This window comes from Lactonifactor longoviformis DSM 17459, from assembly GCF_900129135.1.
GTDB lineage: Bacteria > Bacillota > Clostridia > Lachnospirales > Lachnospiraceae > Lactonifactor > Lactonifactor longoviformis.
Genome location: NZ_FQVI01000014.1, coordinates 57,672 through 115,342 on the forward strand (window position 1 = coordinate 57,672; position 57,671 = coordinate 115,342).

The window sequence follows — 57,671 nt, forward strand, 5'->3', positions numbered from 1 at the left end:
GCTGAGTTTTTAGCAGGCACAGACCATAGATGGGAGGATACGGCAGGAGGATGGTGTGTGGAAAAAGGAAAAATAAAGACGCTGTACCGGGAGGAAGTGATACCCTTTGAAGAGTCTCCGGGAACCGAAGAGGAAGACCGCTGGGTTCCTCTGAAGCGGATCGATCGGCTGTGCAGATTCTGCCGCCATCCGCTAACGCTTATATTTAATCAGAAGGAGCCCTTGGGAAGCTGCCTGGTATGTTCCTGCTACCAGACAATCTATACCAGGATGGAGCAAGGCGAAATTGTCTGGCATGAGAAAAACAAGAAAACAGAAATTCTGGAACAGTGTATGGATCGTGTGTTAGATGGATATCCGAATCCGGAAAGAAAGCTGAGAAGGAGCAGGGAATTCAGAAGGATAACCTATTCTGCCAGCGTTATGACGGATATATCCCACACACAGCTTGGCGGACTGCCCTGCAGATTTGACCATCTGGATTATCCGGACTGCCCCGACTGCGGAGAAAAAATGATTTTTGCAGGACAGATAGAGGGACAGGACATATGGGAATGGGGAGATGGAATGTATTATTTTTATGTATGTGAGAATTGTAGCAATGGTGCCTGTAATTATGACCAGACATAAGCCGTCGGGAGTGCCCCCCCTAAAAACCAGGTGTTTATAGATGGTACCGCTTCTAAAAGTAAATATTTTCCCGGATTCTTCATAAAATGTTCATATCTCTTTGCTAAGATAATTTATATTGTATACTCGCCGGGAATCCTCTTTTTGGTATCCCGGGAACGGGATTTGCGTGTATCTTACTTAAGCAATAAAGGAGAACGTGCAGTATGGATGAGAATGAAAAAAAAGAACTCATGGAGAATCCTGATGAGGGGCATCTGGAAGAGGCGGAAAAACAGAGGGAGGGGGAGACTCCCGAGGATCATGAGGAAGCTTACAGCTTTGTAAAAGAGACGATAAAAGAAAAGCCCCTGGACAGGAGAACCGTTCTGAGACGGGCCGGGTGGATTGCCGGTGCTGCAGTGCTATTCGGTGTAATTGCAGCTCTTGTATTTTCTGTTACTGTCTCCGGAATAGATAAGTATCGGGAAGATAAGGAAAGCGCGCCAAAAGTGAATATCCCCCAGGATGAGGAACCCTCCGGTGAGGAGGATGAAGAGTCTCCCCCCGAAGAAGAGGTTCAGACGCCAGTACAGGAACCTGCAGAATTTACCCTGGCAGACTATTCCAATCTTTACAAGGATATGGTTCAGCAGGCCCAGGAACCCAAAAAGGCTATTGTAACAGTAATCGGCAATACCAGTGGGACAGACTGGTTTAACAACCCTTCCGAAAGTCAGAAGCAGATCTCTGGGCTGATTGTTGCAAATAACGGACAGGATTTATTTGTTCTGACAGAATACCGGGTAGTGGATAATGTAGACCGTATTCAGATTACCTTTTGCGACGGGTCCACCGTTGACGCCCGTTTCCAGAAAACAGACTCTAATACGGGACTTACTGTTCTGAAGGTGCCGCTGTCAGAGATTTCCCAGGAATCCCAGAACTGTCTCTCAGTTGCGACACTGGGAAGCTCCTACAGTGTCAGCCAGGGAGAACCTGTTATTGCAATTGGAAGCCCGATGGGGTATAGTGATTCTATTGCGTATGGTTTAATAACCTCGGTTTCCAACACGGTAAATGTGGTGGACGGGGAGTACAATCTGCTGACAACGGATATTATGGGAAGCAGTGACGGAAGCGGGATTCTGGTGAACCTGAACGGGGAGGTTGTGGGGGTTATCGCCCAGTCCTTTGGCCTGGAGGACAGCAGGAATATAGTAACCGCTCTGGCCATCTCTCAGATTAAGGAACTGATTGAACAGCTGTCCAATAATACGGATAACCCTTATGCCGGAATCCGGGGAATGGATGTCACGGATGAGATTGCGGCGAATACAGGAATGCCAAAAGGTGTCTTTGTAGATATGATAGCAGAGGATTCTCCCGCTATGCAGGCCGGTATACAGAAGGCCGATGTAATTACTGCGGTCAAGGGGAATGAGGTTGTGACCGTCAAGCAGTATCAGAATGAACTGAAGAAATGCAATGTAGGCGAGATGATTAAGATAAAAGTCATGCGCAAAGGAGCAGAGGGCTACGTGGAACTGGAATTCGATGTCACCCTGACTGCTTCGTAAAAAGACAGAAAGAATTAGGAAGGCAAAAAAGAGAATGAAATTTTTAAATGAATTGCGTGAAGGTGAAAAGGCAAATGGGATTTATCTGTGCAAGCACAAGCAGTCAGCAGTGACAAAGAATGGGAAACCTTATGAAAATGTAATCCTGCAGGATAAGACCGGCACCATTGATGCCAAGATCTGGGAGCCTAACTCCCAGGGGATTGAAGATTTTGACGTACTGGATTATGTGGACGTAATCGGGGATGTAACCTGCTTTCAGGGAATGCTGCAGATGAGTATCAAACGTGCAAGAAAGGCAGCGGAGGGGGAGTATGATCCCGGAAATTATCTGCCGGTGAGCGGTAAAAGCATTGATGATATGTACCAGGAGCTTCTTCGGTATATCCAGAGCATAAAAAATCCCTATTTGCAGACGCTCCTGAAGAAATATTATGTAGAGGATACTGCTTTTGTCAAAGCATTTAAGGGCAATTCGGCGGCTAAAACAGTACATCACGGATTTGTAGGCGGCCTTTTAGAGCATACGTTAAGTGTTGTCAGGCTGTGCGAATACTATATAACCGCATATCCCATTTTAAACAGGGATTTGCTTCTCACCGCGGCTATTTGCCATGACATGGGAAAGACAAGAGAGCTGTCTCCATTTCCAGCCAATGACTATACAGATGACGGGCAGCTCCTGGGCCATATTATGATAGGAGCAGAGATGGTTCACGATGGGGCCAGGGAGATTCCGGGATTCCCGGAAAAACTGGAAAGCGAGCTGAAACATTGTATTCTGGCACATCATGGAGAACTGGAATACGGCTCACCGAAAAAACCTGCACTGGCAGAGGCTGTTGCCCTGAATATGGCAGATAACACAGATGCCAAGATGGAGACATTGGCTGAGATCTTCAGTTCTGCAAAGGATCAGAAGGACTGGCTGGGATATAACCGGCTGTTTGAATCTAACATACGCAAGACCACTTGCGAGGAATAAGGCAGTACATGAGGGAAGGACGGGGACGTATATGGACCCGTCCTTTATAGACGATACAGGAGACGAATATGAACTATAAAAAGAATGACAGTATTACAATTACAATAGAAGATATGGGACACGGGGGAGAGGGAATCGGCAAAATTGATGGCTTCCCCTTTTTTGTCAAGGATGCTGTGATAGGAGATACTATAGAAGCAAAGGTAATAAAAGCAAAGAAGAATTACGCCTATGCCCGGCTGATGAGACTCCTTCAGCCTTCGCCCCACAGGGTAGAACCCAGATGCCCTTATGCCCGCCAGTGCGGGGGATGCCAGATTCAGGCTCTCTCCTATGAGCAGCAGCTGAAGTTTAAAGAGAATAAGGTAAGGAATAACCTTATGCGGATCGGAGGCTATTCTGAGGTACCCATTGAAGAGGTGATTGGAATGGAGGAACCGTATTTCTACAGAAATAAGGCTCAGTTTCCTGTCGGAAAGGATAAGGACGGCAATATAATCGCCGGCTTTTATGCCAGCCGGACCCACACCATTATCAACAACAGAAAATGTTTCCTCGGAGCAGAGATCAATGAGATAATTCTGGACAAGATCATTGCCTATATGACGGAGTGGAACGTGGAGCCCTATGATGAAGTGACAGGTAAGGGCCTGGTACGCCATGTTCTGATTCGCTATGGATTCCAGTCCGGCGAGATTATGGTCTGCCTGATCGTAAATGGGGAGACTTTGCCGAAGTCAGAAAAACTGGTGGAGAGTCTGAGAGAGCTCGAAGGAATGACCAGCATTTCTTTGAATGTAAACAAAAAGCGGACGAATGTAATCCTTGGAGAAGAGATTAAAGTTCTGTGGGGTCAGGCCTATATCACGGATTCCATCGGAGATGTTAAGTTCCAGATTTCCCCTCTGTCCTTTTACCAGGTAAATCCAGTGCAGACAAAGAGGCTGTATGAGAGAGCACTTGCATACGCACAGCTGACAGGCAGCGAGACTGTGTGGGACCTGTACTGCGGAATAGGAACCATCTCCCTTTTTCTGGCCCAGAAGGCAAAGCAGGTATACGGGGTGGAGATTGTCCCTCAGGCCATAGAAGACGCCAGGACAAATGCGCGGTTAAACGGGATAGAAAATGCGGCCTTTTATGTGGGAAAGGCAGAGGAGGTTCTGCCTGAGAAATATGAAAAAGACGGAATCTACGCGGATGTTATCGTGGTGGATCCTCCGAGAAAAGGCTGTGAGGAATCCCTTCTGCGCACTATGGTGGATATGAAGCCTAAGAGGATTGTATATGTGAGCTGCGACTCTGCAACTCTGGCCAGGGATGTGAAATGGCTGGGGGAGAATGGGTATGAGATGGAGAGGGTGACGGTGGTGGATCAGTTTGGGATGACAGTGCATGTGGAGACCGCCGTGCTTCTTGTGCGGAAACCTTGACTCCAGGCGGGTTTGAGGGATTTTTAGCGGGAAATGGAGTTGTGTTTTTGCGGATGGTGTGATGGATAAGTTTCCGCAGATAGGGGGGACGGGGATAACGCCGGAGAGTTTGAAAATGAGTGTTATGCTAGACATAAGATACAATCTGGCAAAACAATAATCATAGTTAAATATTATTATGGTTTTCCTATATATGTACATTATTATAATTTAGGAAGAAAGTGGAGAAATATATGAAAATCTGGATTGAAATGAGTCGAGATATAGAACATGGTGGCGATGAATGGGGATTTACTCAATGTATATGGGCGCCAACGTACAAGAAGGGTAAAGGCACAAATAAGTCGTGGCTATTTTGGGATAATGTAAATAAGGTGAAATCGGGTGACTTTATTCTTCATCTTAGAGGTAAAGGAAAAGAGGCAGAAATTGTCGGGTATTCTATTGCCAAAACAGATGGCTATAGGACTGAAGAATGCCCTCCTATTGCTGGTGAATGGTCTTATTGCAATAGTTTTTATAGAGTAATTTTAACTGATTATTTAAAGTTTGATAACTCTATTAATCTTTATAGGTTGTTTTTTGATAAAGAATTAGAGTTGAAAGATTACTACAAGAAAAAAAGTAAACCTAAGAATTTATTTTTTACTATACAATCGGGTAGATTGCAATGCTTAAATGGTGGATATCTTTCAGAGGTTGATGAAGCTTTATTGGAAATAATATCAGATGGTATAGAAAAGTTTAATGATGAGTCTATACCCATTGGTTTGTCTGTTTCGACATCTACGACCTTAAGACAAATTAAAGCACGGATAGGGCATGAACGGTTTGCAACAAATGTGAAAAATAATTATAATAACCAGTGCTGTTTTCCGGGATGCAAGATTGCTGACAAGGAGTTTTTGATTGCTTCTCACATTGCAAGATGGGCTGATAACATTGAGATGCGTGGAAATACTTCAAATGGACTATGCTTTTGCCCTATTCATGATAAAGCATTTGAATTAGGATACTTTTCGCTGGATGATAATTTTAGAGTACTTGTAGAAAGGAAAATTGACCATAGTCAAATATTTAAAGGATACATTTCTAAATTTATAGGTCTACCAATATCCAAAGGTTATATTGAGCCAGATCGTGAGGCTTTAAAAGAGCATAGAAAAAGGTGTAATATTTTAAATCAGGATTGTTAATTATTACATATCACATAAGTTTTATGTGAATTCTCATAGAACTAATATGTATAAGTTATATCTGCCATGCTAAGAAGAGTAGTTGTAGGTACTGTAGAGGGTCTCAAGCATTAAAATTATGATAAAGAAAAACGTAAATAGCATTGTATTTTTGCAGAATGTATTTTTGCGGGAAGGTTATAGAAAGGGGGGAAATTTTGCTTTAAAGGGGTGATTTTTATTAAAAAGGGGTAGGAGGAGTAAAGTTGACGAAGAAATTTACCCCACAATTATGTAATGAAAAATATTTTTGCCATGTAGTATAAAACCTTTGTCCCACCGCATTGTGAAGTTTGCGTGGAATTATGTCGAAAATAGATGGTAGTTGAATGACATTTGTGAAATGAATAAATAATTTTATAGAGGGAAAAGGATGAAAGAAAAGAGTACTCTTATTGAGGAATTGGGCCTTTCAATTGATAGTTATGATTATCTAGAGAGGAAAGGTATCGATACGATTAGTATGCTATTCTTATCTGATTTGTACAGGACATAGGTCATTTGCTTTAATGAAATGGACATAATCGTTAGGAGTCGATATCCATTTAAGTAGATGGCATATAATACTGTTGGAGAAAGATATAAATAGAATACATGTCAACTTCAGCTATGCTGGGGAGAATAAGGTTGCTGTTTCTTTTTTTGCTTGTTAGATGTTGACGACTTCTTTGTTTCAATCAATGTCGGAATAATTGACATTACAGAAAACTCCTTCTATAATTACTGCGATGTCCGTCCAATTCATCCTTTAATTATTATTTTCATTACAATAAAAGTATTTAGCTTCATTTGGATGCTTTAATTTTATACTTATGGTATCATCACGGATAATTTGGGAGGTAGTACTGATGAACCTATCAGAAAAAGCAATAGAAAGAGATAGCAGTATAGTATTAAAAAAACTGTTTGCTATCTATGAAAAGAATATAGATAGCAGTGGGTTATATGATAAGTTATATTGTCAATTACAACAATATAAACCATTTCAACTTAATAAACTTAAAACAGAACTTTTGGCGGAAGAAGCCACAAAGAATGCAAGTACACTTGCAATGTCATCTGCAGCAATGATAATTAGTATTATGACTATAATATTTAATGTGTTTACTAATATATTCTCAGGTAAGGAAGGTGTAATCACTGAAACTGTTGTATTAACCATAGGAGTGTTAGTTCTTTTATGGAAGTTTGGTAATATATTCGGTGATTTTATAGGAAAAAGAAAGAACATATGGAAAAGAAATAAATACATTCTGTGTGTAATAGAAAATGTATTGAATGAAGCTAATACGTACTCATCGCTCAGATAAAGGAATGATAAGCAATATAACCCTTTACGGGCAAATAAGATATTTGTTCCTTATCATAGAGGCAATCCGTTTACGAAAATGCCCTTATCTAGAAACGAATGTCAATAAAAATTTCCAGATAAGGGATTTGGGTTATAATTTTCTTTTTAACTTTTTTCAATCCGCAAGCGACATAAGATGCTTGACGCTTTAGATAATATCATAGTCGGATAGATAAATCAATTATTCATTTTTTTGCAAAAAAATGCTCAAGTTAAAAAGAAAATTATTGAAAAAGTATTGGTGATGATGTATAATCAAAGACATAGATAATAAATTGAGCTTTGAGCATACAAAGGGGGGATTGCGTATGATTGCGCATAAAAGAGAATCCGATGGCAAGGAGCAAGCGTGGAAGGAACACAGTCGGAATGTGTCAAAATTATGCTTTCTGTCTGCTGAAAAACTAAATCTTAGTACATTGGCAAAGCTAATCGGATTGCTGCATGATTTCGGAAAAGGGATCTCAGATTTTCAAGGCTATCTCCAGGGCACCGGCAGCAAGCACCCAAATCACGCCGCCTTGGGAGCTCTATACGTTCAGCAGCGTTGGTGGGATCCAGGGAAAACTTTGAAGGAAAGGCAGACAGCTCAACTGATTTCTCTGTGTATTTATGGGCATCATGCCGGCTTGCCGGACTGCCTGGATATATCTGGCACGTCACCATATTTAAATGGATTGCATTCACAACCGGATAATTATTATATGGAAGCAATGGCAAATTTTTACTCGGAAGTAGCATCTGCTGAAGAATTAGACAAACTTTTTGCAGAGGCATGCAAAGAATTGGAAAAGTTCGGTTTAGATAAGTATTCATTTCAATGGGGGATGCTTGCCCGGCTTATGCTGAGTATTCTTGTTGATGCAGACAGATGGGATTCCGCTTGTTTTGAATATGATGCAGATCCATTCGATACGTCACAGGACACTCACCCGGATTGGAAAAACCTTCTTATTAAACTTGAAACTTATGTGGAAGGCTTCCCTAAGGAAGGAGAATTAGCAAGAATTCGTCGGGATATATCAGAATGGTGCAGGGCTGCCGGAGAATATGGTCCGGGAATTTATACTTTATCAGTTCCTACCGGGGGTGGTAAGACATACTCAAGCATGAAATTCGCCCTTGCCCAGGCAAAAAAGAATGGACAACAGAGAATTTTTTATTTTATACCTATGAACACAATTCTGGATCAAAACTCCAGGGATATCAGAGATGCGTTGGCAGATTATCCGTCAATTTTAGAACATCATTCAAATGTTGTACTGGAAAATGAGGTTGAAGAGGAAAATTATCGCAGACTGACAGAGCGCTGGGACTGTAATATAATTTTAACCAGTTTGGTCCAATTTCTGGATACGCTGTTTAAAAAAGGAAATGGAAAAGTAAGGAGAATGTACCGCCTTGCAAATTCAGTTCTGATTTTTGATGAAATTCAGGCATTACCAAAAAAATGCCGGGAACTATTTAAAAAAGCGATCCAATTTCTTGTACAGTATTGTAACTGTACCGTACTGCTCTGTACGGCGACACAGCCCAATTTGGGCCTAGAATCGAATGAACTGGTTCCGGACGTGAAATCGCTATATCAGAAATTAAAACGGGTAGTCTATATGCCTCAATTGGAAATGCATACCTATCAAGAGGCTACCGGTGATATCGCTGCGTTTATCCAAGAGGGAAAATCAGTACTGACTATCGTAAACACCAAGGATGCTGCCTGGAATGTCTTTCAGGGAATTTCTGAGCAGCTAAAAATATTGAATTATAGTCTGGTAGAAATTCAGCAGGGCCTTTCAGAGGAAGCGATTGAGAAATGTGCAGCAAAGAGTACAGAAAACGAAATTTTATGTGTACATCTAAGCACGCTTATGTGTCCAATGCATAGAAAAGAGATATTGTGCTGGGTTAAATCATGGCTGAAGAAGAAAAAACTGGTTTGCTGTATTTCTACGGCATTGATTGAGGCAGGCATCAACGTAAGTTTTCCGGTTGTGATCCGTAGCCTGGCCGGTATTCCAAGCATGATTCAGGCGGCAGGACGCTGCAACAGAAACTGTGAAGAAAAGATGGGAACTGTATATTTATGGAATCTTGCTGATGAAAGACTGGGCCGTTTGCCGGATATTCAGAAAGGCAAGGAACTCAGCATGAATCTGCTCAGCAATATGGAACATCCGGATGAAATGGGAAGTCCGGAGATGATTAAAAAATATTTTGCAAAAGAAGAAGAGTATACACAGAAAGTTGAAAAATTTCCGTATAAAGAATGGAATTCAGATTTGATTACCATGCTTTCAGCCAATAGTGAGTGCCGGAACGCAGCTAATGATTCGGGGGATAGCCCTTTGCCTCATTTAAGTAAACGTTTTTGTCAAAGTTTCCGAACAGCCGGTGCAGCCTTTCAAGTCATTGACCAAAAAACAAAAAGCGTGATTGTACCATATGGCAGAGGAAAGGAATTGATAGAAAAATTAACTGACCGGCATACGTTATGGGAGGAAATTAAATATTTGAAAGAGGCCCAGCAATACAGTGTGAATTTATTTGATCATGTTTTTGAGCGCCTGGCAAAGGAAGGTGCCCTGCATTCTCTTGGAGAAACCGGTGTGGTTGTTTTAAAGGAAGAGTATTATGATGCCTGGGCCGGAGTTAAGACCACTCCCCAGGAAATGATGGAGCTCATAATATAACTTTTTCTATAGTAATGAGGATTATTAATGCAAGGGAGAGATGCCGTATTGAAAATTAGAAATCAGATTGAGTATTGTGTGTCAGGAAACTATGCGCTGTTCAGCGATCCGATTGCCAGAATGGGAGGCGAGAAGTTCAGTTATATGCTTCCGACTTACCAGGCGCTGAAAGGGATTACGGAGAGTATATATTGGAAGCCATCAATTATGTGGGTGGTAGATGAAGTACGGGTCATAAGACCGATTCGTACGGAGTCTAAAAATATCCGGCCAATCAGTTATGTTGCTCCGAAGAACACCCTGTCTGTCTATACCTATCTGGCAGATGTGTCTTATCAGGTTCGTGCACATTTTATTTTTAATGAGAACCGACGGGAGGACCTGGGGCAGGATTTTAACGAACATAAGCACCACAATATTTCCAAGCGTATGGTGGAGAAAGGCGGGCGCAGAGATGTTTTCCTGGGGACGAGAGAATGCCAGGGGTATGTGGAACCCTGTACGTTCGGCGAAGGGGAAGGCTATTATGATGGCTATGGAGAATTGGAGTTTGGGGTCATGTTTCATGGATTTGATTATCCGGATGAGACAGGCCATGATATTTTGGCTGCCAGGTTTTGGAGACCCAAGATGGTTAATGGAGTGGTTCAGTTCCTTCCACCTGAAGAAATACCGGATGAAATGAAACGGGAAATCCGTCCGATGAAAGCAAAGAAATTTGGAAAAGAGCTGCACAACTTCAGTGGATTGGAGGAGAATGTGCTGCAGCAGGAATTTGCCGGGGAAGGAGGGGGAACAAATGAGTTGGATGCAGAAATTATGTGAGGCTTATGATTCCGGTATTGTCTGTGACCAATCGAAAGAATCTGTTATGCTTGTTCCCCTGGGATTTGTACGTAAAAAAGTTAAATACCATGTGGTATTGACTCAAGAGGGACGTTTCGTATCAGCAGACGAACTGATGGCTGAGGCACAATTTCAGGAAATTCCCAGTACCCCACAGGCAGAAAGCCGTACGGGTGACAACGGAGCGGCTTTTCCTCTGGTAGAACAGCTGAAATATCTGGTCTATGAGGATGTAAATTTGAAGCGGTTCAGCCAGTACATGGAACAGCTAAATGCATGGTGCGGACAACCGGATGCACCAGACTGTTTGCGTGCGGTATATACATATTTGGATGGACATACACTGCTGGCTGATTTGGAATCACAGCCTAATTTAAAACTGAAGTATTATAAGAATGCGGAAACACGTGAAGGTACAGGCGAGGATGCAAAAGCCATGGTCTGTTTCTCTGTTCAGATGCACGATTCTAGTAATGACGATCTTTGGCTCAGAACAGATGTAAAGCAGAGCTGGAGTAATTATCTGGCAGATAAACTGCCGAGTGCCAGAGAGTTCTGCTATGTGGAGGGGAAAATGCTTCCTTCCGTGGAGAATCATCCGAAGCTGCAGGGAAATGCGAAACTGATCTCAGCTAAAGATTCAGAGTTTCCGTTTCAGTATAAGGGCCGTTTTGTTGATGACCGCAGTGCAGCGTTGGTTAGCTTCGATGCGTCAGTGCGTGCCCATAATGCGTTGACTTGGCTCATAGCGCGCCAGGGAATGCAGAAATATGGTATGATTTGGGTAGTATGGAATACAAATGGGGCGATTATGAAAGTCCCGATTGATGAAGTAAACGATTTTATGGAAGAGGAAGAAGATGAGGAAGATGCTGCTTCCGGACCAGTTATTGATACGTTTGCAAGTTATGCCAGGGAGGTGAACGCTGCTGCCTGTGGCTATGGTGGAAGACTACATGATTATAATCCGGATCGGACAAATTGTGCGGTAATATTAGGCCTGGAGGCGGCGACGGATGGTAGAATGTCAGTGACGTATTATCAGGAGTGTACCGGAAATAAATACGTAGAGCGTTTAGAAGACTGGTATATTGACTGCTGTTGGTGGCGCTATTCCCGAAAGAAGAAAACAAAAGAAATAGCAACGCCGAATCCCGATGATATAGCCATCGCTGTTATGGGAATTGACGCGGTATATGCTGCAAAAAGGGATAAGAAATGTGAAAAGTCCCATACAAAATGGATGCGAAACCTGCAATCCAGGATTTTGACCTGTATTGTGGACAAGCAGCGGCTGCCGCTGGACGTTGTTCGCAGTGCATTTTATAGGGTATGCGCGCCGCTTGCATTTGTCAGTGGTAAAGAGCGGCAATGGTCCAGGTCTGCATGGGAAAACAGTGTAGATACTGCTTGTGCTATGATTTACTGTTTTCAAAAACGCGGGGAGGGGAAATATTGTGAAGTATTTTCCCCGGAATTACAGGCAAATTCAAAAAATGCGGATTATTTATACGGACGCCTTTTAGCAGTGGCTGATTTTATGGAAGAAAAAGCGATGGATAAGGGACGGGATTACCCTACGAATGCAGTCCGGCTTATGCGGCAGTTTGTACAGCGTCCGTTTGAGACGTGGCCGAAGATACATGAAAAATTAATTCCGAGTTTTGGGAAGCTTGGTTCAAACGGTAAAATATATCAGATGATTATAGAAGAAACTGAACAATTATTTTCAGCGGCAGGCAGATATGAGCGAAGAGAACTCTCACTGGAATTTTTGCAGGGATTTTCCTGTCAGAGACAGAGTCTTTTTCAAAAATGGGAACACAACATAAAAAAAGACGAGGGAAAAGTTCTGTATGAGCTGCCAAAGAGACGTTCTGAATTGTATGGATGTTTGCTGGCGATTGCAGATGCTGCCGAGCGGGAGGCCAGTGATGGAAAGCGTACTGGTATGACGAATGCCATGCAGATGATGACAGTGTTTGCAGCAAGGCCATATGAGAGTTGGGGAAGACTGCATGACAAGCTGCTTCCTTATTTGGAAAAACTGGGTGAAAGGGCTGATTATTATCAGTGGTTGATTGAGAATGCAGAAATGCAATTTTTACAATTGGAACGGGAATCATCAGTGCCGCTGGATGGCAGCTACCTGCATGGATACTACTGTATGCTTCGGACGTTTTATCAGAAAACACAGTTTTCCTGGGAGCGCCCGGTATGGAAGGATGCAAAGGATATGCGAAGTTCCTTGTATGGGCAGCTTCTGGGAATTGCGGAACGTCTCGAGAGAAGACATTTCATTGGTAAAGCAGAGGGAATAGACAGACGGTTCACAAATGAATTGCGATTCATGACGGTATTTGCCCAGAAACCGGCAGACACATGGGAAAATCTGAAGGTCAAATTAGGGCCGTATCAGAAATTTGCGGGATGCTGCGGGGAGAGGGATAATTCCATGCTGGAGCAGTTGGAAGTACAATTACAGCAACATGGCTGGAATACCAATGAACCTCTGGGCAGTATATATCTGCATTTTTATTATGAAGAACGAAACAAGTAAAGGATTCAGTAGCAAGCTACGGGCATTTGATCCTCACGGCAGCCGACAAGGTCATGCAAGAATGAATTTGGCTCGTTGCCCGTGGGAATAAAAGAAAAGGAGAAATGATTATGGCAGTTTTAGAAAACAAAATTGATTTTGCATTGGTTTTTACAGCAAGAAATGCAAATCCTAATGGAGATCCTTTGGATGGAAATCGTCCGAGAACTACGTATAAAGGTCTAGGTGAGGTGTCGGATGTCTGCCTAAAGCGTAAAATTCGTAATCGTCTGCTGGATGCAGGACAGAATATTTTTGTTCAGTCGGATGATCGCCGCAGAGAGGGGGATATGTTTCGTTCGTTAAAGGACAGAGCTGATAATGAACCGGCATTAGTGGAGTGCACGAAACAAATTAAAGCAGGGAAAAAGACTCGGGAGGATTATGCCAGACAGGCATGCGAAATATGGTACGATGTCAGGGCGTTTGGTCAGGTTTTTGCTTTCAAAAAGGGAAAGAAAGAGGAAGATGAATCAGATGCCGTATCAATCGGTATTCGCGGCCCTGTTAGTATTCAGCCTGCCTTCAGCATAGAGCCGGTTAATATTACTAGTTCTCAGATTACAAAATCTGTGAACCTGGAGACTGGAAAAGATCCGGATAAAAAGGGGAGCGATACCATGGGTATGAAACATCGGGTGGATTTTGGTGTTTACGTTACCTATGGTGCCATCAATGTACAACTTGCAGGTAAAACAGGTTTTAGTGAAGAAGATGCAGAAGCACTGAAAGAAGCACTTAGGACTTTATTCTGTAATGATGAAACCTCTGCACGTCCGGCTGGCAGCATGGAGGTAATGAAACTGATCTGGTGGAAGCACAATTGTGCCAGTGGTCAGTATTCATCGGCTAAGGTGCATCGGACGCTGCAGATTTCCTGTGACGATCTGGGAAGTGTATCGATAAGCACAAAAAATTTGGAAGGTTTGATTCCGGAGGTTCTGGATGGCGAATGATGATTCGGATTTTTTGATGCTTTCAGGACTGAAGCATTTTCAGTTTTGCCGCAGGCGCTGGGCCTTGATTCATATTGAACAGCTTTGGGAAGAAAATGTGCTGACATTGGAAGGACATTATATGCATGAACGGGTACATGATGATAGCTTTACGGAAGCACGGGGGTCTGTACTGCTGTCACGTGGAATGCCCGTACGCTCCCAGGGGCTGAAGATCACCGGTATATGTGACATGGTAGAACTATATAAAGATGAGGACGGAGTTCCGATTCAGGGGCGAAGTGGGCAGTGGAGGCTTTATCCTGTAGAATATAAACTTGGACAGCCGGATGCACAGGGAGCGGATGCGTTACAACTATGTGCACAGGCTATGTGTCTGGAAGAAATGTTTGTGACAGACATCCCAGAGGCTGCTCTGTATTATGGAAAGATTAAACGCCGGCAGCGTATTCTTCTGACAGAAGAACTGCGGAAAAAGGTAAAGGATTCTGTGACTGAAATGCATCAACTGATGTTAAAAGGATACACACCGAAGGCAAAAATGGGAAAAGCCTGTAAAAACTGCTCTTTATTAGAAATCTGCCAGCCCAAATTGACGAAACAGGTTTCGGCTTCGGAATATATTCGCAGAGCTTACCATGAGGAGGACGGGATATGAAAAAACTGTTGAATACCTTATATGTTACGACGCCGGATGCGTATCTGTCATTAGATGGTGAGAATATAGTACTTTTACAGGAGCAAAGTGAGCTGGGACGGATTCCTTTTCACAATCTTGAAGGGATTGTCTGCTTCGGCTACAGAGGTGTCAGCCCTGCGCTGATGGGAGCTTGTGCGGAAAAGGGGATCGGCCTTTGCTTTTTGACCCAGCATGGCCGGTTCCTGGCGCGAGTTACCGGACTGGTGAGCGGTAATGTGCTGCTGCGTGAAACACAGTATTTCAGGGCAGCAGATGAAACACAGGCTCTTGCTATTGCGAAATCATTTCTATTGGGTAAAATTTATAACAGCAGGTGGTGCCTGGAGAGAGTGAAGCGTGACCATTTTATGCGTATCAATCAGGAGAGGATGAATGACGCTATTAGCCTGATGCTTCAGTCATTATCAAAATTAGAAAACGCTGGAACTAGGAGTGAGTTAATGGGAATAGAAGGAATAGCGGCGAAAGCATATTTTGGGGAGTTTTCACAGATGATTCTGCGGAACGAAGAGGTATTTGTATTTGACGGAAGAAATCGTCGGCCGCCGCTTGACCCGGTAAATGCAATGCTTTCTTTCGCGTATACTCTGCTGGGAAATGAGATTGCAGGTGCCTTGGAAACGGTGGGGCTGGATCCGGCGGTGGGGTATCTCCATACAGTGCGCCCGGGACGAGCGTCCTTGGCTCTTGACTTGCTTGAAGAGTTACGGGCACCATTGGCAGACAGATTTGTAGTAACGCAGATAAATCTCGGAGTTTTTACAGAAAAGGATTTTCTTAAAAAAGAAAACGGTGCTATATTTATGACGGATGACGCAAGAAAACGTTTTCTGACTAATTGGCAAAAACGTAAGCAGGAGACAATTGTGCATCCTTACTTGAAAGAAAAGATTCAATGGGGTATGGTTGCATATGCACAAGCCATGCTTTTATCCAGATATTTGCGTGGAGATCTGGACGCCTATCCGCCTTTCTTATGGAAGTGAGGTGATATATTTGCTGGTGCTGATAACCTATGATATCAATATTACAGAAGCGGCAGGGGCACGCCGTCTAAGACGTGTTGCTAAGCAGTGTGTGAATTATGGTACACGAGTTCAAAACTCTGTTTTTGAATGCCAAGTAGATGCCACCCAGTATGCGAGACTAAAACATCTTCTATTAAAAGAAATAGATGAAGAAAAAGATAGTCTGCGTTTTTATTCTCTGGGTAACCGATATAATGGTAAAGTTGAACATTTCGGTGTGCGACGTGGATTAAAGGTTGATGAACCTTTGATTTTATAGAAGGACCGCAGGAAGGATGACCGTGCGAACCCTAAGTGAACATAGATTCACTGGGGGATTCGCACCTAGATTCTGTAAGATTTGGAGTTATATTTAGTTTTAGTTGCAAGTTCTGCTTAAAGAAGTAGTGTATATGCATAAAAAATGATATGGAATCATTATAAATTTAGCAGTTTTTGCTGTCGAGGTTCGCGAGAGCCTCGAGGATTGAAATTCGGCAGTGGTAAGAGTCTTCATGTCGCAAAAATGTCGAGGTTCGCGAGAGCCAGTAAGTTTGAATTTAACATCTACAATCAGAGGAACAGATTTTTTATTAAGTAACCACAGTTGATTATTAGGTATATAGGTCTTATATCTGATTGATATAATGCTCAATTATATCATGGGTACTAACAAACTGCTCAGCCTATTTTGATATTTACTCAGTTAATAAAGCACCGTGTAACTATAAATTATAAACTGGAGTTCTAAGGAGATAGTAAACATGATATTCGACTTTTACCCGTGGAAAATGGATATCGATATTAAAGCTACGGAACAACTTTATGAGAGAAAAGACTACGCCAAAGATAGGAATGCCAATCAAACTATGCTTGAGGCAATGTCTGAAAAACAGAAAGATTTTTTTGTCTCCGTAGGTGTTGATATATTAAAGGCAAAAGTAACAGAGAAAGTTTATAATATTCCAAGTGATGGGGAATTGTCCGGTGGGAAGATTTATAGTAGGACACTGGATTTTTTGATGTGTGGGAAGTTCCTTTCTATACCAGATTACCAGGAAGAAATATACAGTGATGAAGATATATTCGGTATGAATTTTCCCGATTCCTTACAAGTTATTTCTATGCCGGAGGAACAGAAAATCCCTGTATTTGATATTGATGGGTGGGGGTGCGTATTTAAGCATCCTTTATTTAGATTTGGGGAAGAGGATGTAACAAAATGGGATTGTGGTTACATAGCAGGTACCATATTGCTTATGAAAGACTTATAATTAAAGTTATGGAAACGTTTTTGCGTAGTAAGTATTTTAAAACGGTTAGAAATAATGGTAATGCAAATCATACGGGGTGGGAGTACACGCATGAGATTTATTTGTAACTTTTTCTGAGTGAGTATAGTAACCTGAATGAAATGGCAGTAAACATAAAGTGAGAGAACATATGAGGAAAAAAACGCGGAGATATTTTATGTGGATATGGATTTTGGCTGCCAATCTCTTTTGGGCATTTGCACTTATCACCATTAGTTATTCCTGGGGATACGATCAATGCGCCATTGATGGGAACATCGCATATTTTAGCCGCCCGGCATACCTTAGTATTATAAATGGTATCCCCTGGCTTTTAGGCACACTTGTGTTTGGCGGTTTAGGAATTTTGTTTTACCGGAAAAGTAATAAAGAAGCAAAAGATAAGGGGGATAAATGATATACATAAACAGTATAGCAGATATGATAGAATTCATCAGAGCCTGCGACAAATATGAATTAGACTGTGCATCATCCATTAACTTTAGGATGCCAAATTATGAGATTTCGCCAAAAGAATTTTTAGAGTTTGCAGATATAGATTTAAGAGACACAACGGTTAAAGGGAAGGTGGGAGCAGTTTCGAATCTGAAAAGGGCTCTGGATTGCCAGCTGGATATGTTTTTTGAGGCTATCAATATCAAAAGTATCTTTGACAGCAAAAATCTCAAATTCAGTAAAAAGATACAGTTTCTATCGGATATAGGAATGCTTCTCACCAAGTCAATGAACAAACTCAATACCATCAGAAACAGAATGGAACATAATTATCTTGTCCCGACAATTGAAGATTTAGAGGTATATTATGAGATGGTGTGGAACGTGATTGAGATCATTAACCTAAATGTGCATATAATGAAAATGGGAGAAATCAGGTATGAAGCAAGTGCAGGGCAGGAGAAGTTTTATATAGTAAATGGGTATGATATTTCCAAAAGAAGCTTTTGGTTTAAGATTACTCAGAGAAAAACCAGAGATACAAACAGCATAATCAAATCCTTGTATAAGCAAGACGACTATACAGAGTATGTCAGGGCATTCCAGGTATTCCGATGTAATATAGGCTTTTCTGAAAGTGAGAATGCGAAGGAGTATAAAAAGAGATTAAAAGAAATAAGTCTTATTGATATATAATGATAGAGGAGAAAACAGATGAGGGAATTTGCATCAGCGAGTATGAGACCTGTATGACAGAGGGTATGTGCATTGGAATGTGTATCGGAACTGCAATCGGCAGTTTAGGAATCCTTGATTTGGGGTTAGGCGTAAGCCTGGGAATGCTGCTGGGGGAATTGGCCGGTATGAACATGAAAAAATAAAAAACATTATGATAAGGGGTATCATATTCAGATGGGCGGTATGATATGAGGATAGAGATTGAATTAGCATATGATAACAAAGAAGAGGTACAGGCTCTTTTTTCAGAATACACGCAGATGCTCAAGCGTATGGAGCCGGATATGGCGAGGTGTCTGGAATATCAGGATTACAGCAGGGAAATCCTGCATCCGGAGGATAAGTACGGGCTGCCCCAGGGAAGACTTTATATTGTGTGGGCGGACGGCAAACCGGCAGGGTGCATAGGTATGCACAAATTAAATGAAAACAGTTGTGAAATGAAACGATTATATGTAAAACCAGAGTACCGGGGCCGTAAGCTGGCCAGCTTGCTGATAGACAGAATATTGGAGGATGCAAGGAAGATAGGTTACCGGGAGATGGTGCTGGATACCATGACATTTTTAGATGCTGCAATTTCTCTTTATCGGAAATATGGATTTTGTGAGACAGAGGCCTACTATGAGAACCCGGTGGAGGGTGCGGTCTATATGAAACTGGAACTGTAAAGTGAAATCGCAGAGGCGAAATCATCCAGAAGGAGTGAATATGAGAAAACTAAGAAAGATGCTGGGAGATATAAAGGATCCGTCTGTTGTATCGCTTATGAGACTGATTGAAACCCAGAGCAAGGCTACTTTATCCGGATGGGCGGTAGATTACGCAGAGAAGCACTATCTGGGGATTTACCAGAAGGCGTATGCAGATGAACGAAGACTGCAGGAGGCAGTTTCCGGAGTGAGGGAATATCTGAACGGGAGCAGAAAACAGGAGGACTTAAAGCCGCTTCTGCGAGCTGCCGTGCAGGCGGCACAGGAGGCAGAGGACAATCCCCCGGCACAGGCTGCCGCCCGGGCGGTAGCGACAGCCTGCAGAACGGTCCAGACTCCTTCCAATGCACTGGGGTTTGCCTTTTATGGGGCAGCGGCGTCTGCCTATGAGAAAGCAGGACTGGAAGAAAGCCCGGAAGTTTATGATGCGCTGGCTTCCAATGAACTGGCACGAATACTGGGCTCTCTCCGGGAGAACGCTGTATCGGGTGAGAAAAATCCAGTTACGATTAAATGGAACTGCTGAATCAGGGTATGGCTTTTAAGAGTACATGCCCTGATTCAAAGGGCGGGGCATCGGCACGCTCTGCGATGAGTTTTCTGTGAGCGCAGCGCAGCTCTTCCTGATATTTAGCCAGATATGCGGGAAACCCTTTCCATTTCTCCAGGGAAGCATTTTGGATTAGCTTTTCTTCCTGCATATGGGCCTGGATGACCAGATGATAATAGAGCTGAGGGTCTATCTGATCTGCCCGGCATACCTTTGTGAGAAGTTCAGTGATTGTCTTATATTTCTCCCAGAGCTGACTGGTTGCCTTGGCACGGCGATAGGGAAAAAGCAGACAATTTATGATATAGGCGATAGCCGCACCGGCGAGTATATATCCGAGCCGGATGAGGAAAATACTGCCCACTGCCTGAAAACCAAAGGCATTCATGAATACGGCTCCGCCCAGGGCACCTACGGTGGAGCAGGCAAAGGTTTCCCTGTAGTCCGTAAAGTAAAATGAAAGATAGCCCGACAGCATCATGGCAGCGGTACGCCCTGCGGGGGAGGAAATCAGAGAATAGATAGCCACAGAGACTAGCCCGCCCAGTATAGTGGCGAAGATCCTTTTCTTAATCTTCTGAGGTACATCATCTGCATAGGGCAGGGATACGGAGGCCAGGGTGAACAAAAGCCACCGTCCGTGAGGCAGGGGAAGATACTGTACTGCCAGCACAGCAAGGGATAAAAGCAATGCGGTCCGAAGGGCATAGATGGCACGCACAGGACTCAGATCAATGGCAGACTGCAGACGTATTTTAAAGGAGAGGGCGGATTTGCGGTAATGGACTCGCCCTTGGGGATCTGTCATATGAAGAAGTCTGTCGCGGATATAAAGAAGGATATTGTTAAAAACCCGGGCTGTTTTTTCATCTGTCAGGGCAGCCAAAGCGGAGGGATCCAAAGCGGGGATCTCAGAGCGTTCCTGCCGGATAAACGCAAGAAATTGGCTCAGCTGTGTATCCATGGAGTGCAGAAATTCTTTATTTTGTGGTAACAGACTGGGGGAGAGCTCATGTATCAGAATGGCCAGCTGCTCCAGCCCCCGTCCCGCAGCGACCATGGAATAGCTGGAATCAGAGATACAAAAGGCCTTTTTTCTTCTTTCATATACCGTCTGGCTTAACCGGCACAGCTTACTTCTCATGCCCGGCAGATCCGGCTCCTGCGAAATATTTTCCGATTTACTGGAAATAGTGCTGCGGATATCCTCGATCATTTCACTTAATACATCTCTGGCGGTCTCAGCCACACGCTTTCTTCCCATGATCCACTGATACAGCATGATAGATACGGCTCCAACCAGCATCCCCAGAATCCGTTTAGGAAGCTGAGATGATGTAACCGGTGAAATAAAAACCAGAAACAGGTACGAAAGGATATAAGGAAAGTACATGTGACTGGCGTACTCATAGGTAAAGGCGTACAAAATCAAGAGAAGTGTAGCAAAATTAATGAGAAAGGATAAAGGCGCCGGAGAGGCTGTGACCAAAAAGGCGGCAACGGCCATCCATACCAGGACCAGCGCCTGAAGTACAAAGTGTTTTAAGGGTGCGGCAGTCAGATCCCGCACCATGGAGGCTGACATCATTATAGTGAAGATTACGCCGACAATTGAGTGTGCGGGGCCAAATAGCATCTGAAAAATATTTACATATGCGATAATAAAGAGAAAGCTGAGTGTGCTGAAACGGAAGTTCTTCCGGATTCTCTCAGATAGTTTGGAACTGAATTTCATAGTTTACGACATCTCCTTTAGTGCTGCCTATCATAAAGATATAATTGACTTTAGCCTATATTATTATATAATGGGGATAAGTAGTCATATAATAATGATAGTCATATTTTATTTACTAATTTATAAGAATAGCATTTTCGGATGTTTTTGTCAATGGGAGAAGGAGTATATGAAAACTGAAAAGGTATCAGAAAAATTCGTTCAAAACCTGCTTTCGGTATTGCCGAACTGGCATTCAAAACTTGTGCGGCCTTTTAAAGACACACTGAACGGGGAGATGAGCCTGGAAACCTATTATTGTCTGGAGACCCTTAAAATTCAAGGCACAGCCACTATGACCGAACTGGCTCATCTGCTTAAGGTCCCTAAGCAGCAGGTGACAAAACTGGCAGAGAAACTGAGTCTGCATGGTTTTGTAGAGAGAGTATACAACGAGAAGGATCGGAGAGTCATCAGGCTTCGTCTGACCAAGAAGGCAATTCTGTATCTGGACGAGTATCATCTTAAGAATACGGCATTTATCCAGAGCCTTGAGAACCAGCTGGATGCAGAGGAACTGCGGAAACTGAATCAGGCGGTTGAGCTTCTGGGAGAAATACTTCCTAAATTAAAATAAAATGTTTGTCACAAAACGTCTGCGCCTGAGTCTAATCTAATAGGAGGTAAAAAAATATGAGTGATAGAAACCAAAAAGAGACATCGGTACTGATAGATCGGGCTGTGGAGGGAGACAGAGAGGCGCTGGAGGCATTGCTGACCCAAGTGCAGGATATGATATTCAATCTGTCCCTGCGCATGCTGGGCACTGTGCCGGACGCTGAGGACGCATCCCAGGAAATTCTAATTAAGGTAATGACTCATCTTTCGTCTTTTCGGAAAGAGAGCAGCTTTACCACCTGGGTATTCCGGATTGCGGTGAATTATCTCAAGGATTACAGGAAAAATATGTTTTCTCATCATCCTCTGAGCTTTGAAATATACGAGGAGGATATTGCCAGCGGAAGGGAAAAAGATATCCCTGATTTATCCCAGGGGGTGGATCGTACGGTTTTAGCGGAAGAACTGAAAATGTCATGTACAAATGTTATGCTGCAGTGTCTGGATCGGGAAAGCAGATGTATCTATATTCTGGGAACTATGTTCCGGGCAGACAGCCGCATGGCGGGAGAGATTTTGGGAATGACACCTGAGGCATACAGGAAAAGGCTGTCCAGAATCCGGGAAAGAATGGGAACCTTTTTGAGCGAATACTGTGGTTTATCCGGAACAGGAATCTGCAGCTGTAAAAAACGAACGGATTATGCCATAGCAACCCATCGTCTGCACCCGGAACAGCTGGAATACAAAGCTCTGGAACATACGGAAAGAGACATCATGCTGGAATGCAAAGAGGCGATGGAAAAAGTAGACGACTTGTCCCTGATCTTTGCAAATATGCCCTTTTACAGGACAAGCAGCAAAGCCAGCGAGTGGATAAAACGCTTTTTGAAGTCAGAGGAATTTAAAATTATCGCTGAAGCCGGGGAGGGATGCGGATGAATACAATGCTGATACTGGAATATCTGAGGGAATTGGAGGAGAATAACAGCAGAGAGTGGTACCATGGGCACAAGGCGGAATATCAGGCTGCGAATGGTGAATTTCTAAAACTTATTGAAGCTTTTATGCTGGAGCTGGGCAAAGAAGATGCCGGAATCCTGGACTGGGAACCGGGGAAACTGACCTTTAAGCTGGTGAGGGATACCCGGTTCAGCAAAGATAAATCCCCCTATCTTCCTGCCTTCAGAGCTCATATATCATCGAGAGGAAAGCTGCCGGTGCCGGTGGGGTATTACCTGATGATAAAGCCAGGCTCTTCCTTTTTGGGAGGCGGATTATTTGCAGACATGTTTAAGAACGCTACCCAAATGGTAAGAAGCTATCTTGCAGAACATGGTGAGGAGTGGCAAAGTGTGCTGGATGCGCCTGAGTTCCAAAGGTATTTTCAGGTCAAAGGGACTGCTCTGAAAAATGTTCCTCAGGGATTTGAAAAGGATCATCCCCAGGCAGAGTTCCTGAAATATAAAAGCTGGTATCTGGAGTATCCTATTCCGGATAGGGAGTTAGAAGACGGAGAGGTGTTTCTTCAGAAGGCATTGAAGATCTACAAAGCTATGAAGCCCTTTAACTCCTTCCTGAACAAAGCTTTGAAGGATTTTGAAATGCCTGGGCGCCCGTAAGGGGTAGTATATCTTTTCTGATATCGTTTCATTTTGTTTCATACGCATGGATTCATTGACATAGGATCATTGGACGTGATAAAATAAACTATTATTTACCCATCATGAAAATGGTAATATGTGGGTTTTACAGGGCAGAACGATGTGATACATGTGTGGGCGGAAATGAAAACGGCAGTTAGAAAAGGAGGAACAACATGGCGTTTTATTATCAGGAACCATCCAGAACTTTCAGCGAATATCTTTTAATTCCGGGGTACTCTTCTACAAAGTGTATTCCCTCGGAGGTCAGGCTGAATACACCCTTAGTCAGGTATGAGAAGGGCGAAAAACCGGCGTTATCCATAAATATCCCGCTGGTTTCCGCAATAATGCAGTCCGTCTCTGATGACAGGCTGGCGGTGGCCCTTGCACAGGAGGGCGGCCTATCCTTTATTTACGGTTCCCAATCGGTTGAAAGCCAGTCGGAAATGGTGAGGAAGGTAAAAAAATACAGAGCGGGATTCGTGGTAAGTGACTCTAACGTATCTCCTGAGATGACTCTGCAGGATGTGCTTGATATTACAGAGCGAACCGGGCATTCCACCGTAGCCGTAACTTCAGACGGCAAACCGGGGGGAAAGCTTCTGGGGATAGTGACTAATAAGGACTACAGGGTCAGCCGGATGGGACCGGATACCAAAGTGGGAGATTTTATGACCAGATTTGAAGATTTGGTGTATGCTGATGAGGAGACTAGTCTGAAGGCTGCCAACGATATTATCTGGGAACATAAAATAAACTGTCTGCCCCTGGTGAATAAGAAGCAGGAGCTGGTCTATCTGGTGTTCAGAAAGGATTACGACACGCACAAGAAGAACGAGAACGAATTAATCGACGGATCCAAGAGGTATATGGTTGGCGCGGGGATTAACACAAGGGATTACAAAGAGCGGGTGCCCGCACTTCTGGATGCCGGAGCGGATGTACTCTGCATAGACAGCTCAGAGGGGTTTTCCGAGTGGCAGAAGATTACCATTGATTATATTAAGGAGACCTTTGGACCTGAGGTGAAAGTAGGGGCCGGCAATGTAGTGGATGCAGAAGGATTCCGTTTCCTGGCAGATGCGGGGGCTGATTTTATAAAGGTAGGAATCGGCGGCGGAGCGATTTGCATCACCCGGGAGCAGAAGGGAATTGGACGGGGACAGGCTACTGCCCTGATTGAGGTGGCTAAAGCCAGGGATGAGTATTACAAAGAAACTGGTATCTATATTCCGATATGTTCCGATGGAGGCATCGTCCATGATTATCACATCACTCTGGCGTTGGCTATGGGGGCTGATTTTATTATGCTGGGAAGATACTTCGCCAGATTCGATGAAAGCCCCACGAAGAGAGTGAACATCAACGGAAGCTATATGAAGGAGTACTGGGGTGAGGGAAGCGCAAGGGCAAGAAACTGGCAGAGATATGACATGGGCGGCGATAAAAAGCTATCGTTTGAGGAAGGTGTAGATTCTTTTGTCCCATATGCCGGCAGCCTGAAGGACAATGTGACACTGACCTTATCAAAGGTGCGATCTACAATGTGTAACTGCGGTGCGCTTACTATACCTGAGCTTCAGAGTAAGGCTAAAATTACTCTGGTATCCTCAACGAGTATTGTTGAGGGCGGGGCCCATGATGTTATGCTGAGAGATAAGAGATAAAGATAGAAAATTGTATGGAAAGGCGTCAGAGCAGACATGCTCCGGCGTCTTTTTTTTATGAAAATATTTTCGTGAAAGGTAATTCTTGTGGGTGAGAGGATAATCTAGTACAATGGAAAGAGCAAACGCTTTGCTGTAAATATTCGGGTATCATCTGGGAAGTGGTCTGTGATTCAGAGAAAAGTATGAGAAGGAGCATTGGGTATGGAGAACCAGGAACAGAAACATAAACGGCGTGTCCGCTATAAGGGAACACATCCAAAAAAATATAGTGAGAAATACAAAGAACTGCAGCCGGAGAAATATCCGGAAACGGTGGAGAAGGTGATTCAGAAGGGCAGTACTCCTGTGGGGATGCATATCTCCATCTGCGTAAAAGAAATTTTGGAGTTTTTTCAGATAAAACCAGGTCAGACAGGGCTGGATGCTACGCTGGGATACGGAGGCCATACCCTGGAAATGCTGAAATGCCTGGGAGCAGAGGGACATATTTACGCTCTGGATGTGGACGCTGCGGAAATGGAGAAAACAAGAAAGCGTCTGCAGGGAATGGGGTACGGACCTGAGCTGCTGACGATAAAACAGATGAATTTTGCTGATATTGATCAGCTGGCAGAGGAGGCCGGACCTTTTGATTTTGTACTGGCAGATCTGGGTGTATCTTCGATGCAGATAGATAATCCGGACAGAGGGTTTTCTTTTAAAAAGGACGGGCCCCTCGATCTGCGCCTGAACCCACAAAAAGGAATTTCTGCAGCAGAACGTCTGCAGCAGATCCAACAGGGGGAACTGGAGGGGATGCTGGAAGAAAATGCGGACGAACCCTATGCCAGGGAGATTTCAGAGGCAGTAATGCGGGAGAGAAAGAAGGGTAAGAAAATCAGCACAACGACCGAGCTCCGGCAGGTGATAGCCGGCGCGCTGTCTTTCCTGCCCCAAAACGAGAGAAAAGAGGCTGTGAAAAAGTCCTGTCAGAGGACGTTCCAGGCTCTTAGAATCGATATTAATAATGAATACGAAGTGCTGTATCAGTTTTTGGAAAAGCTGCCCGGCGTACTGGCAGAAGGCGGCCGCGTTGCTGTTCTGACCTTTCACTCCGGTGAGGACAGAATTGTAAAGAGGTCATTTAAAGAGCTTCATCGCAGGGGAATATACAGCGAGATAGCAACAGAGGTGATTCGCCCTTCAAGAGAAGAGTGCAGTAGGAACAGCAGAGCCCGCTCTACGAAGATGAGATGGGCTGTAAGGTCGCAGAACATCGGTGAGCAGAGATGATGATGCGTGCCGCTTGAAAAAAAGATAAAATTATAGAAATAGGAGGTTTCGTATGAAAGAATATCCACTGAGCGAGGTGGAAGCATTTGCCTGTGAAATATTGAATAAATATTACTGTGAGTATGATGTGGAATTTCTCAATTCTACATTTGCAGAGGACATTGTGTGGATTGGAGCGGGTGAACGGCAGAAAGCAGAGGGAAAAGAGGCTGTGACCGCACATTTTAGCCAGAAAAAAAGGGATATGGCCCCTTGGGATGTGTCTTATGAAATATATGAGACAAGGAAACTGGGGGCTGACTGCTATCTGTGCGAGGGGAGCAGCAGGATAAGATCCTGTAAAAGGACAGAGATGCTTCTGGACAATCAGCAGAGGTTTACCTTTATCTTCAGGGACAACGGAGAAAAGCTGGAAACCATACATATCCATAATCTGATGCCGTATCCGGGCGGGCAGGAGGCAGTACAGGCGGCTATCTTCAAGGTCTATCCTTTGATACTAAAACTAAATCTTACCCAGGATACGTACAGATGCTTTAGCGAGGATGAGGAACAGTTTATTGAAAAGACAGAAGGGGTGTACTCTGAACTTTACAGAAGTTCACTGCAAAGCATCCATCCGGATCACAGGGCAACCTATGCGTCGGTTCTTGCAAGAGAAAAGCTTTTGGAAAGGTTTACCCGGGGAGAGCGGGAAGTATATTTGGAGTTTCAGCAGGAAGGGACAGATGGGGAATATTTCTGGCGCTCTGTCTGTGTGATTCCCATGGAAAATCCTTTCAGCCGGGATGTAATGGCTATGGAGCTGGTGAAAGTGCTGGATACCCAGAAAGAAAAACAGGAGGAACAGGAGCAGCTTCTCCGGGGGGCATTGCAGTCTGCCAATGCGTCCAGCCTGGCAAAGTCGGACTTTCTCTCAAGGATTAGCCATGATATCAGAACCTCCATGAACGGGATTGTAGGGATGAGTGCGATTGGACAGCGAAACCTGACGAAGCCGGACACTGTGCTGGAATGTTTTCAGAAGATAGATGCTTCCTCCAAATATCTTTTTGACATACTGAATGATATTTTAGATGTGTCAAAGCTTGAGACAGGCAAAATGGAGCTTATCAGCCAGGGCTTCAGCCTTCAGATACTCCTGGAGGAAGTGAACCATATCATCAGCCCTCAGGCAAAGGAGCGGAAGCTTATCTATGAAGAGTACAAAAAGGGGCTGGAGGCAGAGTATTATGTGGGGGATGCGGCCAGGATTAAGCAGATTCTGATCAATTTGCTGACCAATTCACTGAAATTCACCCCTGCAGGCGGAAAGATAGTTATGAGTGTCAGACAGGAAGAAGGAAATTATGCCCCCGCCAGTCTGGAGTTTTGTATCTGTGACACTGGAATTGGAATCTCAGAGGAATTTCTTCAGAGGATTTTTCAGCCCTTTGAACGCGAGATCCCCGGGGTGATACGCGATAATCCGGGAAGCGGGCTGGGTCTTTCTATTGCCTATAGCCTGGTTCATCTGATGGGAGGTACCATTGAGGCGGACAGCAAAAAAGGAGTGGGGACACAGATCACGGTAAAACTGCCCCTTCTGCCTGTTTTAGAAGAAGAGACGCTATACGGTAAAAGCAGCAACAGCTGTTGGGAGGAAGAAGAATCAGAGGATTTTGATTTTTATGGATATCGGGTGCTCCTTGCGGAGGACAATGAACTCAACAGAGAGATTGCCTGCACCCTTCTGGAGATGAACGGCATTGAGGTTGAGATTGCGGAGAATGGCCAGGAGGCAGTGGATATGTTTTCTGAGAACCCGCCGGGTTATTATATGGCGATCCTTATGGATATTCGCATGCCTGTTATGGATGGCTTGGAAAGTACCTGTACAATCCGTGCCCTTGATCGGGTAGATGCTCAGACGATACCAATCATTGCTATGACAGCGAATGCTTTTCAGGAGGATGAAGAGGAGGCCAGAAAAATTGGAATGGATGGGTATCTGGTGAAACCCCTTGAGGTAGATGCAATTTTCAGAGAGCTTAGACATTACGTGTAACGGTACACATCAGCCTATAAGATATTGTAGATCGTATTCCATACATAGCTCAGTAGAGGGGAACCAAGGAAGAAGTAAAAAAGAAAAATCAGCAGTATAGTGCAAAGTCCGGTGTATTTGAGAGAGAAACCTTCCTCCTTCTGCGTATGCATCTGAAAAAGTGTGAGTTTTCGAAAACACAACGCGAAGATTCCATAGCCGGCTGCCGCCCCCAGGGTATTCATCAGCAGATCGTCTATGTCCGTTGCCCTCCAGTTAAAAAGCTGGCTGGTTTCGATGAGCAGGGAAAACAGAAACCCTGTTATTACTGTCCGCTTTAAACTGTGGCTGCTTTTCCAGAGAACGGGAAGAGCAATCCCCACAGGCACAAAAAGAATAATGTTCATTATTAGCCCAAAGGGGCTGCCTAATCCCCAACGCAGAGGGATGAGGTTGATTTCTTCCAGACGGATCAGAGAGTCAGCGTGGCGGCCTATGTCATTGATACCTCCGGCTCCGGTGATGGAAAATACAGCGGTCATCAGACAGGCCAGCAGCTGCCATCCAATTAGGAACCCCCAGGTCAGCTTAATGCCTTTCCGTCTGTAAAAGATACAATATCCTGCCTCAAGCAGAAGATATGGCAGGAAAAGAATCAGATAATTTTCTAATGCGTTAAATATATAAAGCATTTCAGTCACCTCCTGGTATATAAAAATATCACAGAAATCTTAATATGGTAGAAACATTTTGCTTAATACTTTCTTAAACTAAACATAAGTTTAGTCTGCCAGAGAACAAAGCTGCAGATGAAAGCGAAGAAGGACTGAAAAGCCAGGTGAATGAGGAGTATGGGAGAAAAATGAATGCAGAAGGAGAAGGGCGGGCGCATAATGCAATATGCGACCCGCCCTTCTCCTTCTGCATTCTGGATTCCTGGACGGCAGCTCAGCTAGAGCCGTCAATCTGATCTAAGGTCTTAAACGTATACCCCATTTCTTCCCATTTTGTGAGAAGTTCATCCATGATATCAGCGTTGGTCTTGGAAGTACTGTGGAGCAGTACTATGGCCCCTGGATGAATACGCCCAAGCAGCTTTTTATACGCTTCCTCTTTGGTGGGCTGATTGTCCTGATACCAGTCTACATAGGCCAGACTCCAGAAAAAGGTTTTATAGCCCAGTTCTTTTGCCATCTGGAGATTGTTTACACTGTATTTTCCCTGGGGCGGCCGGTAGAACTTGGTGATGGGTTCTCCGGTGGTCTGCTCATAGAGGGTTTCTAATTCCCCCATTTCTTTGGAGAATGCATCCATACTGGAGATTTTAGACATATCCGGATGGTGGTATGTATGATTTCCCACAGTGTGTCCCTCCGCCACCATTCGTTTTACCAGATCCGGGCTGGTTGAAATGAAATTGCCTACAACAAAAAAGGTGGCGTGTACATTATGTTTCTTTAATGCATCCAGGATGGGAGCTGTATTGCCGTTCTCATACCCCGCGTCAAAGGTGAGGTACAGCACTTTTTCCTCAGTATCCTCGGCGTAATAAGCGTCATATTGCTTCAGTTCATCCATAGTGGCATTGCCGATGGGAGGTTTTCCCTCTTCGGGAAAACTAAGACCCCAGTTCCCTTCCGCTGAAGTCTGAATAGCTGCCGCCTGCCGGGAGGGAACCCTCTGTGCGATAAACCTGCCGGCAAGAAAAGCCGCCGCGAAGAGAAGGGTGATTTTTAAGAAGTTTTTAACGAAGGTTTTATTGATCATAAGAATCGCCAAATAGTATTTGCTTTAAGTATATTGTGATACTTTTCAAAATATACCCATGGCAGGCGGGAAAGATGCCTGAAAATCCCATTTGCAGGTGGAAAAAAGGTGGGTCCGATGATATACTGAGAGTAAGTTTTCCCGGCAGCTGCGGAGGCTTCCGGGGCTTTTTATTTGACAGTGGGAGGATTTTATATGGTACTTTTAGAACAGGAAGACAGATATAAAATTGAGCCCTTATTTGAAGGGTGGCAGGAGACTATGATATGGTCCTGCCTTCAGGGATATATGGGAAGGGCCTGGGCGGATCGAAGGGACAACCCGACATCTGCAAGGATCATTATAGGGGACTTCTGTTTTTTTGCCGGATCTCCCAACAGGGAAATGGTGGGAAGTATGCCCAGGGACTGTTTCCCGGATGTTATCCTAATGATTCCCCAGAACAATTACTGGTCCCGGCTGATTGAAAAGGAATACAATAAAAATTATGTTGTTACCACCCGGTATGCTATAAAAAAGGAACCAGATGTCTTTGACAGAGCGAAACTTTCCGGGTACGCCCAGGCCCTGCCTTCAGGCTATGAACTGAGAAGAATTGATAAGAGACTGTTCAGAATCCTGAACAGACAGAAGTGGTCTGCTGACTTCTGTTCACAGTTCAGCGGATGGCCGGAGTATGAGAAGCATGGGCTGGGAGTTGTAGCAGTCTATGAGGGAAATCCGGTATCGGGGGCCTCTTCCTATACGTATTATAACGGGGGCATTGAGATTGAGATTGATACCAGACGTGATCACAGAAGAAAGGGACTTGCTTTGGCATGCGGGGCAAGGCTGATCCTGGAGTGCCTGGAGCGGGGGCTGTATCCCAGCTGGGATGCCCATGACAAACGCTCCGTGGCCCTTGCAGAGAAGCTGGGGTACCATCTCGACAAACCTTACACGACGTATATCATTTCAGACATTAATTAGGCGATGGCAAATTCATATAACTTTTTCTTGCATCCGGCCCTAAAACAGTATATAGTGGATTCCGGATTACTTTTGAGGAGAGGTTATTATGAAAGAGAAAGAAAGGAAATCATCTGTCAGGGATATGACCCAGGGAAGTCCTATGAGATTAATTTTGGGCTTTGCTCTTCCCATGATGCTGGGTTTTTTGTTTCAGCAGTTTTACAATATGGCAGATACTGTAATTGTAGGAAGATTTTTGGGAGTAAATGCACTGGCTGCCGTGGGGGCAACTGGTTCCATTAACTTCTTTGTCATTGGGTTTTGTATGGGAATCTGCAATGGATTTGCTATACCAGTGGCCCAAAAATTCGGGGCAAAGGACGAAAAAGGGCTGAAAGCCTATGTGGCAAACAGTGCGATCCTGGCAGCAATTTTTGGGAGTGCGATGACGGTGCTTGTGGTGCTGTTCTGCAGAGAGATCCTGGAAGTTATGAATACTCCCGCAGACATTATTAACGGTGCCTATGATTATATTATCATTATATTTGCGGGAATACCGGCGACCATCCTGTATAATATGGTGTCAGGATATATACGCTCTCTTGGGGATGCCAAGACACCGGTTGTATTTCTCACCATTTCCTCCATAATGAATATTATACTGGATCTTGTCTGTATTCTGGTTTTAGAGATGGGAGTGGCGGGAGCTGCCTGGGCGACCGTTGTATCTCAGGGAGTATCCGGAATCGCCTGTTTGGTATACATGATAAAACATTATCCCGTGCTCAGACTGAAGCGGGAGGATTGGAAGCTGAACAGCCATTTTGTTGGAGTTTTGTGCAAGATGGGGATTCCCATGGGACTTCAGTATTCGATTACTGCCATTGGCAGTGTAATTCTTCAGGTGGCAGTAAACTCTCTGGGAGCAGCAGCAGTGGCGGCGGTTGCTGCCGGATCTAAAATGGGCTGTTTTTTCTGCTGCCCCTATGATGCTTTGGGAGCTACCATGGCTACCTACGGAGGTCAGAACGTGGGGGCAAGAAGACTGGACCGAATCGGTGCGGGTCTGAAAAGCTGTGTTCTTCTGGGAGCTGCTTATTCAGGAATCTCTCTGGCACTGATTTTATTTTGGGGAAAGAATATCTCCTACTTGTTTGTGAGCAGGGGGGAGACGGGGATTGTTCAGGATATCTATCAGTTCCTGGTCTTAAATGCAGTGTTTTATTTTCTCCTTTCCCTGGTGAACAGCATCCGTTTCCTGATTCAGGGAATGGGGTACAGTATATTTGCGGTAACAGCCGGAGTCTGTGAGATGGCCGCCCGCACCTTGGTGGCGTTTTTCCTGGTGCCGGTATTTGGATACACTGCCATCTGCCTGTCAAACGGGCTGGCCTGGGTTGCAGCGGATCTGTTTCTGGTTCCGGCCTATTTTTATGTGATAAAGCATCTCAGAAAGATGCTTGGTATCAGAAAAGGGGATGTGCTTTAGCGGCATATCCCCTTTGTGGCTGCTTTATTCTTATACATATTCTGATCTGCGGCTGATAAGATGCTGTCTATATCTTTACGGCTGTCTCCGTCATTCGAGGCATATCCCCTGGCAATGGACAGGGAATAGATGCTTTTCGTGTTAAACTGTGCGATATCCTGATCCATAATGCGAAAAAGATGTCCGGGAGAAATATTCCCTTTTTCTATGAGAACTACAAATTCATCTCCGCCGATGCGGTAGGTGGTTCCCACATTCTGAAAGGCGTTCTTGATACTTCGGGCAGCGCCTTTTAAGAGTTCATCTCCTGCTCTGTGTCCATAGGTATCATTGGTTTCTTTCAGATTATTCAGATCCAGCATGACAACGGTAAGGGGTCTCCCCGAGATACCTGACTGCCGGAGTCTGTCTATACACTCATCGAAAGCAATACGATTGGGTGTCTGGGTCATGATATCAGTGTAGGCGAGCTGCTGATACAGCTTTGTCTGCGTGCGCTCTTCCAAAAACCGGATTAGATTCTTTCCGGACAGAAATAGCAGAATTCCGATAAACATTATCAGTCCGTATCTGAAAAAGCGGCTGTTGTCTGTGTTGGGCCGCAGATAAAACTGCACCAGAGCGGCAATGGAACAGAGGATCAGAAGGAGAATGGCCGCCAGTATTCCCTTTGCTTCAAAAGATGCATGGAGTCTGACCTCGCGGAAAAGAAGGACAATGATAATCCCAATGTACAGTAGGATCAGAAGGTGGGTTACGGGAAGCATAGATGGGAAGTCAAAGGATTCTATGCTGTAAAGTAAAAATTGGACGATTATGTTTACAATCAATACACACTGCATCCCTATGAGGAGTGATTTGCCCTGATGGCAGGCAGAACGTACAAAGGACAGCAGAGGGATGGGCAATGCCATAAAGGAAAAAAAAGAAATTAGGCATACCATAGTAGCGTTGCTGCATATTAGCTGAGGGAGTTCCGAATCAGACCACATCCAAAGCGCAGACAGTAATAGAAAACTGCCGATATACAGAAAACTCTTATAGTCATAGGACAGCTTCTTGATATCCTGTACAAGGTACACCAGATATAGCAGCAGTGCGGTCAGAAACATGAAAATCAGACATACAGCCAGAGTAAAGTTATTGGAGAGTATATCCAGAACAAAGGCGTCTGAGGATCCAAGCTCTATATTTTGGAGGCCTTTGACCGTAATTGACGTGGTACTTTTTAGGTGAAGGCTGATTGTCTGTCCCTCATACTCCGGCTGCAGGGGAATAAAACACCTGAAATTCCCCAGTAGTTTTCCGGCCGGAGTGGATGCTGAACTTTTGTATTCGTATATACAGAGCTCCCCGGCATAGGCCTGGATTTCCTGGAACTGATTTTTAAAGCTCAGGTATTTAATGTCGGTCAGGGGCGGTATCTTGTGACAGAGTATTAGTTCTTCGCCGCCGTTGGACAGCGAAAAAGGAAAAGACGCAATGGCACGCTCCTCGTCCCCCTCCATATAATACCAGCCTTCTGTGAAGGAAGTGACTTCTTCCTCGGGCGGTCGGATATCCGGGAGATCCGATGTCAAAAACACAGTACCTAAAATCCCCAGGAAAAATAAGGATGCACAGATCCAGAGAATATTACGTATTGTCTTTTGAAAATGTTTGCTTTCTATTAAGGGCATATTCTCTCTTCCTTCTCTATTGGGTACGTATCCGATACTAAGTATATTGTGACAGAAAGCCAATGATATTTCAAGATAATATATTTTTCTGCACAGAGAAATGAAGGCTGGGAAGAACTTACGGATAGGCGGCGGCCGGTGCGTGTGCTATACTGTAATTACGATACAATTAAAATACAGTAACGGAGGAAAGTAGACATGATACAGGACATTGCGCCTCATGAGTACCATAATGAATGGAGGCCTCAGCCGCCTGAAGCGGAAAGCTATGTATTATTTTACCGGGGGAAGGAGGTACTGGTGAAATGGAAGGGAGAAGCATTGGATTTCCCCAGATTTTCCGATCTGGAGGATACAAACGACAGTCTCTGGGAAACCAGTACCTATCTCTTTACCATTGACAAGGATAGATATTATCTTTTGGAAAACATTGCATATCCTTTAAATGATACCTACCGGATGGAGAACCTGGAGATTTTCAGAACAGTCTCCCCGGGCTATCTGGCTTTTGCAGGAATTACAGGCGCCCAGCTGTACCGCTGGTACCGGAACCACAGATTCTGCGGGACATGCGGCAGGCAGATGGTACATAGCGAAAAGGAACGTATGGTGTACTGTCCGGCCTGCAATACCATGGAATATCCCAAGATATCCCCTGCGGTTATAGTGGCGGTAACGAATAATAACAGACTGCTTATGTCAAAATATGCAAACCGGGACTTTAAAAAATATGCGCTTATAGCAGGCTTTGTGGAGATCGGTGAGACGGTGGAGGAGACAGTCAGGCGGGAGGTTATGGAAGAAGTCGGCTTAAAGGTGAAGAATCTGAGATATTATAAAAGCCAGCCATGGTCATTCACGGATACCATACTGATGGGATTCTTTGCTGAGCTTGACGGCGAAGAGGAAATCACTCTGGACCGGGAAGAGCTGGCCATGGCAGAATGGTTTGAGCGGGAGGAGATTCCGGTAAAAGAGCGGAGTGTCAGCCTGACGAATGAGATGATTCTGAAGTTCAAGGCCGGGGAAGTATAGACCTCCCCGGTGTGCCCTTTTATATACGACTGCCTTAGGATTATATCCTTACTTACATAAAATTACATCTCTTTCATTACATCAAACAAACTAATCTGACGTACTTCACCGTCTTCTCTTTCTTTCCCGATTTTTTCTTTTTGCACCAGTTTCTCCGGGATTTCCTCTATAAATGGTGAGGGCTTTTCGGCGGCAGTTATGAGTACCAGTTCTTCTTTCGCCCGTGTAAGCCCCACATAGAAGAGGCGCCGCTCTTCTTCCAAAGCGGACTCTTCCCGGGCCTGGGCCTGGGGCAGGATGCCTTTGTTCAGTCCGGCCAGGAAGACGGCAGGGTATTCTAACCCTTTGGCAGCGTGGAGGGTCATGAGGGTTACTGCGCCGGAGGCGTAGCCTTTCCCCCAGCTGCGCTTCAGATCGCTCTCCTGGCCGAAGGTAACGGTGTCCAGAAGCGACTGCATAGTGGAGTGGAACACGGCCATATTGGAGAATTTGCACAGGCATTCGTCTTCAGTAAGTCCAAGATCTTGAATCCAGGAGTCTATCAGCTTCTGGGGTTTTGTTCTTCTCACCCTGGAAGTATATTTTTTTGTAAGAGTTTCCAGAACTGCGCTGTCTCTAAGCGGTTCCAGATGCCTTTGACTAAGTGCCAGGGCGGAGGTATCCTCCGGGTGGAGGAGATGCCGGAAAAAGCTGAGCGTTCCTTTCACGGAGGGGTGTGAGAGGTAGTCCTCACGTCCGGTGACAATATAGGGGATGCCCTCCTTTTTCAGACATTTTTCTATCAGCTGTGCCTGGCGGTGGGTGCGGTAGAGAACGGCAATATCCGAAAATCCATAGACACGCCGTTCTATGACTCCTCCGGTGTCCACATCCAGCATATCAATGCCGCCTACCATGCGGTTAATCTCTTTGGCAATATAAATCCCCTCGGAGAGGCCTCCGGGACACAGGGCCAGGCGGACAGGCTGGCCTTTGGGGGATACCGGACACAGGGGCCTGTGTTCTCCCGGGCTGGGGGATATTGCTGTATGAGCAAGTGAGAGGATTTCCCCGGAGGAACGGTAGTTTTCTTCCAGATAAATTTCTGTAAGTTCCGGATAGTCCTCTCTCAGATGCTGGAAACAAAGTGCATCTGCACCCCGGAAACCATAGATTGCCTGATCGGGATCCCCAATGACAAAAAGTTCCTTTCCATTTTGGCTCCACAGCTGAATCAGCCGGTATTGCAGAGGACTGATATCCTGAAATTCGTCTACCAGAAGATAGCTGAAACGTTCCCCCAGGACAGAGGAGGCATCTTCCCGTTCCAAAAGTTCAATGGTCTTCACAAGGAGATCATCAAAATCCAGCAGCTTATTCTCCTGAAGAGATGCTGCGTAAGCCTGAAACGCTTCCGGGGGAAGGGCAAAGCTGTTCTGTGTCATACCGGCTTTTATCCGGGAGACTTCTTTTATAAATGATTCCGGGCTGACGGATAATGCAAAGCGGGAGATTACTTCCCCGGCTTTGTCCAGGAGTGTATACTCATCTGCAAGGATATATCCGGGATAAACACTGGTGTAGAGCTGATAGCAGATGGCGTGAAAAGTTCCCACGTTCAGCTGTCTGAGACTTCTGGAATTTCCCAGCTCCAGAGCCAGGCGTTCTTCCATCTGCGCAGCGGCTTTTCTGGTAAAGGTAACAGCAGTAATCTTGGACGGACCCACTTTTCGCTCCTGGAGAAGATATAGAATTTTAGCGGTAAGGGTATGTGTCTTGCCGGTTCCGGGTCCCGCAATGACGGCGCATACGGGGGCATAAGATCGCACTGCCTCCTCCTGCCGGGGATTCAGGCTTTGGGTAAGTGAACGGGGGCATGTTCTCTTGGCGGACTGCCCGGTACTGGAGGACGCTTCTTTTTTTTCGGAGATCTCCGGGACGGAGCGCCCTGGGTCTGTTCTCTGGTCAGAGGAGGGTGCCGCCTCCAGAGAGGAAAGCTCTTCCATAGAAAACAGATTCATCTGACCGCTGAAAAAGTCTATCTCATAGGGATTTAAAACCTTAATGGTGCCGTATTCACCGTCAAACCCAGGGCTTCGTTCCACCCGTCCCTCCCGCAGGCGCCGGATTCCCTCTGCGATCACTGGTCCGGAGACCTTTTGTATATCTTCCGGGGGGATTTCCCTGAGAAGAGAGAATTCCGGCCCTAAATGGTTCAGCAGCTTTTCATACTCAGCGGATACCTTCTTGCTGGAGGGAGAGGAAGCCGTACAGGAGGCAATGACTTCGGGGAGGGGCACCAGACTTTCAAAGGGTTTGCCCTGTGAGAGGACAAAGTCCTCCGGGCGGTCAGCCAGTTCCTCGACTCTGTGCAGCACTCCGATGGTAAGCTTTTTCCCGCATACAGGGCATTTATTACCGTGAAGTGCGGCCTGTGCGGGGCTGAGCCGCAGATGGCATTTCCGGTGGCCGTCAAAATGGTATTTTCCCTCTTCCGGAAAGAATTCTATGGTACCGGCCAGTCCTTTTCCTGTCTGCAATGCCTCACAGAGGGCCGGATAGGACAGCTCAGTATCCAGAAGATTCGCCTCCCGGCCCAGTTTGGCCGGAGAGTGGGCGTCGGAATTGGATACCAGCTGATACTTGTCCAGGGCAGAAAGGCGCCAGTTCATGGCTGGATCAGAGGAAAGCCCTGTCTCCAGGGCATGAATATGGGAAGTCAGATCCTCAAAGCATTCCTCTATGGTATCAAAGCCAGAAAAAGCACCAAACAGGGAAAAGTGGGGGGTCCAGATGTGCGCCGGAATAAAAACAGCCTGAGGGCAGGTTTCCAGGGTGATTTCCAGGAGATCGCGGCAGTCCAGTCCGAGAATGGGCCGACCGTCTGAGTGGATATTGCCGATGGCCTCCAGCTTTCTGGACAGAGCTTCCGCGGCATCGAGCCCCGGAAGCAGAATGAGGCTGTGTACTTTTCTTACTTTCTCATTTTTTTTATAGATGGAGCTGATTTCTCCTGAGACAACAAATCTGGGGGGCTGCCCCGGGGAACATAAATCCGGATGCCGGTAAGAGGGATTCAGGGTATAGAAGCCTTCCTCGGCCGGAACCAGTTTTTGGGCCAGTTCGTCTCTCCAGGCAGGGTGAGTAAAGTCACCGGTGCCTAAGAGCTGTATGCCTTTTCTTCTGGCCCAGAGGTCCAGATATTCTGGTGTGCATTCCCTGCTGGTGGCCCGGGAATACCTGGAATGTATATGAAGATCTGCAATGTACATGAGTTCACCTGCTTTCTGTAAATGGTCAGTGTCAGACGGTTCTAGGGATGAAGTAAGGTAAGGCTGGAGGCATCCAGATCGTTTTCCCGGAAATAGTCCTCGATTTTGCCTTTGCTCTCTTTTAAAAGGGAGATGATTCGTTCGCTTTTTTCCGGAGTGTCGCGGTATATGGGGACACTCACGCTGAGTCCTCCCACAACCTCATGGTCTTTTGTCAGAGAGACCGCGATACATAAAATCTGCTCGGTAGCTTCCTCCCGCTCCTTGGCATATCCTCTGAGCCGGCAAAGCTCCAGTTCCCGAAACAATACTTCAAAGTCCGTAATGGTTTTTGGGGTAACCGGGCATAACCCCCGGGGATAAAGTTCTTTCACCGCCTGGGGGGAGGTATGGGAGAGGATCGCCTTTCCCATCGCCGTACAGTAGAGCGGCATTCGTTTGCCTACATAGGACACAAGACGGATGGGGGCATCAGATTCCTCCTTGGCAATATATAAAAGATTGGACTGCTCCTGGATGCCCAGCTGACAGGTCTCCTGGGTTTGCTTTACAATGGATTTCATTTCACGGTGTATAAACTCCAGAGCGGTCATACTGCTGGTATAGGAATGGCCCACGGAAAATGCGGCTATCCCGATTTGGTAACGGGATGTATTTTTATTTAAAAAGATAAACTTTCGGTGTGCCATGGTGTGAACCAGGGGCATGATGCTGCTTTTGGGGGCATCCAACGTATGAGAAATTTCAGTAAGAGTCAATCCTTCCGGGGTGCTTGCCAATAATTCCAGGATATCAAGTACCCGTTCGGTTGGTCTGTGGCTGGTTGCTGGCATATGAATTCTCCTTTCAACTCTTCAAATTATAACAGAAATCGACAGGAAGAGAAACCGCTGCGGAAGAGAAAATCTTTTGATAAATATGGTTGACTTGCCTATCTTTAGGTGATAGGATACAACTATAGGTACGTAATTACATATTTGGTACGCATATAAGTACTATGAGGAATAAAACCAGAGAAAGGAAGAGAAAAATGAAAAAAGGGAATTATTTTACTCCGGTAGTAACAGCATTTGATGAAAGTGGTCATCCGGATATGGATGCAAACAGAAAGATATGGGAGCACCTGATTGCCGGCGGAGTTGACGGACTGGTTATCATGGGAAGCATCGGAGAATTTTTTGCCATGTCCAGGGAGGAAAAAGAGGCTGTCATTGACCAGGTGACAGACTTTGCCGGGGGCAGAACCAAATTATACATCGGAACCAGCTGTATGACACCGGAGGAGACGGTGGAATTGTCTAATTATGCTCTGGATGCAGGGGCAGATGCAGTGATGGTAATCAGTCCTTATTATTTTTCTCTCTCAGATGAGAACGTAGAGTACTTTTATGATGAAGTGGCGGCCAACATTCACGGCGATATGTTCCTGTATAATTTCCCGGACAGAACAGGATACGATCTCAGTCCCGAGGTGACACGAAATCTGCTGAGGAAGCACAGCAACATTATAGGATACAAGGATACGCTGGGGAATATGGGGCATACCAGAAAGCTTCTTTGCACTGTGATGGAGGAATTTCCTGATTTTATGGTGCTCTCAGGTTTCGATGAATTCTTTGTACATAACCTTCTGGGCGGGGGCAGCGGATGCATTGGGGGACTGTCTAATATCTATCCCGAATTATTTGCCTCATGGGTAAGGGCTGTGGATGAAAAGGATATGGAGAAGGCTTCAGGGATTCAGCAGATTGTGGACGGCCTGATGGCCATCTATGATGTATCAGCCACCTTTATTCCAGTCATTAAAAGAGCTATGGTTATCCGTGGAATCGGTATGCGGGACTGCTGTAAGAAGCCATTTCTTCCAGTCAGTGAGGCGCAGGATAAAAAGATACGAATGATTATGAAAGAAGCAGAGCAGAGGATGGAAAAGCTCTCTTAGCAGTGACATCAGACGGAAAATTAAGAACTCGTAAAGAATCCTTTGGATTGCTTGATTCTTAGGGGGCCTTCTTCTATAATGCGGCTAGAATCATCTATGAGATGATTCCCAATACGCTGCAGGAACATAGTATATAAGGAAAAAAAGCGTAATTGGCGTACCAGACGGGCGTAATTACGCTTTTTACTTTCCGGGGGAGGATGTATGGAATTATTAAAGCGGCAGTCGCCGGGACGTTTGATTGTGTTGGGATTCGCCGGTGTGATACTGCTGGGCACGTTTTTGCTAATGATGCCGGTTTCTGTGAGGGAGGGGCAGCAGGTGAGCTTTATTAATGCTCTCTTTACCTCCACAAGTGCAGTATGTGTTACCGGCCTGATCGCCATTGATACTGCGGATCACTTTACTGTATTCGGAAGGACAATCGTGGCTCTTTTAATCCAGATCGGTGGTCTGGGTGTCACTTCCGTAGGGGTAGGGCTGATTTTATTGACAGGCAAACGAGTTGGAATGAAGGGAAGGCTGATGGTAAAAGAAGCCATGAATGTGGGAAGCCTGAAAGGAATGGTACGGCTGGTAAAAGCAGTACTGCTTATGACCCTCTGCTTTGAGGCTGCGGGGGCCGCACTCAGCTTTCTGGTATTTGTACAGGATTATCCTCCGGTACAGGCGCTGGGAATCAGTGTGTTTCACGCGGTAGCTGCCTTTAACAATTCCGGCTTTGATATTTTGGGAGGGCTGAGGAATCTGATTCCTTACCAAAATGATATCCTTTTGAATCTAACCACCAGCGGCCTTATTATTTTCGGTGGTCTGGGATTTCTTGTAATCCTGGACATAGGCAGAAAGCGATCCTTTAAAAAGCTGTGTCTGCACTCAAAAGTAGTGATTACCATGAGTGTAATTCTGCTGACAGCAGGTACACTGCTTTTAAAAGCAACGGAAGATATCAGCTGGCTGGGAGCGTTTTTCCAGAGTGTATCGGCCCGTACGGCAGGATTTTCTTCATATCCCATAGGAGAATTTACGAATGCAGGACTTTTTGTGCTGATTATTCTAATGTTTATCGGCGCGTCCCCCGGTTCCACCGGAGGAGGAATAAAGACCAGCACTTTTTTTGCCCTGGTGCAGGCCACAAAAAGCGCAGCTACCAATCAGCACTGTTCTGCCTTTCACAGGAAGCTGCCGTATGAAGTATTGTCAAAGGCATTTATTATTACCTTTCTGTCAATGCTTGTGGTGTGTACGGGAACCTTTTTCTTGTGTATACTGGAACCGGAATATACCTTTGTTCAGATCCTTTTTGAGATCACCTCCGCATTTGGAACGGTTGGGCTTTCCACAGGAATCACACCTGAGCTGGGAGATGCGGGGAAGTATATTGTAATATTAACGATGTTTATCGGCAGGCTTGGTCCCCTGACGATTGCTTCGATCTGGAGCTTCCGGCCTGCGGCGGCGGCCAGATATAGTGAAGAGAGTATAACCATTGGTTAAGGAGGAGAGGGTTATGAGAAAAATTAAGACAGACGTTTCCTATGGGATTATAGGCCTTGGGAGATTCGGCCAGGCTCTGGCAGTCACGTTGGCGGACGCAGGAAAAGAAGTGGTAGCTGTGGACAACAATGAAAGTAAAGTAAAAGAAATCCGCCAGTATACAGAACATGCCTATGTGGCAGATGAGCTTACAAAGGAAGTGCTGGAGGAAATAGGGATTCAGAACTGTGATACGGTGGTTGTATGCATCGGAGAGAAAATAGATACCAGTATCCTTACTACTTTAAATGTGGTAAACCTGGGGGTCCCCAATGTAATTGCCAAAGCAATCAGCCGGGATCAGGGTATGGTATTGGAAAAGATAGGCGCAGAGGTGGTGTATCCGGAGAGGGATATGGCACTGCGGCTCGGGAAACGTCTGCTGACGGGCTGCCTGCTGGATTATCTGCCCCTGGAGAACGGGGTGGAGATTACAGAAATTAAGGCTACAGACAAGATTGTAGGCAAAAGTGTGGCGGAAGTGGAGCTGAGAAAACGTTACGGACTGAATATTATAGCCATCGAGCATGAAAACAGGACAGAGACGGAGATAGGCCCCGATTACAGATTCCAAAAAAATGATATTATTGTGGTAATTGGGAAAGATGAAAATGTGGAGAAGTTCGAAGCCTATCTTTGAAATTTCCAAAGTTCTTGCAGACAGACGCACGGGAAAGAGGTATAATGGTATTTGACTGATCCAAAAAAGAATTACAAAGGAGGAAGGAAGATGCTGGAATTAAAGAATATTTCCTTCGACGTGTCAGAGGATGCAGAACAAAAAGGAATATTGCACAATATAAATCTGAAGCTGAAGGATAACCAGTTCATCGCCGTCACAGGACCAAACGGGGGCGGAAAGTCAACCCTTGCAAAAATCATTGCCGGGATTCAGGCGCCTACAGAAGGGCAGATTCTCTGGAACGGAGAAGACATTACGGATAAAAGCATTACGGAGAGAGCCCGTCTGGGAATCAGCTATGCGTTTCAGCAGCCGGTGCGCTTCAAAGGGGTTACAGTTTTTGACCTCCTGCAGCTGGCCAGCGGAGAGAATATAACGGTTACAAAAGCCTGTGAATACCTTTCAGAGGTAGGGCTGTGTGCAAAAGATTATATTAAAAGGGAAGTTAATGCCAGCCTTTCCGGAGGAGAGCTTAAGCGTATAGAGATTGCCTCTATTCTTGCGAGATCCACTAAGATCTCTATTTTTGATGAGCCGGAAGCCGGTATTGACCTGTGGAGCTTTCAGAATCTGATTCAGGTATTTGAGAAGATGCATGAAAAGATACACGGAACGATCCTGGTAATTTCCCATCAGGAGAGGATCCTGAATATTGCCGATGAAATCGTAGTAATCTCAGAGGGCAGGATCAAAGGACAGGGCAGCAGGGATGAGATTCTCCCGGATCTTCTCAGCGGAGAGGATTCCTACGGAGCCTCCTGCTATAAGATGGAGGTGAAATAAATGGACGCTATACAAAAGCATCTGCTGGAAGAAGTGGCAGATCTACATGCGGTTCCCACAGGGGCCTATAATATCCGGGCCAACGGCAAAAGTGTAGAGCGGAATACCACGAGTACCATTGATATTGTCTCTAAGGAGGATGGCACAGGAATCGATATTATCATAAAACCCGGAACAAAGAGGCAGAGTGTTCATATTCCGGTAGTCCTCAGCCAGGCGGGCCTTACCGAGGTGGTATACAATGATTTTTATATCGGTGAAGATGCGGATGTCACCATTATCGCAGGCTGCGGGATCCACAATGGAGGTGCCGAGAGCAGCAGACACGACGGGATCCACCGGTTTTTTATAGGAAAGAATGCAAAAGTTAAATACGTGGAAAAGCACTATGGAAGCGGGGACGGTACCGGAAAGAGAATTATGAATCCTCAGACTATCGTAGAGATGGAAGAGGACAGCTATATGGAAATGGATACGGTTCAGATTAAAGGTGTGGATTCTACCAAGAGGGAGACGCGGGCAGTTCTTGGGGACGGCGCGAAGCTGGTGGTAATGGAACGGCTGATGACTCATGGGAGTCAGACGGCTACCAGTGAATTTGCCGTAGATCTCAACGGAGACGGGGCCAGGGCAAACGTAACCTCAAGATCTGTGGCAAAGGAGGAATCTACGCAGCTGTTTATCTCCAAGATAAATGGGAATGCAAAGTGCAGCGGACATACAGAGTGTGATGCTATTATCATGGATCACGCCAAAATCAGCGCAGTTCCGGAAATCACTGCGAACCATCCGGATGCGGAACTGATTCATGAAGCAGCCATCGGAAAGATCGCTGGAGAGCAGATTATAAAGCTTATGACGCTGGGACTGGCAGAACAGGAAGCCGAAGAGCAGATTGTGAATGGATTTTTAAAGTAAACATGCAGGGTCCGGCCGCAGACGCGGTCCGGGCCCAAGCCTTTTTGGAGGGGAAGCGGGAAGGGAAAGCTAAACTTCTTGACACAATCTTTCCAATAAGGGAAAATAGAAGTATGTATGATAGGAAAGAAGAGGGCATAAGCGTTATGGCTGACAAAACATTTGCGGTATTAATTGATTCGGATAATATTTCATCCAAATACATCTCCGGGATTCTGGATGAGATGACAAAGTACGGTGTGATAACTTACAAAAGAATATACGGGGATTGGACCAGCACCCAGACGACAAAGTGGAAGCAGGCCCTTCTGGAGAATTCCATTATGCCCATTCAGCAGTTCAGCAATACTGTAGGCAAAAATGCTACGGATTCGGCATTAATCATTGATGCTATGGATATCTTATATACCAATAATGTGGACGGATTCTGCATTGTATCAAGTGACAGTGATTTTACCAGGCTGGCTAGCCGGCTCAGAGAGTCTGGCAAAGAGGTGATCGGTATGGGAGAGGAAAAAACGCCCAGATCTTTCCGGGCCGCCTGTACGGTATTCACCAACCTGGAGATTCTGCTGGATCAGGATGAAGAGGAAGACGAAAAGGGTGCGGAGCCGGACGAAGAGGCTGCCGGAATCCCGAAGAAGAAAAGGGAGATTATCAGCAAGGGGAATATTGAGGATGATATTCTTTCTATTATCAGTGAGAATGATGATAAAGGAAAGGATACCGGTCTGGGTGAGATTGGCAGCCGTTTGGTGAAGAAATACTCAGATTTTGATGTCCGCAATTACGGATACAGTTCCCTGTCAAAATTTCTGGAAGAGATGGACGGGTTTGAACTCAAGAAAATAAATAATGCCATAACAGTGAAGATGAAAGACAATAAGACAAAAAAGCAGAAGCTGGCTTCCTATGCCATTGAGCTGGTAGAGAAGAACGGGGAGGAGGGTATGGAGCTTGCTGCGCTTGGAAACCGGATGCATAAGAAATTTGATAAATTTAAGGTTAAGGATTATGGATATGCAACGTTTGCAAAGTTTGTCCAGAGTATTCCCCAACTGGAGGTAACGGAAAACAAACTGAAAAGCAAGGTTGTGTTTCTCAAGAAAAAGTAACATAGGGGGGCAAAATGAACATGAAGCAAACATCAGATCAGACCTTTTTTGCATGTGTCGGAGGGGTGCTTACCTGCGGCTGCGATGCGGAAGGAACCATATTGTGGGCGGATCCGGGCTTTTACAATATGCTGAATTATACAGAATCGGAATTTGCAGAAAAGTTTCAGAATAAGATTGCCCCTGTAATTATTTCTGAGGAGTCAGAGAACGGATGGAAGAAATTTTGCGGTAAACTCAGTGATAAAAAGGTGCTGTTGGCAGAATACCGGCTGCAATGCAAAAGCGGGGATATAAAGTGGGTTGTCTTCAGCTCCAGACTGATGGAAGAGGAGGGGAAGGAACCTTATTCCCTAATTTTTTACCATGATATTTCCGTCCGCAAGAAGAGGCAGATATCCGTTCAGGAACAGATTTTAAAGGATCCCCTTACAGGTCTGTATAATAAAAAAGCTGCAGAGTCAATGATTCAGGAGTATCTTGAGAGCAGCAGTGAAGCGGCGGCTCTCTTTGTGATTGATATCGACAATTTTAAAGGGATCAATGATAATTTTGGCCATATCTACGGAGACTCTGTACTCACGGAGATGTCCCGTCATCTCAAAAGCATTACCAGAAGCACGGATATTATGGGGAGAGTGGGCGGCGATGAATTTATCGCCTTTTTTACAGATATAAAAGGGAAAGAGGGGATCATCCGCAAGGCAAAAGACATAGGCAAGATGTTTTACCGTTCTTTTGAGGACTCAGATATTCATTATGAGATATCCGGAAGTATAGGAATCAGCTTCTTTCCCGACGACGGCACCACTTATCTGGAACTCTTTGAGAAAGCAGATGTGGCTGCCTATTTTTCTAAGGATAATGGGAAGAATCAATATACCGTTTACCAGGAGAATATGGAGCACAGAAGTCTGCAGACCGCAGACAGCGGGCAGGAAGAACAGGACAACCAGCTGGCTCTGTACCGGAAGGCGTCCAGGGGAGGAACCTTTCAGGTCCGCATGGACGAAAACTACACACTGCTTTATGGCAATGATATATATTATCAAATCATGGGCTATACGAAGCAGGAAATGAAGGAAAGGCTTGGGAATCAGTGCAGGAGGAATATTTATCCGGGAGATGTAAACCGGGTGGAGGATTTAATAAGAAGGGCTTCCTACAGCGGGCAGCATGTTCTGGAGTGGGAAATGCGGATTGTTACCGGACAGGGAGAGAACCGCTGGATATGGGTAAACGGGGCTTTGGAGTATCGCTCCACCGGTTGTGTAATGAGCGGTTTTATTCTGGATACCACAGAAAGGCATGACCTTTTGTCTCAGATTTCCAGAAGTGAGGAGAGATACCGGATAGCACTGCAGCAGACCCACATGAATGTGTGGGAATATGATATCCCTAACCGGAGGCTGATACTTACAGAGAGTGCCAGAGAGCACCATGGCTTTGGCGAGATTATTGAAAATGTGCCGGAGTATCTCATTGAGTCAGGACATATACATCCGGACAGTGTGAAGGAAGTGCGGGAGATGTACCGCAAGATCCGGGAAGGAGAGCCCAGGGCCGAGGCGGAGATCCGCACAAGGAATCCCGGAGGGAACGGATGGTGGTGGGAGAAAGTAGTTTATACCTCCATCTTCGACGAAGATGGTCTTCCCCAGTGCGCCATTGCCGTAGGCGAGGACATTACTGAAAAAAAGGAAGCGGAGATTAACTATCAGAAAGAGCTTCAGATGAGATTCGCCATGTCTGAGGGGATTCTGGCCAGCAGCCGGGCGAATCTCACCAAAAACTGTGTGGAATATCTGCAGTCAGAGATTCTGGATATAGAAGGAAACGAGGGAGCCGTAAATTATGACGATCTGGTAAAACAGGGGTTGGCGAGAATTGTAAATTCCGAGGACCGGGTGCGCTATCTCAGGATTATGTCCTCAGATGCTTTGATATCCGCTTATGTGAAAGGACAGTCTCAGGTATCTCTGGAGTACCGCTGGCTGGATTTGGACGAAAAGCTGATCTGGATCTGTACCTCGGTGAGCCTGGTAAAAGATGCGGTTACGCAGGATTTGTATGCCTATGGTAAGATGCGTGATATAGATTACCAGAAAAAACTAGAGCTGGGACTGAAGCAGCGGGCGGAGAAAGACAATCTCACCGGGGCATATCATAAGGAAACAGCGTTCAGTATTATGAATGCGGCGATCCGCAATGCCAGAAGCCTGGGGCATGATTTTGCTGTAATACTTTTTTCTGTGGACAACTTCAGAAGAATTGACAGGTACTGCGGATACGGGGAGGGAGGCAATGTTTTAAAAGAACTCAGCAGTCTTTTGGATATGAAGTTCGGCAGCCGGTATCTGGCAGGCCGGTACAGTGAAGATGAGCTGCTGCTGCTGGTTCCGGGACCTAAGCAGCAGAGGGATCTGCCTTATAAGACAGAAGATGTCCGGCAGTCGGTAAGAATGTCATATGTATTTTCTGAACTGGAGGTGCCGGTAACCGTATCTGCGGGAATCGCAGTCTCCGGAGACGGCATAAAAAATATCCGGGAGGGATGCGGCAAGGCAAAAGAAGCGTTAGATGCTGCAAAGGAAAGAGGCGGGGACTGCTGCGTCATGTACTCCCAGGTAATGGCTGCGGAGAAGAATCTGGTGATTCAGGAACTCAAAGACACAGGAAGAGAGAACGCGGAGGAAGCCGGGCCGGAGAAAGAGGAGGATGTACTGCTTAAGTGTGTCTATTCCCTTACCTCATCTATGGACTTTGAACAGGTGCTTGAGGAGATTCTGCGGGAGCTGGGAACGTATTTTAGGGCAGAACACACGTATATACTCATCCTGGGTGATGATATGGAACGGACAGAGTATCTGAAAGAATGGAGAAGGGACGGGATACCTACCAAATCCTCCATTCCTTTCGAACTTTTGCAGCAGATTAAGAATCAAATGGCTGTGACAGATATCGGTGAGATTGCGGGGATATACCCTGAAGAGGCAGAGATACTGAGGGAACAGGGGATCTCCAGCTTCCAGGTGGTTTCTATGGATAAAGTCCACAATGGGATTGCGGGGTATATTGGCGTGGAGAATGGGGCCAGACATATGGAACGTACGACTGTACTTCACTCTGTTCGACATTTTGTGGGTTATGAAATCATGAGGAGGAGACTTCATGAAAAGCAGGAATATCTCAGCTATCATGACGCGCTCACCGGACTGGAGAACCGAAACAGCTATCTGGCTTACCGGGACAGTCTTTCCGAGGATACGCTGATTTCCCTTGGGGTAGTATCTGCCGATATTAACGGTCTGAAGCAGCTGAATACGCAGTATGGCCATGACTACGGGGATTATATGGTAAAGTTCACCGGAAGGGTAATGCGTGAAAAGTTTAAGGGCGGAAGGATTTTCCGTTTTGCCGGAGATGAGTTTCTTGCCGTATTTGAAAACTTGTCACAGAAAGCATTCTTGGACTGCGTGGAAGATATGAGAGCTGCCATGGAGGCATCCTATCCCTCCAGCATATCTCTGGGGGCGGTTTGGACCGATACAGAGATGAACCTGGAACACGCCATAACCAGGGCAGATGAGAGGATGCTACTTGCAAAACAGGAATATTACAGAAGCTCACAGAATATTGCGAAGCATTATGACCCGGCAATGCTGAAAAAGCTTCTGAAGGATATACAGGACGGACGTTTCCGCATGTTTCTTCAGCCTAAGGCCGAAATCTCCACGTGCAGGATCGTGGGGGCGGAGGCACTGGTTCGGTATGCGGATTCTGATGGGAAAATCGTGGGGCCTGCACAGTTTATTCCCCAGCTTGAGCAGGCAGGAAATGTCCGGCATGTGGACATGTATATCTTCGAGGAAGTATGCAGAGCCCTGAAAAGTTGGAAAGACAAGGGATATGCATGTATCCCCGTATCCCTGAATTTTTCCCGTACCACTCTTTTGGAGGAGGGACTGATCGATAAAATTGAAGAAATTTACCAGAGGTATCAGGTGGATCGAAATCTCATTGAGATTGAGGTGACAGAGAGCGCGAGCGTAGGAGAACGGGAAACCATAGTGGCAATCAGCGGAAAACTGGCCTCCCTGGGCTATCGAATTGCTTTGGATGATTTTGGGGCCAAATACAGTAATATGTCCATTCTCTCAGCCATGGAACTGGAGGTCCTGAAGCTGGATCGGAGTCTGGTTTCCGATTTATTCTCTAATGAGAAGACCCGTGTTGTAGTGAAGAATTTTCTCCAGACCTGCAGACAGCTGGGGATCCAAAGTGTGGCCGAGGGGGTGGAAAGCAGAGAACAGCTTGAGGTTCTTGAGGTACTTGGCTGTGACTATGCCCAGGGTTACTACTTTAATAAACCCATTCCTCTGGAAAAATTTGAAGAGGTTTATCTGAAAAATTCATCCTGCGGGGAGTACCTTAAGATTCATTCATAAAAATATAACAAAGGAGAATACTAAAAATGATTAGACAACTTTCCGTTTTTATTGAAAATGTACCTGGGAGCCTTATGCAGGTTACGAAATGCCTGAAGGATGCAGGGATAAATCTGATGGCCATATCATCCTTTGACAGCCCGGAATTCGGGATCCTGAGGATGATTGTGGATCAGCCGGAAGAGGCTGAGAGTATCTTAAAAAAGAATCACTTTATGGTCCGGGTTGGGACTGTCCTGGGAGTCTCCGTAGCAGACGAGCCGGGGGCTCTGAATAAGATGCTGGAGATTATGGCGCAGGGAAATATAAGTGTCAACTACATCTATTCCTTTATCAGTGAGATTGACCGCTCACCCATCATGATTTTCCACACCGAGTATACGGAGGAGGCAAGACAGCTCCTGAAGAGAAACGGAATGCATGTAGTGGACAATCTGAAAGAACTGTAAGGAGACAGCAGCTATGGATTATCAGATAATAACCGACGGCTCCTGCGATTTGGGAGAGGAACTGGCACAGAAATGTGGGATTCAAGTCGTACCTTTTTATGTGTCATTTGATGACGTGACGTATGAAAAAGAGATAGAAGAATTGGATGTGCGCCAGTTTTACAGAAGAATGGTAGATCATCCGGGAAGCTATCCCAAATCCTCTATGCCTAACGTTCAGGATTATCTGGAGGCCTTTGAGCCCTTTGCCTGTGCAGGGGTTCCTGTTATCTGCATTTGTATTACTACTAAGTTCAGCGGATCTTACGCTTCTGCGTCTGCCGCCGGCGGAATTCTTCTGGAAAAGTATCCGCATGCCAGGATTAAGGTGATTGACAGTGGGGTTAATACGGTGCTGCAGGGAATGCTTGTATTGGAGGCGGTTAAGATGCAGAGGGCAGGATACCTGTTTCAGGAAGCCGCAGATAAAATAGAAGAGATAAAAGGAAGCGGCAGAATCTTTTTTACCATTGGCAGCATGGAATACCTGGTACATGGAGGACGTGTGGGGAAACTAATGGGCCTGGCAGGCACAACCCTGGGGATTAAGCCGTTAATCACCCTTAAGGAGGGTGAGATTTTTCCTTCCGGTATAACGAGAAGCCGAAGGAAGTCCAGAAAGAAGGTATTGGACCTGGTGGAATCACATTTTCGGGATACCGGCGAGAATCCGGAAGACTATCTGATGGTGATAGGGTACGGGTATGACTATGAGGAAGCTGTGGAATTCCGGGAGGAGATGCTGGAATCAATATCCCATTACACCTCCCTGAAGGATGTAGACATCTATCAGATTGGCGCAACGATTGGAGTTCATACCGGACCGTATCCTCTGGGGATAGGGATCCTGAAAAAGGCTGTAAAAGAGTAAGAACTGGGAAAAGGAGCATGGGGATGGATAATTGGGAGAAAGACACAGATGAGTTCGTTTATGATAAGGAACATCTTTATGATGCCCTGGTACGCAGCACGGATGACTATATTTATATAGGAAACATGAAAACCGGAACCTTTCGATATGCCCCCGGAATGGTGAAGGACTTTGCTCTGCCCGGAGAAATCGTTCCCAATGCGGCTGCCGTCTGGGGTGGGCTGGTGCACCCCCATGACCGGGAGGCCTTTCTCGAGGCGAATCAGGAGGTGGCGGACGGAAGAACACAGAATCATCATGTAGAGTATCGGGCAAAGAACCGGAAAGGGGAATGGGTCTGGCTCAGATGCCGGGGGTATATGCTAAAGGATGAATCCGGAGCTCCAGATCTGTTTGCCGGGATTGTAACCAATCTGGGCAAAAAGAACAGAATTGACCATATTACAGGAATTTATAACAAGTTTCTGTTTGAGGAAGAAATTAAATCCAGAATCGGGACTCGGCCGAAAGATGCTTTTGGGGTGATGGTGCTGGGAATGGATGATTTCAGGCATATTAATGATCTGTATGACAGAAATTTCGGAGACGAAGTAATCCGCATAACCGCGCAGAAGATCGCCACGATTCTCCCGTCTAATACAGGGTTATACCGTATGGACGGAGATGAATTTGCAATTTTGGTATCGAATATTCAGCCGGGTGATTTTGATAAAATATTTCTCAGCATTCAGGAAGCCTTTCAAAGGCAGCAGCAGTACAATGACAAAAAATATTACTGCACTCTCTCCGGCGGGTGTGCTGCATACCCGGCGGACGGAAATAATTATCAGGATCTTATAAAATATTGCGGTTATGCCCTGGAGTATGCCAAGGATCACGGAAAAAACCGTATGTACTGTTTTTCCGAGGCGATTTTAAGCCATAAGGAGCGGGATCTGCTTTTGGTTGAATTTTTGAGAGAGAGCATTGAACAGGAATATAAGGGGTTTCAGCTGTATTACCAGCCTCAGGTGGAAGCCGCCACCGGGAGGGTAATTGGCGCGGAAGCTCTGGCCCGATGGGAATGCAGGGAGTTCGGCAGTATCTCTCCCATGGAATTTATTCCCTTGCTGGAGAAAAGCGGTCTGATTATTCAGGCTGGAAAATGGATATTTAAAACTGCTGTAGAGCAGTGTAAGAGATGGACCAGAAGAAACCGTTCGTTTACGGTAAGTATTAATCTTTCCTATCTGCAGATCCTGGAGCCGGATTTCCTTGATTTTGTGAAGACTACCGTAGAGGAGGCCTGCCTTCCGGCGACTAACATTGTAGTAGAGCTGACAGAGACACTGCTGGTAAAGGAAAATGAAAAGATTACCCGGATATTCGAGAAAATTCAGAGTATGGGATTCTCTGTAGCTATGGATGACTTCGGCACCGGGTATTCTTCTTTGGGAGTACTGAAAAATACGCCGGTTAACATTGTAAAGATAGATAAGACCTTTGTGGATGGTGTGGAGAAAAACTCCTTTGATGCTACCTTTATACGGTTCATTGTGGCGCTCTGCCACGATGTGGGGAAAGAAGTATGCCTGGAGGGCGTGGAGACTGCGGCAGAGTATGAGATTGTGAAGGGCAGCGGTCTTGAGATGATTCAGGGATATTATTTTGGTCATCCCGTGAACCGGGAGGAATTCGAGGAACGGTATTTGAACTGATCTGAGGCAAAAAACGGGGACGTGCCGTACAGGCCCGTCCCCGCTGTATGGAGCTCTTTAATTTTCAAAGGTATCAGAAGTATTGGATGCCCCCGGCTTCAAAAAGAGATACTTGCGGACAGCAAACAAGATTGCAATGGCAAGAATTCCAATTAAGGTTTCCCAGGTGGCAAGATGCTCTACCACCATCTGTCTGGCAGTTGCAAACATGAGAACTTCAATCAGCGTCTCAGGTGTATGCTTGCAGAGCATTTTCACAAATTCTACTCCCACAACCAGACTCAGTGCTCTTGCCAGAAACTGGGTGAAGTATTCTGAAGTCATATGCAGAAGGGGCATGCTGGTCAGATCATATACAAGGGCGATGACCAGTGCGGCAATTACGGCCAGAATAATAATGGAAATAACAAGTTCCGTATAGCGGGATGCATGAAAGACAAGCTCGTTGATTCGTTTCCTTAAGGGCTTTTTTTCCATGAAACCTCCTTCATCGTTATTTTATCCCCCGGCGGCCGGGAGAAAGACTGGTTTCATTATAGGGGATATAACCCGGAATTACAAGGGAAGTTTTTGGGTTTTTCTGCTTTAAAGCGCTAAAAAAACTAGTGCAATATTCTGTAGATTTGTGCTATAATAATGTTTAGCGCAGTAAAGCAGTATAATCTAGAATGGAAAAGAATCAGATGGCTGTTTTGCAGCACCACTGGAGAGACAAAAAGGAATGGTCAGATAGGAGAAATTATGATTTGGGCAAAAGAAGAAACATTATCAAGAGCTGATATCGAGATGATACAGCTGGAGAGGCTGCAGGAGACGGTCCGCCGCGTGTACGGAAAGGTTCCTGCATACCGAAAGAAGATGGAGGCGGCAGGGATTGTGCCGGAGGATATCCGTTCTCTGGAAGATCTGCAGAGACTGCCGTTTACTACAAAACAGGATATGCGGGATAATTATCCCTTTGGTCTTTTTGCAGTACCTCAAAAGGAACTCTGCAGGATTCATGCTTCCAGCGGCACTACGGGGAAGCCTACCGTTGTGGGATATACCAGGAGAGACCTGGATATTTGGTCCGAATGTGTGGCCAGGATCGCTTGCATGGGAGGCGCCTCCAGCGGGGATATTGCACAGATTTGTTTTGGATACGGCATGTTTACAGGCGCCCTGGGCCTGCATTACGGACTGGAGAAGGTAGGCGCTGCCATTGTTCCCTCCTCCACGGGCAATACGAAAAAACAAATTATGTTTATGAAAGACTTTGCGTCTACTCTTTTGGTTGCAACCCCTTCTTACGCGCTTCGGATTGCGGAAGTAGCAGAGGAAATAGGGGTTGACGTCAAAAAAGAATTAAAGATAAAGATTGGCCTGGTGGGCAGTGAGCTCATGACGGAAGCTATGCGCCAGGAGATGTATAAGGCCTGGGGAGACAGCATGATGCTTACACAGAACTATGGCATGAGTGAGCTGATGGGCCCGGGAGTATCCGGAGAATGTCTGGAACTCTGCGGCATGCATGTGAATGAGGATCATTTTATTCCTGAGATCATTAATCCTAAAACCGGAGAAGTGCTTCCGCCGGGTGAGATCGGAGAGCTGGTCATTACCTGTATCACGAAAGAGGCGCTTCCGCTGATTCGTTACAGAACCAAGGATCTTACCAGATTAATGTATGAACCCTGCAAGTGCGGGAGAACAACTGTGAGAATGGAGAACCTGCTGGGGCGCACCGATGATATGCTTAAGATTCGTGGTGTAAATGTATTCCCCAGCCAGATCGAAGAGATTCTTCTGAATATAGAGGAGTGCGGCCCTCACTATGAGATTATCGTGGGCAGAAAGAACCACTCCGATACTCTGGAGATTAAAGTGGAAGTATCCGCAGATAAACTGATAGATTCTTATAAAGCGCTGGAAGGCCTGGAGAGAAAGGTAAAAGACCAGATCCGTACTGTGCTGGGCCTGGACGTAAAGGTTTCCCTGCAGTCGCCTAACTCATTGCAGCGGTTCGAGGGAAAAGCGAAAAGGGTCATTGACCTTAGAAAGGAAGGAGAATAACAGTGGCAGAAAAAAAGATAATGTTAGGAAATGAAGCCATCGCCCGCGGGGCTTATGAAGCAGGGGTGAAGGTTTCCGCTGCATATCCGGGTACCCCAAGTACGGAGATCAGCGAGAATATTGTGAAATATAAGGAGATTTACGCAGAGTGGTCACCCAATGAGAAGGTAGCTGCGGAAGTGGCAATCGGAGCGTCAATCAGCGGTGTGCGGGCTATGGTATCCATGAAGCATGTGGGGCTGAACGTGGCATCTGACCCTCTTTACACCGTATCATACATAGGAGCCAAAGGCGGTCTGGTATTTGTTGTGGCAGATGATCCGGGGATGTACAGCTCGCAGAACGAGCAGGACACCCGCCTGGTGGCAAGAGCAGCCCAGGTACCTGTACTGGAGCCGTCCGACAGCGCAGATGCCAAGGAATTTATGAAGTTTGCGTTTGAGCTTAGTGAGAAATATGACACTCCAGTGATTGTAAGGCTGACCACCCGGCTGTCCCATTCCCAGGGGCTGGTGGAGTTAGATGAGAGAGAAGAACCAGAGGATAAGCCTTATGAGAGGAATATCGGCAAGAATGTTATGATGCCGGGCAATGCCATCAAACGCCATCTGGTGGTAGAGGACAGAATGAACCGCATGGCGGAAGACAGCTGCGGGTTCTCTGTGAACAGAGCAGAATACAGGGATACATCCATCGGATTTGTAACGAGCGGAATCCCTTACCAGTATGTAAGGGAGGCTATGCCGGATGCATCTGTTCTTAAGCTGGGACTGGTAAATCCGCTGCCAAGGAAATTAATTGAAGAGTTTGCCTCTAAAGTGGATAAGGTCTATGTATTCGAAGAGCTGGAACCAGTGATTGAGGAGCAGATGAAGTCCTGGGGAATTCAGGTAATAGGAAAAGAGATCTTCACCCGCCAGGGAGAATACAGCGCCAATCTTCTCCGCACGGCTGTGCTCGGCGAGAAGCTGGACGTGGCTGCACCGGCTCCGGTACCGCCCAGACCGCCTATTCTCTGTCCGGGATGTCCGCACAGAAGTGTATACTCAGTCATGAATAAATTAAAGATTCATGCCGCAGGGGATATCGGATGCTATACGCTGGGGGCTGTGGCTCCTCTCGGTGTAGTGGATACCACCATCTGTATGGGAGCCAGCATCAGTTCTCTCCATGGAATGGAGAAAGCAAAAGGGAAAGACTACATAAAGAACTGGGTTGCTGTAATTGGTGATTCCACATTCATGCATACAGGAATCAACTCCCTGATCAATATGGTTTACAATAAATCCACAGGAACGGTAGTGATTCTGGATAACTCAACCACAGGTATGACGGGACATCAGGATCATGCGGCTACCGGCAGGACCCTGAAAGGAGAACCTACCTATGCAGTGAATATTCCGCAGCTGTGCAAATCCATCGGTATTGAACATGTGTGTGAGATCAGTGCCTTTGATTTGAAGGGACTGGAAGAGGCTCTTAAGAGGGAAACCGCCAGAGAAGAAGTCTCTGTAATCATCACAAAGGCACCCTGCGTGCTTTTAAAAGGCAATGTATTTAAAACAAAATGCAGGCCGGTAACAGAGAAGTGCAAGAAATGCGGCCTTTGCCTGAAGCCAGGCTGTCCGGCTCTAACAAAACTGCCGGATGGAACCATTGCAATTGACGAGACCATGTGCAACGGCTGCGGTCTGTGCAGACAGCTGTGCCACAGTGATGCAATAGAGGAGGTAGAAGTGTAATATGGCAACGAAGAATATTATGATAGTAGGTGTGGGCGGTCAGGGTACACTTCTCACCAGCCGGGTGCTTGGAGGACTTGCAATTCATGCCGGATATGATGTAAAATTATCAGAGGTACATGGTATGGCACAGCGTGGAGGAAGTGTTGTAACCTATGTAAGATACGGGGAGTCTGTGGCTGAGCCTATTGTAGAAGAAGGTCAGGCGGATGTTCTGATTGCTTTTGAGCGGCTGGAAGCTCTCCGCTATATCCATTTTCTGAAAGAAGATGGAGTACTGATTGTAAACGATCAGAGAATTGACCCGATTACGGTTGTGACAGGTGCTGCAGAATATCCTGAGGGAATTCTGGAGGGGCTGAGAAAAGAACATAAGGTATACGCAGTGGATGCTATGAAAGAAGCAAAGGAAATGGGAAACTCTAAAGTGTTTAACATTATTGTTCTGGGCGTAGCCGCACAGCACATGAACTTTACAAAGGAAGACTGGCTGACTGTCATTGAGAAAACGGTTCCTCCAAAAACTGTGGAAATCAATA

At 45.6% G+C, this 57,671-nt stretch carries 48 protein-coding genes (2 of these 48 cut by a window edge); 41 read left to right on the forward strand and 7 right to left on the reverse strand.

What is annotated here, in order from left to right:
• From BUA56_RS23675 to BUA56_RS13520, 19 genes are all read left to right on the forward strand, one after another.
• Positions 1 to 630: the 3' portion of a hypothetical protein gene (locus BUA56_RS23675; RefSeq protein WP_072852566.1), read on the forward strand. It extends 390 nt beyond the left edge of the window; the window shows 630 of its 1,020 coding nt (coding positions 391–1,020); the start codon falls outside the window, past its left edge; its stop codon occupies positions 628 to 630.
• 206 nt (positions 631 to 836) lie between these two features.
• Positions 837 to 2,189, forward strand: a complete 1,353-nt coding sequence (locus tag BUA56_RS13435; protein WP_242946773.1) for a S1C family serine protease — start codon at positions 837 to 839, stop codon at positions 2,187 to 2,189.
• 34 nt (positions 2,190 to 2,223) lie between these two features.
• Entirely contained in the window at positions 2,224 to 3,174 is a 951-nt protein-coding gene (locus tag BUA56_RS13440; protein ID WP_072852567.1) for a 3'-5' exoribonuclease YhaM family protein, read from the forward strand.
• 68 nt (positions 3,175 to 3,242) lie between these two features.
• Positions 3,243 to 4,607 carry a 23S rRNA (uracil(1939)-C(5))-methyltransferase RlmD gene (gene rlmD / locus BUA56_RS13445; RefSeq protein WP_072852568.1) on the forward strand — a complete coding sequence of 455 codons (1,365 nt, stop codon included), beginning with the start codon at positions 3,243 to 3,245 and terminating at the stop codon, positions 4,605 to 4,607.
• 233 nt (positions 4,608 to 4,840) lie between these two features.
• Positions 4,841 to 5,803: an HNH endonuclease signature motif containing protein gene (locus BUA56_RS13450; protein ID WP_072852569.1), complete on the forward strand. Its 963-nt coding sequence runs from the start codon at positions 4,841 to 4,843 to the stop codon at positions 5,801 to 5,803.
• Positions 5,804 to 6,690: 887 nt separating this feature from the next.
• Positions 6,691 to 7,152 (forward strand): hypothetical protein, encoded by a 462-nt coding sequence (locus BUA56_RS13455; RefSeq protein ID WP_072852570.1) that lies wholly within the window; start codon positions 6,691 to 6,693, stop codon positions 7,150 to 7,152.
• A gap of 349 nt (positions 7,153 to 7,501) precedes the next feature.
• The gene (locus BUA56_RS13460; RefSeq protein ID WP_084067937.1) at positions 7,502 to 9,883 is read left to right on the forward strand and encodes a CRISPR-associated endonuclease Cas3''; all 2,382 of its coding nucleotides are present in this window, start codon (positions 7,502 to 7,504) and stop codon (positions 9,881 to 9,883) included.
• Between the two features lie 48 nt (positions 9,884 to 9,931).
• Positions 9,932 to 10,708, forward strand: coding sequence for a type I-C CRISPR-associated protein Cas5c (cas5c, locus tag BUA56_RS13465; RefSeq protein WP_242946774.1), 777 nt, complete (start codon positions 9,932 to 9,934; stop codon positions 10,706 to 10,708).
• Entirely contained in the window at positions 10,683 to 13,289 is a 2,607-nt protein-coding gene (cas8c, locus tag BUA56_RS13470; RefSeq protein ID WP_072852573.1) for a type I-C CRISPR-associated protein Cas8c/Csd1, read from the forward strand. Before cas5c ends, cas8c begins: the two co-directional genes overlap by 26 nt.
• A 110-nt stretch (positions 13,290 to 13,399) precedes the next feature.
• On the forward strand, positions 13,400 to 14,284 hold the full coding sequence (gene cas7c / locus BUA56_RS13475) for a type I-C CRISPR-associated protein Cas7/Csd2 (protein ID WP_072852575.1): 885 nt from the start codon (positions 13,400 to 13,402) through the stop codon (positions 14,282 to 14,284).
• Positions 14,274 to 14,942 carry a CRISPR-associated protein Cas4 gene (cas4, locus tag BUA56_RS13480; protein ID WP_072852577.1) on the forward strand — a complete coding sequence of 223 codons (669 nt, stop codon included), beginning with the start codon at positions 14,274 to 14,276 and terminating at the stop codon, positions 14,940 to 14,942. Before cas7c ends, cas4 begins: the two co-directional genes overlap by 11 nt.
• On the forward strand, positions 14,939 to 15,970 hold the full coding sequence (cas1c, locus tag BUA56_RS13485) for a type I-C CRISPR-associated endonuclease Cas1c (RefSeq protein ID WP_072852579.1): 1,032 nt from the start codon (positions 14,939 to 14,941) through the stop codon (positions 15,968 to 15,970). The genes cas4 and cas1c overlap by 4 nt, the downstream gene beginning before the upstream one ends.
• A gap of 10 nt (positions 15,971 to 15,980) precedes the next feature.
• Positions 15,981 to 16,271 (forward strand): CRISPR-associated endonuclease Cas2, encoded by a 291-nt coding sequence (gene cas2 / locus BUA56_RS13490; protein ID WP_072852669.1) that lies wholly within the window; start codon positions 15,981 to 15,983, stop codon positions 16,269 to 16,271.
• A 484-nt stretch (positions 16,272 to 16,755) separates the two neighbouring features.
• Complete coding sequence (locus BUA56_RS13495; protein ID WP_072852581.1) at positions 16,756 to 17,265, forward strand: toxin-antitoxin system protein; 510 nt, start codon at positions 16,756 to 16,758, stop codon at positions 17,263 to 17,265.
• 196 nt (positions 17,266 to 17,461) lie between these two features.
• Positions 17,462 to 17,701, forward strand: a complete 240-nt coding sequence (locus tag BUA56_RS13500; RefSeq protein WP_072852583.1) for a hypothetical protein — start codon at positions 17,462 to 17,464, stop codon at positions 17,699 to 17,701.
• Positions 17,702 to 17,724: 23 nt separating this feature from the next.
• On the forward strand, positions 17,725 to 18,435 hold the full coding sequence (locus BUA56_RS13505; protein WP_139249494.1) for a hypothetical protein: 711 nt from the start codon (positions 17,725 to 17,727) through the stop codon (positions 18,433 to 18,435).
• Positions 18,435 to 18,620, forward strand: coding sequence for a hypothetical protein (locus BUA56_RS13510; RefSeq protein ID WP_084067938.1), 186 nt, complete (start codon positions 18,435 to 18,437; stop codon positions 18,618 to 18,620). Before BUA56_RS13505 ends, BUA56_RS13510 begins: the two co-directional genes overlap by 1 nt.
• Before the next feature lie 45 nt (positions 18,621 to 18,665).
• Positions 18,666 to 19,148: a GNAT family N-acetyltransferase gene (locus BUA56_RS13515; RefSeq protein ID WP_072852589.1), complete on the forward strand. Its 483-nt coding sequence runs from the start codon at positions 18,666 to 18,668 to the stop codon at positions 19,146 to 19,148.
• A gap of 40 nt (positions 19,149 to 19,188) precedes the next feature.
• Positions 19,189 to 19,716 (forward strand): putative immunity protein, encoded by a 528-nt coding sequence (locus BUA56_RS13520; RefSeq protein ID WP_072852591.1) that lies wholly within the window; start codon positions 19,189 to 19,191, stop codon positions 19,714 to 19,716.
• Position 19,717: 1 nt separating this feature from the next.
• Here BUA56_RS13520 and BUA56_RS13525 read toward each other — a convergent pair whose 3' ends face one another.
• Positions 19,718 to 21,475, reverse strand: coding sequence for an FUSC family protein (locus BUA56_RS13525; RefSeq protein WP_072852593.1), 1,758 nt, complete (start codon positions 21,473 to 21,475; stop codon positions 19,718 to 19,720).
• Between the two features lie 169 nt (positions 21,476 to 21,644).
• Between BUA56_RS13525 and BUA56_RS13530 the strand changes: the two genes are divergently transcribed.
• The 6 genes from BUA56_RS13530 to BUA56_RS13555 all read left to right on the forward strand — a co-directional run bounded on the left by BUA56_RS13530 (position 21,645) and on the right by BUA56_RS13555 (position 28,707).
• On the forward strand, positions 21,645 to 22,091 hold the full coding sequence (locus BUA56_RS13530; RefSeq protein ID WP_072852595.1) for a MarR family winged helix-turn-helix transcriptional regulator: 447 nt from the start codon (positions 21,645 to 21,647) through the stop codon (positions 22,089 to 22,091).
• A gap of 56 nt (positions 22,092 to 22,147) precedes the next feature.
• Positions 22,148 to 23,014, forward strand: a complete 867-nt coding sequence (locus BUA56_RS13535) for an RNA polymerase sigma factor (RefSeq protein ID WP_072852597.1) — start codon at positions 22,148 to 22,150, stop codon at positions 23,012 to 23,014.
• Positions 23,011 to 23,694 (forward strand): DUF2461 domain-containing protein, encoded by a 684-nt coding sequence (locus tag BUA56_RS13540; protein ID WP_072852600.1) that lies wholly within the window; start codon positions 23,011 to 23,013, stop codon positions 23,692 to 23,694. The genes BUA56_RS13535 and BUA56_RS13540 overlap by 4 nt, the downstream gene beginning before the upstream one ends.
• A gap of 197 nt (positions 23,695 to 23,891) precedes the next feature.
• Entirely contained in the window at positions 23,892 to 25,385 is a 1,494-nt protein-coding gene (locus BUA56_RS13545; RefSeq protein WP_072852602.1) for an IMP dehydrogenase, read from the forward strand.
• A 204-nt stretch (positions 25,386 to 25,589) separates the two neighbouring features.
• A complete protein-coding gene (gene rsmH, locus BUA56_RS13550) occupies positions 25,590 to 26,660 on the forward strand; it encodes a 16S rRNA (cytosine(1402)-N(4))-methyltransferase RsmH (RefSeq protein ID WP_072852604.1) in 1,071 nt (356 codons plus the stop codon).
• A 52-nt stretch (positions 26,661 to 26,712) separates the two neighbouring features.
• Positions 26,713 to 28,707: an ATP-binding protein gene (locus BUA56_RS13555; protein ID WP_072852605.1), complete on the forward strand. Its 1,995-nt coding sequence runs from the start codon at positions 26,713 to 26,715 to the stop codon at positions 28,705 to 28,707.
• A gap of 14 nt (positions 28,708 to 28,721) precedes the next feature.
• On the opposite strand, the gene BUA56_RS13560 is transcribed toward BUA56_RS13555, so the two are convergent.
• On the reverse strand, positions 28,722 to 29,378 hold the full coding sequence (locus BUA56_RS13560; protein ID WP_072852607.1) for a VanZ family protein: 657 nt from the start codon (positions 29,376 to 29,378) through the stop codon (positions 28,722 to 28,724).
• A gap of 256 nt (positions 29,379 to 29,634) precedes the next feature.
• Positions 29,635 to 30,453, reverse strand: coding sequence for a polysaccharide deacetylase family protein (locus tag BUA56_RS13565; RefSeq protein WP_072852609.1), 819 nt, complete (start codon positions 30,451 to 30,453; stop codon positions 29,635 to 29,637).
• Positions 30,454 to 30,648: 195 nt separating this feature from the next.
• On the opposite strand from BUA56_RS13565, the gene BUA56_RS13570 reads away from it, so the two are divergent.
• Both BUA56_RS13570 and BUA56_RS13575 read left to right on the forward strand, forming a co-directional pair.
• Complete coding sequence (locus BUA56_RS13570; protein ID WP_072852611.1) at positions 30,649 to 31,422, forward strand: GNAT family N-acetyltransferase; 774 nt, start codon at positions 30,649 to 30,651, stop codon at positions 31,420 to 31,422.
• A gap of 88 nt (positions 31,423 to 31,510) precedes the next feature.
• On the forward strand, positions 31,511 to 32,893 hold the full coding sequence (locus BUA56_RS13575; protein ID WP_072852613.1) for an MATE family efflux transporter: 1,383 nt from the start codon (positions 31,511 to 31,513) through the stop codon (positions 32,891 to 32,893).
• On the opposite strand, the gene BUA56_RS13580 is transcribed toward BUA56_RS13575, so the two are convergent.
• Positions 32,890 to 34,572 (reverse strand): GGDEF domain-containing protein, encoded by a 1,683-nt coding sequence (locus tag BUA56_RS13580; RefSeq protein WP_072852614.1) that lies wholly within the window; start codon positions 34,570 to 34,572, stop codon positions 32,890 to 32,892. The two genes, BUA56_RS13575 and BUA56_RS13580, sit on opposite strands and share 4 nt — an antisense overlap.
• A gap of 198 nt (positions 34,573 to 34,770) precedes the next feature.
• Between BUA56_RS13580 and nudC the strand changes: the two genes are divergently transcribed.
• A complete protein-coding gene (gene nudC / locus BUA56_RS13585; protein ID WP_072852616.1) occupies positions 34,771 to 35,607 on the forward strand; it encodes an NAD(+) diphosphatase in 837 nt (278 codons plus the stop codon).
• Positions 35,608 to 35,669: 62 nt separating this feature from the next.
• Here the strand turns inward: nudC and BUA56_RS13590 are convergent, their stop codons facing one another.
• Positions 35,670 to 38,858: a UvrD-helicase domain-containing protein gene (locus tag BUA56_RS13590; protein WP_072852618.1), complete on the reverse strand. Its 3,189-nt coding sequence runs from the start codon at positions 38,856 to 38,858 to the stop codon at positions 35,670 to 35,672.
• A 41-nt stretch (positions 38,859 to 38,899) separates the two neighbouring features.
• On the reverse strand, positions 38,900 to 39,691 hold the full coding sequence (locus tag BUA56_RS13595) for an IclR family transcriptional regulator (protein WP_072852620.1): 792 nt from the start codon (positions 39,689 to 39,691) through the stop codon (positions 38,900 to 38,902).
• Positions 39,692 to 39,888: 197 nt separating this feature from the next.
• On the opposite strand from BUA56_RS13595, the gene BUA56_RS13600 reads away from it, so the two are divergent.
• The 10 genes from BUA56_RS13600 (at position 39,889) to BUA56_RS13645 (ending at position 53,338) form a co-directional block, all read left to right on the forward strand.
• Entirely contained in the window at positions 39,889 to 40,800 is a 912-nt protein-coding gene (locus BUA56_RS13600) for a dihydrodipicolinate synthase family protein (RefSeq protein WP_072852622.1), read from the forward strand.
• A gap of 204 nt (positions 40,801 to 41,004) precedes the next feature.
• Positions 41,005 to 42,297 carry a TrkH family potassium uptake protein gene (locus BUA56_RS13605; RefSeq protein WP_072852624.1) on the forward strand — a complete coding sequence of 431 codons (1,293 nt, stop codon included), beginning with the start codon at positions 41,005 to 41,007 and terminating at the stop codon, positions 42,295 to 42,297.
• A 13-nt stretch (positions 42,298 to 42,310) separates the two neighbouring features.
• On the forward strand, positions 42,311 to 42,976 hold the full coding sequence (locus BUA56_RS13610; RefSeq protein WP_072852626.1) for a potassium channel family protein: 666 nt from the start codon (positions 42,311 to 42,313) through the stop codon (positions 42,974 to 42,976).
• A gap of 90 nt (positions 42,977 to 43,066) precedes the next feature.
• Positions 43,067 to 43,801 carry an ABC transporter ATP-binding protein gene (locus tag BUA56_RS13615; protein WP_072852628.1) on the forward strand — a complete coding sequence of 245 codons (735 nt, stop codon included), beginning with the start codon at positions 43,067 to 43,069 and terminating at the stop codon, positions 43,799 to 43,801.
• Entirely contained in the window at positions 43,802 to 44,719 is a 918-nt protein-coding gene (locus BUA56_RS13620; RefSeq protein WP_072852630.1) for a SufB/SufD family protein, read from the forward strand.
• A 113-nt stretch (positions 44,720 to 44,832) separates the two neighbouring features.
• Positions 44,833 to 45,834, forward strand: a complete 1,002-nt coding sequence (locus BUA56_RS13625; protein WP_341443431.1) for an NYN domain-containing protein — start codon at positions 44,833 to 44,835, stop codon at positions 45,832 to 45,834.
• A 20-nt stretch (positions 45,835 to 45,854) separates the two neighbouring features.
• The gene (locus BUA56_RS13630; RefSeq protein WP_207650937.1) at positions 45,855 to 50,282 is read left to right on the forward strand and encodes a diguanylate cyclase; all 4,428 of its coding nucleotides are present in this window, start codon (positions 45,855 to 45,857) and stop codon (positions 50,280 to 50,282) included.
• 26 nt (positions 50,283 to 50,308) lie between these two features.
• Positions 50,309 to 50,731 (forward strand): amino acid-binding protein, encoded by a 423-nt coding sequence (locus BUA56_RS13635; protein ID WP_072852634.1) that lies wholly within the window; start codon positions 50,309 to 50,311, stop codon positions 50,729 to 50,731.
• Between the two features lie 13 nt (positions 50,732 to 50,744).
• Positions 50,745 to 51,641 (forward strand): DegV family protein, encoded by an 897-nt coding sequence (locus BUA56_RS13640; protein ID WP_072852636.1) that lies wholly within the window; start codon positions 50,745 to 50,747, stop codon positions 51,639 to 51,641.
• Positions 51,642 to 51,664: 23 nt separating this feature from the next.
• Entirely contained in the window at positions 51,665 to 53,338 is a 1,674-nt protein-coding gene (locus BUA56_RS13645) for a putative bifunctional diguanylate cyclase/phosphodiesterase (protein ID WP_072852638.1), read from the forward strand.
• 57 nt (positions 53,339 to 53,395) lie between these two features.
• On the opposite strand, the gene BUA56_RS13650 is transcribed toward BUA56_RS13645, so the two are convergent.
• The gene (locus tag BUA56_RS13650; RefSeq protein ID WP_072852640.1) at positions 53,396 to 53,815 is read right to left on the reverse strand and encodes a transporter; all 420 of its coding nucleotides are present in this window, start codon (positions 53,813 to 53,815) and stop codon (positions 53,396 to 53,398) included.
• 264 nt (positions 53,816 to 54,079) lie between these two features.
• Between BUA56_RS13650 and BUA56_RS13655 the strand changes: the two genes are divergently transcribed.
• The 3 genes in view from BUA56_RS13655 to BUA56_RS13665 are tightly spaced (at most 20 nt apart) and all read left to right on the forward strand, a layout consistent with a single transcriptional unit that may run on beyond the window.
• Positions 54,080 to 55,390, forward strand: a complete 1,311-nt coding sequence (locus BUA56_RS13655; RefSeq protein WP_072852642.1) for a phenylacetate--CoA ligase family protein — start codon at positions 54,080 to 54,082, stop codon at positions 55,388 to 55,390.
• A 20-nt stretch (positions 55,391 to 55,410) separates the two neighbouring features.
• Positions 55,411 to 57,132, forward strand: a complete 1,722-nt coding sequence (gene iorA, locus BUA56_RS13660; RefSeq protein ID WP_341443433.1) for an indolepyruvate ferredoxin oxidoreductase subunit alpha — start codon at positions 55,411 to 55,413, stop codon at positions 57,130 to 57,132.
• 1 nt (position 57,133) lies between these two features.
• Positions 57,134 to 57,671, forward strand: partial view of an indolepyruvate oxidoreductase subunit beta gene (locus BUA56_RS13665; protein ID WP_072852646.1) — the 5' portion only. It continues 35 nt past the right edge of the window; the window shows 538 of its 573 coding nt (coding positions 1–538); the start codon lies at positions 57,134 to 57,136; its stop codon lies beyond the right edge, outside the window.

Excerpts from the sequence above, each read along its gene's own strand:
- cas4 (WP_072852577.1), top strand. The coding sequence starts at position 14,274 with ATGGCGAATGATGATTCGGATTTTTTGATGCTTTCAGGACTGAAGCAT.
- BUA56_RS13600 (WP_072852622.1), top strand. The coding sequence starts at position 39,889 with ATGAAAAAAGGGAATTATTTTACTCCGGTAGTAACAGCATTTGATGAA.
- BUA56_RS13510 (WP_084067938.1), top strand. The coding sequence starts at position 18,435 with ATGATAGAGGAGAAAACAGATGAGGGAATTTGCATCAGCGAGTATGAG.
- BUA56_RS13645 (WP_072852638.1), top strand. The coding sequence starts at position 51,665 with ATGGATAATTGGGAGAAAGACACAGATGAGTTCGTTTATGATAAGGAA.
- BUA56_RS13570 (WP_072852611.1), top strand. The coding sequence starts at position 30,649 with ATGGTACTTTTAGAACAGGAAGACAGATATAAAATTGAGCCCTTATTT.
- BUA56_RS13640 (WP_072852636.1), top strand. The coding sequence starts at position 50,745 with ATGGATTATCAGATAATAACCGACGGCTCCTGCGATTTGGGAGAGGAA.
- BUA56_RS13505 (WP_139249494.1), top strand. The coding sequence starts at position 17,725 with ATGATAGAATTCATCAGAGCCTGCGACAAATATGAATTAGACTGTGCA.
- BUA56_RS13595 (WP_072852620.1), bottom strand. The coding sequence starts at position 39,691 with ATGCCAGCAACCAGCCACAGACCAACCGAACGGGTACTTGATATCCTG.
- BUA56_RS13605 (WP_072852624.1), top strand. The coding sequence starts at position 41,005 with ATGGAATTATTAAAGCGGCAGTCGCCGGGACGTTTGATTGTGTTGGGA.
- BUA56_RS13540 (WP_072852600.1), top strand. The coding sequence starts at position 23,011 with ATGAATACAATGCTGATACTGGAATATCTGAGGGAATTGGAGGAGAAT.
- BUA56_RS13440 (WP_072852567.1), top strand. The coding sequence starts at position 2,224 with ATGAAATTTTTAAATGAATTGCGTGAAGGTGAAAAGGCAAATGGGATT.
- BUA56_RS13520 (WP_072852591.1), top strand. The coding sequence starts at position 19,189 with ATGAGAAAACTAAGAAAGATGCTGGGAGATATAAAGGATCCGTCTGTT.
- BUA56_RS13450 (WP_072852569.1), top strand. The coding sequence starts at position 4,841 with ATGAAAATCTGGATTGAAATGAGTCGAGATATAGAACATGGTGGCGAT.
- BUA56_RS13525 (WP_072852593.1), bottom strand. The coding sequence starts at position 21,475 with ATGAAATTCAGTTCCAAACTATCTGAGAGAATCCGGAAGAACTTCCGT.
- cas8c (WP_072852573.1), top strand. The coding sequence starts at position 10,683 with ATGAGTTGGATGCAGAAATTATGTGAGGCTTATGATTCCGGTATTGTC.
- BUA56_RS13650 (WP_072852640.1), bottom strand. The coding sequence starts at position 53,815 with ATGGAAAAAAAGCCCTTAAGGAAACGAATCAACGAGCTTGTCTTTCAT.
- BUA56_RS13515 (WP_072852589.1), top strand. The coding sequence starts at position 18,666 with ATGAGGATAGAGATTGAATTAGCATATGATAACAAAGAAGAGGTACAG.
- BUA56_RS13590 (WP_072852618.1), bottom strand. The coding sequence starts at position 38,858 with ATGTACATTGCAGATCTTCATATACATTCCAGGTATTCCCGGGCCACC.
- BUA56_RS13630 (WP_207650937.1), top strand. The coding sequence starts at position 45,855 with ATGAAGCAAACATCAGATCAGACCTTTTTTGCATGTGTCGGAGGGGTG.
- BUA56_RS13580 (WP_072852614.1), bottom strand. The coding sequence starts at position 34,572 with ATGCCCTTAATAGAAAGCAAACATTTTCAAAAGACAATACGTAATATT.
- cas1c (WP_072852579.1), top strand. The coding sequence starts at position 14,939 with ATGAAAAAACTGTTGAATACCTTATATGTTACGACGCCGGATGCGTAT.
- cas7c (WP_072852575.1), top strand. The coding sequence starts at position 13,400 with ATGGCAGTTTTAGAAAACAAAATTGATTTTGCATTGGTTTTTACAGCA.
- BUA56_RS13655 (WP_072852642.1), top strand. The coding sequence starts at position 54,080 with ATGATTTGGGCAAAAGAAGAAACATTATCAAGAGCTGATATCGAGATG.
- rlmD (WP_072852568.1), top strand. The coding sequence starts at position 3,243 with ATGAACTATAAAAAGAATGACAGTATTACAATTACAATAGAAGATATG.
- BUA56_RS13460 (WP_084067937.1), top strand. The coding sequence starts at position 7,502 with ATGATTGCGCATAAAAGAGAATCCGATGGCAAGGAGCAAGCGTGGAAG.
- nudC (WP_072852616.1), top strand. The coding sequence starts at position 34,771 with ATGATACAGGACATTGCGCCTCATGAGTACCATAATGAATGGAGGCCT.
- BUA56_RS13615 (WP_072852628.1), top strand. The coding sequence starts at position 43,067 with ATGCTGGAATTAAAGAATATTTCCTTCGACGTGTCAGAGGATGCAGAA.
- BUA56_RS13620 (WP_072852630.1), top strand. The coding sequence starts at position 43,802 with ATGGACGCTATACAAAAGCATCTGCTGGAAGAAGTGGCAGATCTACAT.
- BUA56_RS13535 (WP_072852597.1), top strand. The coding sequence starts at position 22,148 with ATGAGTGATAGAAACCAAAAAGAGACATCGGTACTGATAGATCGGGCT.
- BUA56_RS13575 (WP_072852613.1), top strand. The coding sequence starts at position 31,511 with ATGAAAGAGAAAGAAAGGAAATCATCTGTCAGGGATATGACCCAGGGA.
- BUA56_RS13635 (WP_072852634.1), top strand. The coding sequence starts at position 50,309 with ATGATTAGACAACTTTCCGTTTTTATTGAAAATGTACCTGGGAGCCTT.
- rsmH (WP_072852604.1), top strand. The coding sequence starts at position 25,590 with ATGGAGAACCAGGAACAGAAACATAAACGGCGTGTCCGCTATAAGGGA.
- BUA56_RS13500 (WP_072852583.1), top strand. The coding sequence starts at position 17,462 with ATGTGGATATGGATTTTGGCTGCCAATCTCTTTTGGGCATTTGCACTT.
- BUA56_RS13625 (WP_341443431.1), top strand. The coding sequence starts at position 44,833 with ATGTATGATAGGAAAGAAGAGGGCATAAGCGTTATGGCTGACAAAACA.
- BUA56_RS13530 (WP_072852595.1), top strand. The coding sequence starts at position 21,645 with ATGAAAACTGAAAAGGTATCAGAAAAATTCGTTCAAAACCTGCTTTCG.
- BUA56_RS13435 (WP_242946773.1), top strand. The coding sequence starts at position 837 with ATGGATGAGAATGAAAAAAAAGAACTCATGGAGAATCCTGATGAGGGG.
- BUA56_RS13495 (WP_072852581.1), top strand. The coding sequence starts at position 16,756 with ATGATATTCGACTTTTACCCGTGGAAAATGGATATCGATATTAAAGCT.
- BUA56_RS13455 (WP_072852570.1), top strand. The coding sequence starts at position 6,691 with ATGAACCTATCAGAAAAAGCAATAGAAAGAGATAGCAGTATAGTATTA.
- BUA56_RS13555 (WP_072852605.1), top strand. The coding sequence starts at position 26,713 with ATGAAAGAATATCCACTGAGCGAGGTGGAAGCATTTGCCTGTGAAATA.
- iorA (WP_341443433.1), top strand. The coding sequence starts at position 55,411 with ATGTTAGGAAATGAAGCCATCGCCCGCGGGGCTTATGAAGCAGGGGTG.
- BUA56_RS13565 (WP_072852609.1), bottom strand. The coding sequence starts at position 30,453 with ATGATCAATAAAACCTTCGTTAAAAACTTCTTAAAAATCACCCTTCTC.
- BUA56_RS13545 (WP_072852602.1), top strand. The coding sequence starts at position 23,892 with ATGGCGTTTTATTATCAGGAACCATCCAGAACTTTCAGCGAATATCTT.
- BUA56_RS13610 (WP_072852626.1), top strand. The coding sequence starts at position 42,311 with ATGAGAAAAATTAAGACAGACGTTTCCTATGGGATTATAGGCCTTGGG.
- BUA56_RS13560 (WP_072852607.1), bottom strand. The coding sequence starts at position 29,378 with ATGCTTTATATATTTAACGCATTAGAAAATTATCTGATTCTTTTCCTG.